60 protein-coding genes (2 of these 60 running past the window's edge) are annotated in these 56,242 nt (G+C 50.9%); 20 read left to right on the plus strand and 40 right to left on the minus strand.

The window, feature by feature from the left end; genetic code table 11:
• Positions 1 to 420 carry the 3' portion of a hemolysin family protein gene (locus tag BGE37_RS14235; protein WP_000934983.1) on the plus strand. 924 nt of this gene lie to the left of the window's left edge, so the window shows 420 of its 1,344 coding nt (coding positions 925–1,344); its start codon lies off the left edge, out of view; the stop codon is at positions 418 to 420.
• 62 nt (positions 421 to 482) lie between these two features.
• Here the strand turns inward: BGE37_RS14235 and BGE37_RS14240 are convergent, their stop codons facing one another.
• On the minus strand, positions 483 to 689 hold the full coding sequence (locus BGE37_RS14240) for a DUF1107 domain-containing protein (protein WP_000689228.1): 207 nt from the start codon (positions 687 to 689) through the stop codon (positions 483 to 485).
• Between the two features lie 325 nt (positions 690 to 1,014).
• Between BGE37_RS14240 and BGE37_RS14245 the strand changes: the two genes are divergently transcribed.
• Positions 1,015 to 1,569 (plus strand): YtfJ family protein, encoded by a 555-nt coding sequence (locus tag BGE37_RS14245; protein ID WP_032185766.1) that lies wholly within the window; start codon positions 1,015 to 1,017, stop codon positions 1,567 to 1,569.
• A 99-nt stretch (positions 1,570 to 1,668) separates the two neighbouring features.
• Here BGE37_RS14245 and BGE37_RS14255 read toward each other — a convergent pair whose 3' ends face one another.
• The gene (locus tag BGE37_RS14255; protein ID WP_032185764.1) at positions 1,669 to 2,592 is read right to left on the minus strand and encodes a hypothetical protein; all 924 of its coding nucleotides are present in this window, start codon (positions 2,590 to 2,592) and stop codon (positions 1,669 to 1,671) included.
• A gap of 212 nt (positions 2,593 to 2,804) precedes the next feature.
• The gene (gene cysQ / locus BGE37_RS14260) at positions 2,805 to 3,545 is read right to left on the minus strand and encodes a 3'(2'),5'-bisphosphate nucleotidase CysQ (RefSeq protein WP_000886904.1); all 741 of its coding nucleotides are present in this window, start codon (positions 3,543 to 3,545) and stop codon (positions 2,805 to 2,807) included.
• Positions 3,546 to 3,734: 189 nt separating this feature from the next.
• Between cysQ and cpdB the strand changes: the two genes are divergently transcribed.
• Complete coding sequence (cpdB, locus tag BGE37_RS14265; protein ID WP_105288134.1) at positions 3,735 to 5,678, plus strand: 2',3'-cyclic-nucleotide 2'-phosphodiesterase; 1,944 nt, start codon at positions 3,735 to 3,737, stop codon at positions 5,676 to 5,678.
• A 124-nt stretch (positions 5,679 to 5,802) separates the two neighbouring features.
• Here the strand turns inward: cpdB and BGE37_RS14270 are convergent, their stop codons facing one another.
• Positions 5,803 to 6,183, minus strand: a complete 381-nt coding sequence (locus tag BGE37_RS14270) for a winged helix-turn-helix transcriptional regulator (RefSeq protein WP_000075980.1) — start codon at positions 6,181 to 6,183, stop codon at positions 5,803 to 5,805.
• A gap of 87 nt (positions 6,184 to 6,270) precedes the next feature.
• Here BGE37_RS14270 and qorB point away from each other — a divergent pair, with 87 nt between their 5' ends.
• From qorB to ytfE, 3 genes are all read left to right on the plus strand, one after another.
• Entirely contained in the window at positions 6,271 to 7,131 is an 861-nt protein-coding gene (gene qorB, locus BGE37_RS14275) for an NAD(P)H:quinone oxidoreductase (protein WP_088541514.1), read from the plus strand.
• Between the two features lie 108 nt (positions 7,132 to 7,239).
• On the plus strand, positions 7,240 to 8,205 hold the full coding sequence (locus tag BGE37_RS14280; protein WP_105288135.1) for a DMT family transporter: 966 nt from the start codon (positions 7,240 to 7,242) through the stop codon (positions 8,203 to 8,205).
• Between the two features lie 107 nt (positions 8,206 to 8,312).
• Positions 8,313 to 8,975 (plus strand): iron-sulfur cluster repair protein YtfE, encoded by a 663-nt coding sequence (gene ytfE / locus BGE37_RS14285; RefSeq protein WP_059258812.1) that lies wholly within the window; start codon positions 8,313 to 8,315, stop codon positions 8,973 to 8,975.
• A gap of 44 nt (positions 8,976 to 9,019) precedes the next feature.
• On the opposite strand, the gene cycA is transcribed toward ytfE, so the two are convergent.
• Together cycA and fklB are read right to left on the minus strand one after the other, a co-directional pair.
• The gene (cycA, locus tag BGE37_RS14290; protein ID WP_000228347.1) at positions 9,020 to 10,432 is read right to left on the minus strand and encodes a D-serine/D-alanine/glycine transporter; all 1,413 of its coding nucleotides are present in this window, start codon (positions 10,430 to 10,432) and stop codon (positions 9,020 to 9,022) included.
• A gap of 308 nt (positions 10,433 to 10,740) precedes the next feature.
• Entirely contained in the window at positions 10,741 to 11,361 is a 621-nt protein-coding gene (fklB, locus tag BGE37_RS14295) for an FKBP-type peptidyl-prolyl cis-trans isomerase (protein ID WP_000211225.1), read from the minus strand.
• A gap of 217 nt (positions 11,362 to 11,578) precedes the next feature.
• On the opposite strand from fklB, the gene ytfB reads away from it, so the two are divergent.
• Positions 11,579 to 12,217, plus strand: coding sequence for a cell division protein YtfB (gene ytfB, locus BGE37_RS14300; protein WP_105288136.1), 639 nt, complete (start codon positions 11,579 to 11,581; stop codon positions 12,215 to 12,217).
• Here ytfB and BGE37_RS14305 read toward each other — a convergent pair.
• Positions 12,201 to 12,848: a TetR/AcrR family transcriptional regulator gene (locus BGE37_RS14305; RefSeq protein WP_001355101.1), complete on the minus strand. Its 648-nt coding sequence runs from the start codon at positions 12,846 to 12,848 to the stop codon at positions 12,201 to 12,203. The two genes, ytfB and BGE37_RS14305, sit on opposite strands and share 17 nt — an antisense overlap.
• 211 nt (positions 12,849 to 13,059) lie before the next feature.
• Here BGE37_RS14305 and BGE37_RS14310 point away from each other — a divergent pair, with 211 nt between their 5' ends.
• From BGE37_RS14310 to BGE37_RS14345, 7 genes are all read left to right on the plus strand, one after another.
• On the plus strand, positions 13,060 to 13,851 hold the full coding sequence (locus tag BGE37_RS14310) for a 3-ketoacyl-ACP reductase (RefSeq protein WP_000843394.1): 792 nt from the start codon (positions 13,060 to 13,062) through the stop codon (positions 13,849 to 13,851).
• 9 nt (positions 13,852 to 13,860) lie between these two features.
• On the plus strand, positions 13,861 to 14,703 hold the full coding sequence (locus BGE37_RS14315) for a sugar phosphate isomerase/epimerase family protein (RefSeq protein ID WP_105288137.1): 843 nt from the start codon (positions 13,861 to 13,863) through the stop codon (positions 14,701 to 14,703).
• Between the two features lie 9 nt (positions 14,704 to 14,712).
• Positions 14,713 to 15,489 carry an enoyl-CoA hydratase/isomerase family protein gene (locus BGE37_RS14320; RefSeq protein ID WP_105288138.1) on the plus strand — a complete coding sequence of 259 codons (777 nt, stop codon included), beginning with the start codon at positions 14,713 to 14,715 and terminating at the stop codon, positions 15,487 to 15,489.
• A gap of 9 nt (positions 15,490 to 15,498) precedes the next feature.
• Complete coding sequence (locus BGE37_RS14325) at positions 15,499 to 17,040, plus strand: acyl CoA:acetate/3-ketoacid CoA transferase (RefSeq protein WP_105288139.1); 1,542 nt, start codon at positions 15,499 to 15,501, stop codon at positions 17,038 to 17,040.
• Positions 17,037 to 19,109: an FAD-dependent oxidoreductase gene (locus BGE37_RS14330; RefSeq protein WP_088541519.1), complete on the plus strand. Its 2,073-nt coding sequence runs from the start codon at positions 17,037 to 17,039 to the stop codon at positions 19,107 to 19,109. The genes BGE37_RS14325 and BGE37_RS14330 overlap by 4 nt, the downstream gene beginning before the upstream one ends.
• A gap of 92 nt (positions 19,110 to 19,201) precedes the next feature.
• On the plus strand, positions 19,202 to 20,479 hold the full coding sequence (locus tag BGE37_RS14335; RefSeq protein ID WP_001033614.1) for an MFS transporter: 1,278 nt from the start codon (positions 19,202 to 19,204) through the stop codon (positions 20,477 to 20,479).
• Positions 20,480 to 20,748: 269 nt separating this feature from the next.
• Positions 20,749 to 21,543 carry a DUF2686 family protein gene (locus BGE37_RS14345; RefSeq protein ID WP_088541520.1) on the plus strand — a complete coding sequence of 265 codons (795 nt, stop codon included), beginning with the start codon at positions 20,749 to 20,751 and terminating at the stop codon, positions 21,541 to 21,543.
• Positions 21,544 to 21,613: 70 nt separating this feature from the next.
• On the opposite strand, the gene rplI is transcribed toward BGE37_RS14345, so the two are convergent.
• From rplI to rpsF, 4 genes are read right to left on the minus strand one after another with little or no spacing between them, the layout of a single operon-like run.
• On the minus strand, positions 21,614 to 22,063 hold the full coding sequence (gene rplI / locus BGE37_RS14350) for a 50S ribosomal protein L9 (RefSeq protein ID WP_001196062.1): 450 nt from the start codon (positions 22,061 to 22,063) through the stop codon (positions 21,614 to 21,616).
• Positions 22,064 to 22,104: 41 nt separating this feature from the next.
• Entirely contained in the window at positions 22,105 to 22,332 is a 228-nt protein-coding gene (gene rpsR, locus BGE37_RS14355) for a 30S ribosomal protein S18 (protein WP_000135199.1), read from the minus strand.
• Between the two features lie 4 nt (positions 22,333 to 22,336).
• Positions 22,337 to 22,651, minus strand: a complete 315-nt coding sequence (gene priB, locus BGE37_RS14360; protein ID WP_001296681.1) for a primosomal replication protein N — start codon at positions 22,649 to 22,651, stop codon at positions 22,337 to 22,339.
• Between the two features lie 6 nt (positions 22,652 to 22,657).
• Positions 22,658 to 23,053 carry a 30S ribosomal protein S6 gene (rpsF, locus tag BGE37_RS14365; RefSeq protein ID WP_001216676.1) on the minus strand — a complete coding sequence of 132 codons (396 nt, stop codon included), beginning with the start codon at positions 23,051 to 23,053 and terminating at the stop codon, positions 22,658 to 22,660.
• A 327-nt stretch (positions 23,054 to 23,380) separates the two neighbouring features.
• On the opposite strand from rpsF, the gene yjfY reads away from it, so the two are divergent.
• Positions 23,381 to 23,656 (plus strand): DUF1471 family protein YjfY, encoded by a 276-nt coding sequence (gene yjfY / locus BGE37_RS14370; RefSeq protein ID WP_000492914.1) that lies wholly within the window; start codon positions 23,381 to 23,383, stop codon positions 23,654 to 23,656.
• Between the two features lie 128 nt (positions 23,657 to 23,784).
• Here the strand turns inward: yjfY and ulaF are convergent, their stop codons facing one another.
• The 6 genes from ulaF to ulaA are packed head-to-tail and all read right to left on the minus strand — an operon-like array spanning position 23,785 to position 28,191.
• A complete protein-coding gene (ulaF, locus tag BGE37_RS14375) occupies positions 23,785 to 24,471 on the minus strand; it encodes an L-ribulose-5-phosphate 4-epimerase UlaF (RefSeq protein WP_001170804.1) in 687 nt (228 codons plus the stop codon).
• Entirely contained in the window at positions 24,471 to 25,325 is an 855-nt protein-coding gene (ulaE, locus tag BGE37_RS14380) for an L-ribulose-5-phosphate 3-epimerase UlaE (RefSeq protein WP_105288140.1), read from the minus strand. Before ulaE ends, ulaF begins: the two co-directional genes overlap by 1 nt.
• Before the next feature lie 9 nt (positions 25,326 to 25,334).
• Entirely contained in the window at positions 25,335 to 25,985 is a 651-nt protein-coding gene (ulaD, locus tag BGE37_RS14385; RefSeq protein ID WP_000056740.1) for a 3-keto-L-gulonate-6-phosphate decarboxylase UlaD, read from the minus strand.
• 13 nt (positions 25,986 to 25,998) lie between these two features.
• Positions 25,999 to 26,463: a PTS ascorbate transporter subunit IIA gene (ulaC, locus tag BGE37_RS14390; protein WP_000776505.1), complete on the minus strand. Its 465-nt coding sequence runs from the start codon at positions 26,461 to 26,463 to the stop codon at positions 25,999 to 26,001.
• Positions 26,464 to 26,472: 9 nt separating this feature from the next.
• On the minus strand, positions 26,473 to 26,778 hold the full coding sequence (gene ulaB, locus BGE37_RS14395) for a PTS ascorbate transporter subunit IIB (protein ID WP_000218362.1): 306 nt from the start codon (positions 26,776 to 26,778) through the stop codon (positions 26,473 to 26,475).
• A gap of 15 nt (positions 26,779 to 26,793) precedes the next feature.
• A complete protein-coding gene (gene ulaA, locus BGE37_RS14400) occupies positions 26,794 to 28,191 on the minus strand; it encodes a PTS ascorbate transporter subunit IIC (protein ID WP_105288141.1) in 1,398 nt (465 codons plus the stop codon).
• A 354-nt stretch (positions 28,192 to 28,545) separates the two neighbouring features.
• Between ulaA and ulaG the strand changes: the two genes are divergently transcribed.
• Entirely contained in the window at positions 28,546 to 29,610 is a 1,065-nt protein-coding gene (ulaG, locus tag BGE37_RS14405; RefSeq protein WP_001353507.1) for an L-ascorbate 6-phosphate lactonase, read from the plus strand.
• Between the two features lie 107 nt (positions 29,611 to 29,717).
• Positions 29,718 to 30,473, plus strand: coding sequence for an HTH-type transcriptional regulator UlaR (ulaR, locus tag BGE37_RS14410; protein ID WP_000133631.1), 756 nt, complete (start codon positions 29,718 to 29,720; stop codon positions 30,471 to 30,473).
• Here ulaR and yjfP read toward each other — a convergent pair.
• The gene (gene yjfP / locus BGE37_RS14415; protein WP_105288142.1) at positions 30,470 to 31,219 is read right to left on the minus strand and encodes an esterase; all 750 of its coding nucleotides are present in this window, start codon (positions 31,217 to 31,219) and stop codon (positions 30,470 to 30,472) included. The two genes, ulaR and yjfP, sit on opposite strands and share 4 nt — an antisense overlap.
• A gap of 181 nt (positions 31,220 to 31,400) precedes the next feature.
• Between yjfP and bsmA the strand changes: the two genes are divergently transcribed.
• Positions 31,401 to 31,730 carry a biofilm peroxide resistance protein BsmA gene (gene bsmA / locus BGE37_RS14420; protein ID WP_000254636.1) on the plus strand — a complete coding sequence of 110 codons (330 nt, stop codon included), beginning with the start codon at positions 31,401 to 31,403 and terminating at the stop codon, positions 31,728 to 31,730.
• Positions 31,731 to 31,878: 148 nt separating this feature from the next.
• Positions 31,879 to 32,154, plus strand: coding sequence for a DUF1471 family protease activator YjfN (yjfN, locus tag BGE37_RS14425; protein ID WP_024166233.1), 276 nt, complete (start codon positions 31,879 to 31,881; stop codon positions 32,152 to 32,154).
• 149 nt (positions 32,155 to 32,303) lie between these two features.
• Here the strand turns inward: yjfN and BGE37_RS14430 are convergent, their stop codons facing one another.
• From BGE37_RS14430 to nnr, 22 genes are all read right to left on the minus strand, one after another.
• Positions 32,304 to 33,929 (minus strand): isovaleryl-CoA dehydrogenase, encoded by a 1,626-nt coding sequence (locus BGE37_RS14430; RefSeq protein WP_032304364.1) that lies wholly within the window; start codon positions 33,927 to 33,929, stop codon positions 32,304 to 32,306.
• Positions 33,930 to 34,012: 83 nt separating this feature from the next.
• Complete coding sequence (locus tag BGE37_RS14435; RefSeq protein ID WP_032185750.1) at positions 34,013 to 35,176, minus strand: glutathionylspermidine synthase family protein; 1,164 nt, start codon at positions 35,174 to 35,176, stop codon at positions 34,013 to 34,015.
• A 2-nt stretch (positions 35,177 to 35,178) separates the two neighbouring features.
• Complete coding sequence (locus BGE37_RS14440) at positions 35,179 to 35,817, minus strand: DUF1190 domain-containing protein (RefSeq protein WP_000101673.1); 639 nt, start codon at positions 35,815 to 35,817, stop codon at positions 35,179 to 35,181.
• 9 nt (positions 35,818 to 35,826) lie between these two features.
• Positions 35,827 to 36,225 carry a DUF350 domain-containing protein gene (locus tag BGE37_RS14445; protein ID WP_000547753.1) on the minus strand — a complete coding sequence of 133 codons (399 nt, stop codon included), beginning with the start codon at positions 36,223 to 36,225 and terminating at the stop codon, positions 35,827 to 35,829.
• 17 nt (positions 36,226 to 36,242) lie between these two features.
• Complete coding sequence (locus tag BGE37_RS14450; RefSeq protein ID WP_032185748.1) at positions 36,243 to 36,902, minus strand: YjfK family protein; 660 nt, start codon at positions 36,900 to 36,902, stop codon at positions 36,243 to 36,245.
• Complete coding sequence (locus BGE37_RS14455; protein WP_000466338.1) at positions 36,899 to 37,969, minus strand: potassium channel family protein; 1,071 nt, start codon at positions 37,967 to 37,969, stop codon at positions 36,899 to 36,901. Before BGE37_RS14455 ends, BGE37_RS14450 begins: the two co-directional genes overlap by 4 nt.
• Positions 37,969 to 38,667 (minus strand): PspA/IM30 family protein, encoded by a 699-nt coding sequence (locus BGE37_RS14460; protein WP_105288143.1) that lies wholly within the window; start codon positions 38,665 to 38,667, stop codon positions 37,969 to 37,971. Before BGE37_RS14460 ends, BGE37_RS14455 begins: the two co-directional genes overlap by 1 nt.
• A gap of 18 nt (positions 38,668 to 38,685) precedes the next feature.
• The gene (locus tag BGE37_RS14465) at positions 38,686 to 39,087 is read right to left on the minus strand and encodes a YjfI family protein (protein WP_105288144.1); all 402 of its coding nucleotides are present in this window, start codon (positions 39,085 to 39,087) and stop codon (positions 38,686 to 38,688) included.
• A 126-nt stretch (positions 39,088 to 39,213) separates the two neighbouring features.
• Complete coding sequence (rlmB, locus tag BGE37_RS14475) at positions 39,214 to 39,945, minus strand: 23S rRNA (guanosine(2251)-2'-O)-methyltransferase RlmB (protein ID WP_001293285.1); 732 nt, start codon at positions 39,943 to 39,945, stop codon at positions 39,214 to 39,216.
• Between the two features lie 180 nt (positions 39,946 to 40,125).
• On the minus strand, positions 40,126 to 42,567 hold the full coding sequence (rnr, locus tag BGE37_RS14485) for a ribonuclease R (protein WP_105288145.1): 2,442 nt from the start codon (positions 42,565 to 42,567) through the stop codon (positions 40,126 to 40,128).
• Positions 42,568 to 42,605: 38 nt separating this feature from the next.
• On the minus strand, positions 42,606 to 43,031 hold the full coding sequence (gene nsrR / locus BGE37_RS14490) for a nitric oxide-sensing transcriptional repressor NsrR (RefSeq protein ID WP_001177637.1): 426 nt from the start codon (positions 43,029 to 43,031) through the stop codon (positions 42,606 to 42,608).
• A gap of 204 nt (positions 43,032 to 43,235) precedes the next feature.
• Positions 43,236 to 44,534, minus strand: coding sequence for an adenylosuccinate synthase (gene purA, locus BGE37_RS14495; protein ID WP_000527955.1), 1,299 nt, complete (start codon positions 44,532 to 44,534; stop codon positions 43,236 to 43,238).
• 103 nt (positions 44,535 to 44,637) lie between these two features.
• Positions 44,638 to 44,835 carry a DUF2065 domain-containing protein gene (locus tag BGE37_RS14500; protein WP_001089292.1) on the minus strand — a complete coding sequence of 66 codons (198 nt, stop codon included), beginning with the start codon at positions 44,833 to 44,835 and terminating at the stop codon, positions 44,638 to 44,640.
• An 81-nt stretch (positions 44,836 to 44,916) separates the two neighbouring features.
• Positions 44,917 to 45,921, minus strand: coding sequence for a protease modulator HflC (gene hflC, locus BGE37_RS14505; RefSeq protein ID WP_001232412.1), 1,005 nt, complete (start codon positions 45,919 to 45,921; stop codon positions 44,917 to 44,919).
• A gap of 2 nt (positions 45,922 to 45,923) precedes the next feature.
• Positions 45,924 to 47,183: an FtsH protease activity modulator HflK gene (hflK, locus tag BGE37_RS14510; protein WP_000312477.1), complete on the minus strand. Its 1,260-nt coding sequence runs from the start codon at positions 47,181 to 47,183 to the stop codon at positions 45,924 to 45,926.
• A gap of 85 nt (positions 47,184 to 47,268) precedes the next feature.
• Positions 47,269 to 48,549 (minus strand): ribosome rescue GTPase HflX, encoded by a 1,281-nt coding sequence (hflX, locus tag BGE37_RS14515; protein WP_000460360.1) that lies wholly within the window; start codon positions 48,547 to 48,549, stop codon positions 47,269 to 47,271.
• Positions 48,550 to 48,625: 76 nt separating this feature from the next.
• On the minus strand, positions 48,626 to 48,934 hold the full coding sequence (gene hfq / locus BGE37_RS14520; RefSeq protein WP_001051883.1) for an RNA chaperone Hfq: 309 nt from the start codon (positions 48,932 to 48,934) through the stop codon (positions 48,626 to 48,628).
• An 85-nt stretch (positions 48,935 to 49,019) separates the two neighbouring features.
• A complete protein-coding gene (gene miaA / locus BGE37_RS14525; RefSeq protein ID WP_001280339.1) occupies positions 49,020 to 49,970 on the minus strand; it encodes a tRNA (adenosine(37)-N6)-dimethylallyltransferase MiaA in 951 nt (316 codons plus the stop codon).
• On the minus strand, positions 49,963 to 51,810 hold the full coding sequence (mutL, locus tag BGE37_RS14530) for a DNA mismatch repair endonuclease MutL (RefSeq protein WP_015953939.1): 1,848 nt from the start codon (positions 51,808 to 51,810) through the stop codon (positions 49,963 to 49,965). The genes miaA and mutL overlap by 8 nt, the downstream gene beginning before the upstream one ends.
• 9 nt (positions 51,811 to 51,819) lie before the next feature.
• On the minus strand, positions 51,820 to 53,166 hold the full coding sequence (gene amiB / locus BGE37_RS14535; protein ID WP_105288146.1) for an N-acetylmuramoyl-L-alanine amidase AmiB: 1,347 nt from the start codon (positions 53,164 to 53,166) through the stop codon (positions 51,820 to 51,822).
• 18 nt (positions 53,167 to 53,184) lie between these two features.
• A complete protein-coding gene (tsaE, locus tag BGE37_RS14540; RefSeq protein ID WP_000981977.1) occupies positions 53,185 to 53,646 on the minus strand; it encodes a tRNA (adenosine(37)-N6)-threonylcarbamoyltransferase complex ATPase subunit type 1 TsaE in 462 nt (153 codons plus the stop codon).
• The gene (gene nnr / locus BGE37_RS14545; protein WP_105288147.1) at positions 53,618 to 55,165 is read right to left on the minus strand and encodes a bifunctional ADP-dependent NAD(P)H-hydrate dehydratase/NAD(P)H-hydrate epimerase; all 1,548 of its coding nucleotides are present in this window, start codon (positions 55,163 to 55,165) and stop codon (positions 53,618 to 53,620) included. Before nnr ends, tsaE begins: the two co-directional genes overlap by 29 nt.
• Between nnr and queG the strand changes: the two genes are divergently transcribed.
• Positions 55,164 to 56,242 carry the 5' portion of a tRNA epoxyqueuosine(34) reductase QueG gene (gene queG, locus BGE37_RS14550; RefSeq protein WP_001294196.1) on the plus strand. Its footprint extends 61 nt past the window's final position, so 1,079 of the gene's 1,140 nt are visible here — the first part of the coding sequence; the start codon lies at positions 55,164 to 55,166; the stop codon falls past the right edge of the window. The genes nnr and queG overlap by 2 nt on opposite strands.

The raw sequence follows: 56,242 nt of genomic DNA on the forward strand, positions 1-56,242 counted from the left end.
TTCGCGGTGATCATGAACGAGTACGCGCTGGTCGTGGGGATCATCACCCTCAACGACGTAATGACCACACTAATGGGCGATCTGGTCGGTCAGGGACTGGAAGAGCAGATTGTCGCCCGTGATGAGAACTCATGGTTGATTGATGGCGGCACCCCGATTGACGACGTAATGCGTGTGCTGGATATTGATGAGTTCCCGCAGTCAGGCAACTACGAAACCATCGGCGGCTTTATGATGTTTATGCTGCGTAAAATCCCGAAACGCACCGACTCGGTGAAATTCGCCGGCTACAAATTTGAAGTGGTGGATATCGATAACTACCGCATCGACCAGTTGCTGGTAACGCGGATCGACAGCAAGGCCACCGCCCTTTCGCCCAAACTGCCTGACGTTAAAGATAAAGAAGAAAACGTCGCGTAACCCCAAGAAACATCAACGGCTCCTGAATCAGGAGCCGTCTTATTTACTGCATAGCACTTTGGTTAAGCCATCTCTGTTTGCAGACGCATAACCTGACGGTTAACTTCGGACATCACTGACAAATGCAGCTTATCCTTCACTTTTGGGATAAGAATCTTACCCTTATCAAATTCAAAAGCGCCAACGTCCTTGATGTATAACCGTCCACGGAACAGGATCTTTACGTACTTCGCCACCTGCAGTGGGTTGTACCGTTGGAAAATTTTCATTGTTATCTCCTGCTGAGTATTACGCCTTTGCGGTGCCACAATCGGCCCAACTATTATGAGGCGCAAATTTTAATGCTTAGTGACTATAGACTATCCGGGTAATGTTTCCACCGCGTATAACTTTTTTTACCTAAAGGTTACAATTATTCAGAATTATCTTTTTACCGAAGCGCGGTCTTCAGTATAAGCATTCATTTTTCATATGATTTGTGCGCTTGACCGCAAACTGGCATCACACTTGCGGGAAATTCGATAAATAGCACATATGATTAAAAGTCAGACCCCAAGTGGTCGGATCACCTGCATATCATAAGAAGGATACACCATGACCCTACGTAAGATTCTGGCACTCACCTGCCTGCTGTTGCCGATGATGGCTTCCGCACATCAGTTTGAAACCGGTCAACGAGTGCCACCGATAGGCATTACCGATCGGGGCGAGTTGGTGCTTGATAAAGATCAGTTTAGCTACAAAACCTGGAACAGCGCGCAGTTAGTGGGAAAAGTGCGAGTACTGCAACATATTGCTGGTCGCACCTCTGCAAAAGAGAAAAACGCGACGCTGATTGAAGCGATTAAATCAGCAAAGTTACCGCACGATCGTTACCAGACCACCACCATTGTGAACACCGACGACGCGATTCCGGGTTCTGGCATGTTTGTGCGCAGCAGTCTGGAGAGTAATAAAAAGCTTTATCCCTGGTCGCAGTTTATTGTCGATAGCAATGGCATCGCGCGCGGTGCCTGGCAGCTAGATGAAGAAAGTTCCGCTGTAGCGGTGCTGGATAAAGACGGTCGAGTGCAATGGGCCAAAGACGGTGCGCTCACTCAGGAAGAGGTGCAGCAAGTGATGGACCTGCTGCAAAAGTTGCTCAAATAATGTTAATAACATAAATTCTGGAAAATAAATTTCCCCTATCGATATATATGGGATAGGGGAATTAAGTCTCTGAGTTTTTACGCCGAACTCATACTAGTATCAATAACCCTTATTCTCGTTTAACGGTTTTACCTCTTTTTTAAACGCTTCAATGGTAGATTTATATTTCTTGTGAATCTTTTCTGCGGTATAATTACCGTTTGCGGCCAGATTTGCACTTACAATCGCTTCCACTTGCTCGGTTATTTCCACTTGTTGGTAACCTGCATTAACCAGAAAATTGTAAATAAGAGAGTAATCTTCACCCTGCAAAAAAATATAAGAGCCAGTTCGAAGTTCCTCATCCCCTCCATAGATTTTAAGAGCAAAGCCCAAAGATTCTATGACCATGGCATAATTTCTATTATTTATTTCCTCGCAAAAATACCATCCTTCACATTCTTTAATGCTACCTTCTGGCCCTTCAAGTTCAAATTTACCCCGTTTTAATTTGCTTACTACATTCTCCAAATAAGCAGAATTGTAAGATAAGTTACCCGCCGCCTTCCGAAAATAACCGTTAATCCTTTCAGGTATGTCAGACTGTTTTTTCTGCAAAATATCATAGGTATACAATCTTCTATTTTGTGCTAGTGGAAATTCACGGTTTTTAAAGTCTATAAATGAGTTATACTCATTTATTGTTATAGGGATTTCTTCGTATTCAAATCCAGTGCCTCGCAATGTCATTGTATATTCGGCACCGTTATCTTTAAGGCGGAAGCTGATAAGAAAATTATCCATGGAGTGAACGGTTTCATCTTTTAATGAAAGCACCTGATAACTATTTTTATCGATCTGTGTTGCTCTAAGAAAGAACTCCCTTAAAATTAACAGACTATCATAATTCGAAATCCAATCCCTTTTCTTAAATGCATGCTGAATATTATTAAAGAAATTATTTGAATGTATTTTTGTATGCGATGACTTTACAAATAACTCCACTGCACCAAAAAAATTATTGTGTCTGATCTTGGGTAACATATGACAACCTTATTATATTTGGTTATTCTATGTCGCCATTAAACATCTTGTTAAAGAAATAAACTATCAAAAAACGCTCATTATTAAAACATAACTTATTAGCGTTAGAATATTTACACTTTAAATATAATCCCTTTATATCTATAATTTTTTAGGTTGGGAGCAAATCAGGATGGCAGAATCAGGAAATACACTGTTTCTGCCATCTGTATTTAATAAATAGACACTCTGAACCCAGGATTCAGGAACGATTCGCGCGGGGTGTAATCCAGCGGTTTACCCTGCCAGTCGTGAACATGTGCTCCGGCAGCGGCAGCCACGGCATGACCGGCGGCGGTGTCCCAAATATTGGTTGGCCCGAAACGCGGGTAAAGCTGCGCCTGCCCTTCCGCCACCAGGCAGAATTTCAGCGAAGAGCCGATAGACGTGGTTTGATGTTCGCCAAGCTGTTGCAGATACTCTTTCAGCTCCGCATCCGCATGAGAACGGCTGATCACCACCAGCGGCGGGCGCGCATCGCGGACCTGAATTTGCTTGCGTACACCGCACTCTTCTTTCCAGGCTTTGCCGTCTGCCGCGCTGTACATTACGTTCATTACCGGCGCATACACCACACCTAAAATCGGTTTGCCGTGGTCGATGAGCGCAATATTAACGGTGAATTCACCATTACGTTTAATAAACTCTTTAGTACCATCCAGCGGGTCTACCAGCCAGTAACGCTGCCAGTGTTGACGGACTTCCCAACCGGGAGGATCTTCTTCAGAAAGGACCGGAATATCCGGTGTCAGCGTACGTAAACCGTCCATGATAACGGTGTGTGCGGCAATATCCGCTGCCGTTACCGGAGAATTGTCCGCTTTGCTGACGACGTCCATCGGTTTCGTCCCGTCGTAGACCTGCATAATGGCATCGCCTGCATTCCGTGCAAGCTGGCATACTTGATCTAACATTTCTCCACCTCGTCTCTGTGAGCGGTGTTAACTTGTTGTTTTACTTATACCCTATCGTTAAAGAATGCGCCAACTGTGATAGTGTCATCATTTTCAAAGCGTTAAATTGTGGCATTCTTCACTGTTCTAAAAGTAAGAGGTTTATTCTCCCTTTTCTTTCGAATTCCCGATGATAAAAGGATGTCCCTGATGATTAAGTTTAGCGCAACGCTCCTGGCCACGCTGATTGCCGCCAGTGTGAATGCAGCGACGGTCGATCTGCGTATCATGGAAACCACTGATTTGCATAGCAACATGATGGATTTCGATTATTACAAAGACACTGCCACGGAAAAATTCGGACTGGTACGTACGGCAAGCCTGATTAACGATGCCCGCAATGAAGTGAAAAACAGCGTACTGGTCGATAATGGCGATTTGATTCAGGGGAGTCCGCTGGCCGATTACATGTCGGCGAAAGGATTAAAAGCCGGAGATATTCACCCTGTCTATAAGGCATTGAATACGCTGGACTATACCGTCGGCACACTCGGTAACCACGAGTTTAACTACGGTCTGGATTACCTGAAAAATGCACTGGCAGGAGCGAAATTCCCTTATGTAAACGCCAACGTCATTGACGCTAAAACCAAACAGCCCATGTTTACACCGTATTTGATTAAAGACACCGAAGTGATCGATAAAGACGGAAAAAAACAGACGCTGAAGATTGGCTATATTGGCGTCGTACCGCCGCAGATTATGGGATGGGATAAAGCTAATTTATCTGGCAAAGTCACCGTTAACGATATAACGGAAACTGTGCGCAAGTACGTACCTGAAATGCGCGAGAAAGGTGCCGATCTCGTTGTCGTTTTGGCGCATTCTGGTCTCTCTGCCGATCCGTATAAAGTGATGGCAGAAAACTCAGTTTATTATCTCAGTGAAATTCCGGGCGTTGACGCCATTATGTTTGGCCATGCTCACGCCGTCTTCCCGAGTAAAGATTTTGCGAATATCAAAGGGGCTGATATCGCCAAAGGCACGCTGAACGGCGTTCCGGCGGTAATGCCGGGCATGTGGGGCGATCATCTCGGCGTGGTCGATCTGCAACTCAATAATGACAGCGGAAAATGGCAGGTGACGCAGGCGAAAGCGGAAGCACGGCCAATTTACGATATCGCCAATAAAAAATCCCTCGCGGCGGAAGACAGCAAGCTGGTAGAAACACTTAAAGCCGATCACAACGCCACACGCCAGTTTGTCAGCAAACCAATCGGTAAATCTGCCGACAATATGTATAGCTATTTGGCGCTGGTGCAGGACGATCCGACCGTGCAGGTGGTGAATAATGCACAAAAAGCGTATGTCGAACATTACATTCAGGGCGATCCGGATCTGGCAAAACTGCCGGTGCTTTCAGCTGCCGCACCGTTTAAAGTCGGTGGTCGCAAAAATGATCCGGCAAGCTATGTGGAGGTGGAAAAAGGTCAGCTGACTTTCCGTAATGCTGCCGATCTTTATCTCTATCCCAATACGCTGATTGTGGTGAAAGCCAGCGGTAAAGAGGTGAAAGAGTGGCTGGAGTGCTCCGCCGGACAGTTTAACCAGATTGATCCTAACAGCACGAAACCGCAGTCACTCATCAACTGGGATAGTTTCCGCACCTATAACTTTGACGTCATTGATGGTGTGAATTATCAGATTGATGTTACTCAGCCCGCCCGCTATGACGGCGAGTGCCAGGTGGTTAATGCCAATGCGGAAAGAATTAAGAACCTGACCTTTAACGGCAAGCCGATTGATCCGAACGCGATGTTCCTCGTTGCCACCAATAACTATCGCGCTTACGGCGGCAAATTTGCAGGTACGGGCGATAGCCATATCGCTTTTGCTTCACCGGATGAGAACCGCTCGGTGCTGGCAGCGTGGATTGCAGATGAGTCGAAGCGTGCGGGAGAAATTCACCCGGCGGCAGATAACAACTGGCGTTTAGCACCGATTCCCGGCGATAAGAAACTGGATATCCGTTTCGAAACCTCTCCGTCAGATAAAGCCGCAGAGTTTATTAAAGAGAAAGGGCAGTATCCGATGAATAAAGTCGCGACCGATGATATCGGCTTTGCGATTTATCAGGTGGATTTGAGTAAGTAAAACACTTTTCCCGTCTATAAATATGAACCGCATCCGGCATTTATTGGCGGATGCGGTGCTGCTGCATCTTATCCGCCCTACAGGTCATGAACCGTAGGCCGAATAAGCGCAGCGCATCCGGCTGTTATGCCGCACGTTCATCCCGCACTGCCAACACCTCGGGCAAATTCAACTCAATCCAGTCCGCCAGTGCAGCAACCTTTTCGCTCACCTGCTCGCCCAGCGGCGTGAGGCTGTATTCCACATGCGGCGGCACCACCGGATAAGAGATACGGTTAAGAAACCCATCCTGCTCTAACGCCTGTAACGACTGCGCAAGCATCTTTTCACTCACCCCACCCATCTTGCGGCGCAGGTCGCTAAAACGGTGCGTACCTTCGCGAAGCGCGACCAGAATCAATACCCCCCAACGGCTGGTGACGTGTTTCAACACCTCGCGCGACGGGCACTGTTCGGCGAAGAGGTTACCCTCTTTCAGTTGTTGCGACAGGCTAGCCTGGCTCATTCATACTTACCTTTTTGTACGTACTTACTAAAAGTAAGTTTAGGTGGTAGCGTATTTAAACACAAGACAAACCGATGGAGGCTTCCCATGATCGCAATTACCGGCGCAACCGGCCAACTTGGTCACCATGTTATTAACTCCTTACTGAAAACCGTTCCTGCCAGCCAAATAGTGGCTATCGCACGTAACCCGGCAAAAGCGCAGGCATTGAGCGCGCAAGGCATTACTGTACGTCAGGCTGACTACGGCGATGAAGCCGCACTGACATCTGCGCTTCAGGGAGTGGAAAAACTGCTGCTGATCTCTTCCAGCGAAGTGGGGCAACGTGCCCCGCAGCATCGAAATGTTATTAATGCCGCTAAGGCGGCGGGCGTGAAATTTATCGCTTATACCAGCCTGCTACATGCTGATACCTCCCCGCTCGGCCTCGCCGATGAGCACATCGAGACGGAGAAAATGCTGGCTGTTTCTGGCATCGCTTACACCTTGCTGCGCAACGGCTGGTACACCGAAAACTATCTCGCCAGCGCCCCGGCAGCACTGGAGCACGGCGTATTTATCGGTGCCGCGGGCGATGGCAAAATTGCCTCAGCTACGCGAGCTGATTATGCGGTAGCTGCGGCGCGCGTAATTAGCGAAGCAGGTCACGAAGGCAAGGTTTATGAACTGGCAGGTGATAGCGCCTGGACACTGACACAATTAGCGGCGGAGCTCACCAAACAGAGCGGCAAACAGGTTACCTATCAAAACCTAAGCGAAGCTGATTTCGCCGCGGCGCTGAAAAGCGTCGGTCTGCCTGACGGGCTGGCGGATATGCTGGCAGATTCTGACGTTGGCGCATCGAAAGGCGGCCTGTTTGATGACAGCAAAACGCTTAGCAAATTGATTGGCCGCCCAACGACAACATTAGCCGAGAGCGTAAGCCATCTTTTTAATGTTAATAACTAGTTAATTAAAGTGGCATCCTCCCGTATCCTCTCTGATAATGACGGGATGCGGGGAACGACTACGGTTGTTCCCTGAATATTTCTTCTGACAGATCAATGGATGCCAGTAATGATTAGCGGCGTGCTGTACGCCCTGTTAGCAGGGTTGATGTGGGGGCTTATATTTGTCGGGCCGTTGATCGTGCCGGAATACCCGGCGATGTTGCAGTCGATGGGGCGTTATCTGGCGTTAGGGTTAATTGCGCTGCCCATTGCCTGGCTGGGACGCGTGCGTCTGCGTCAGTTGGCGCGTCGCGACTGGCTTACCGCCTTGATGCTCACCATGATGGGCAACCTCATCTATTACTTCTGCCTTGCCAGTGCCATTCAACGTACTGGCGCGCCTGTCTCCACGATGATTATCGGCACCCTGCCGGTGGTGATTCCTGTCTTCGCCAATCTGCTTTATAGCCAGCGTGACGGTAAACTCGCGTGGGGGAAACTCGCCCCGGCGCTGGTTTGTATTGGCATCGGCCTGGCATGTGTAAATATTGCTGAGTTAGACCACGGACTCCCCGATTTTGACTGGGCACGTTATACCTCTGGCATCGTGTTGGCGTTAGTTTCCGTGGTCTGCTGGGCGTGGTATGCCTTGCGCAACGCCCGTTGGCTGCGGGAAAACCCAGACAAACATCCGATGATGTGGGCAACGGCGCAGGCGCTGGTCACGCTGCCGGTTTCGCTCATCGGTTATCTTGTCGCCTGTTACTGGCTGAATACGCAAACGCCGGACTTCTCCCTACCTTTTGGCCCCCGTCCGCTGGTGTTTATTAGTCTGATGATTGCGATAGCCGTGCTTTGCTCATGGGTTGGCGCACTCTGCTGGAACGTCGCCAGCCAGCGATTACCGACGGTTATCCTCGGACCGTTGATTGTTTTCGAAACGCTGGCAGGTTTGCTGTACACCTTTTTACTCCGCCAGCAAATGCCGCCGCTAATGACGCTGAGCGGTATCGCGCTGTTAGTGATTGGCGTGGTCATTGCGGTCAGAGCCAAACCGGAAAAACCCTTAACTGAATCTGTCTCAGAAAGTTGACACGATGGCAGTGAGTTAAATAAGCCTCTGCTACGTAAGGGTTATAGCATTTGTCTTAAAGATGCATTTAAAATACATCTTATATTATTAAGAATGAGGTATCAGCTATGGCTTATCGCGACCAACCTTTAGGTGAACTGGCGCTCTCTATTCCTCGCGCTTCGGCTCTGTTTCGTAAATATGATATGGATTACTGCTGCGGCGGTAAGCAAACGCTGGCGCGTGCGGCGGCACGTAAAGAACTGGATGTTGACGTCATTGAAGCCGAACTGGCAAAGCTTGCTGAACAACCGATTGAGAAAGACTGGCGTAGCGTCCCACTGGCGGAAATCATCGACCATATCATCGTGCGTTACCACGATCGTCACCGCGAGCAGTTGCCGGAGCTGATCCTGCAAGCTACCAAAGTCGAGCGCGTTCACGCCGACAAACCGAGCGTGCCAAAAGGGCTGACAAAATACCTGACTATGCTGCATGAAGAGCTTTCCAGCCACATGATGAAAGAAGAGCAGATCCTCTTCCCGATGATCAAACAAGGCATGGGTAGCCAGGCGATGGGGCCAATTAGCGTAATGGAAAGCGAGCACGATGAAGCGGGTGAACTGCTGGAAGTAATCAAACACACTACCAATAACGTCACACCGCCGCCGGAAGCCTGCACCACCTGGAAAGCGATGTATAACGGTATTAATGAACTGATTGATGACCTGATGGAGCACATCAGTCTGGAAAACAATGTACTGTTCCCACGCGCGCTGGCGGGTGAGTGATCTAAAAGCTGGATGGCATTGCGCCATCCAGCATGATAAAGCCGTTACTTCCGCAGTTCAGCAGTCCGCTTCTTACCAATAAACAACCAGCCCAACCCCAGCGCGATAAACCACAGCGGGGTAACCAGCAGCGCCTGGCGAGTGTCATCTTCCAGTGTCAGCAACACGACCACGAACACAAAGAACGCCATACATACCCAGCACATCAGCTTGCCGAGCGGCATCTTGTAGATAGACTTCTCATGCAGGTGCGGACGCTGTTTGCGATACACCAGGTATGAGCAAAGGATAATCGTCCAGACGAACATAAACAGAATCGCGGAAACAGTCGTGATCATCGTGAACGCGCCAATTACACTTGGATTCACATACAACATCACCACGCCGCCGAGCAGACAGATACAAGAGAAGGTCAGCCCTTTCGCGGGCACGGCGCGCTTAGAAAGTTTAGCGAACGCTTTCGGTGCCACACCTTCCTGGGCCAGACCAAACAGCATACGGCTGGTAGAGAAGACGCCGCTGTTAGCGGAAGACGCCGCAGAGGTCAGCACCACAAAGTTGATTACGCTGGCAGCCGCAGGCAAACCCACCAATACAAAAAGTTCAACGAACGGGCTTTTCTCCGGGACTACTGAACTCCACGGCGTCACGGACATAATCACAATCAGCGCGAAGACGTAGAACATAATGATACGGATCGGAATGGAGTTAATCGCACGTGGCAGTGATTTCTCCGGATCTTTCGTTTCCGCAGCGGTTGTACCGACCAGCTCAATCCCCACGAAAGCGAAAACCGCTATCTGGAATCCGGCAAAGAAGCCACTTAAACCTTTCGGGAACCAGCCGCCGTCATTCCACAAATGCGCGAATGACGCTTCCACACCGGTCGGTGACTGAAAGTGCATCGCCACCATGACCAGGCCGACGACAATCAGTGACACGATGGCGACAATTTTGATCATCGCAAACCAGAACTCCATCTCACCGAACATTTTCACGGTGGCGAGGTTAAGCGTCAGCAGCAGCACTATCACCGCCAGCGAGGCGACCCAGTCGGAGAGATCGGGGAACCAGAACTGAGCATAGGCAGTGATGGCCACCACGTCCGCCATACCGGTAACCACCCAGCAGAACCAGTAGGTCCAGCCAGTGAAATATCCCGCCCATGGCCCCAGTAAATCGGAAGCGAAGTCACTAAAAGATTTGTATTCCAGATTCGAAAGCAGCAATTCCCCCATTGCCCGCATCACGAAAAAGAGCATAAAACCGATGATCATATAAACGAAGATGATCGACGGTCCGGCAAGGCTGATTGTTTTACCGGACCCCATAAACAACCCCGTACCAATGGCCCCACCAATGGCAATAAGCTGAATATGTCGGTTTGTGAGATTGCGCCGTAGCGACTGTTCAGCCGGAGCCTGATCATCGGCAACGACTTTTACCTGATCTACCATGTTTTTTTCTTCCTGTACCTGTCTGTGTTGTTCAGGCTCTGCGGCCTTTAGTCAGTCTATGATACGACGAATCTGTATCGGGACTCATCGATATTAGGTAACAATACGCGGGATGAATACTAAGATTTAGATCTAATGTTAATTTTATGTTTAAAGTGAGTGTCATATCACGGTGATAACGCGAAACAGCTCACAAAAATACACGCTTACGTGGTCTTTGCAACACAAAATAGCGCCATTTGGCAAACTGAAGGGTTTATTGCTGAATGCCTGCTCCCCTCTGGCTCGAGGGGAACAGAATGCGCTGCTTAGAGGATTTCCAGCAGTTCGACTTCAAACACCAGGGTGCTGAACGGAGGGATGGACGCGCCTGCGCCACGCTCGCCATAGGCCAGTTCCTGCGGGATAGTCAGTTCCCATTTAGAACCTACCGGCATCAGAGTCAGTGCTTCAATCCAGCCAGGGATCACGCCGTTAACCGGGAATTCAGCTGGCTCGCCACGGGCAACAGAGCTGTCAAACACAGTGCCGTCGATCAGTTTACCGGTGTAATGAACACGAACGCGGTCAGTGCGTGCCGGAATTGCGCCTTCCCCCTGATTGATCACGCGGAATTGCAGGCCAGATTCGGTGCTATTCACACCTTCTTTTTTGGCGTTTTCTTCCAGGTATTTCACACCTTCAGCAGCCATCGCCTGGAAACGCTGACGACGAACGGCATCGGCGCGTTCGTGGATTTCACGCAGCGCGCGGTGCACCACATCAACCGGAACAGCCGGATGTTTGCCTTCCAGCGCATCGGCAATGCCTGCAACCAGGGCTTCTGGCAGCAGCCCTTCCAGGCCTGATTCACTCAGTTGTTGCCCTACCTGCAAACCAATGCCGTAGCTTGCTTGCGCTTCGATGGTGTCAAAAGTTGGGGTGGTCATCGTATTTCCTTTCTTAGGGTATAAAGTAGCGGGCAGCATATCAGCCACACTTCTTTGGGTAAAACTTTGTCGCGGGAATGATGACAAATCCCGGGGAAAAAGAAACAATAGCAATATCCCGTATGAATATAATAAAGGCGGGTTTACCACGGACATCATAGCGTTAGCTTATTCATAGGCTATGATTGAGGAACAAGACGCGGAGCAGGAGGAAACCATGCCCGGGCGCTTTGAACTAAAACCAACCCTGGAGAAAGTCTGGCACGCGCCGGACAATTTTCGCTTCATGGACCCGCTACCGCCGATGCATCGTCGGGGGATCATTATTGCCGCTATTGTATTGGTGGTCGGATTTCTACTCCCGTCGGATGATACGCCAAACGCGCCGGTGGTGACGCGTGAAGCACAGTTAGATATTCAGTCGCAATCACAACCGCCGACAGAAGAACAGCTGCGGGCGCAATTAGTCACACCACAAAATGATCCTGATCAGGTGGCTCCGGTCGCTCCAGAACCGATACAGGAAGGCCAACCGGAAGAGCAGCCGCAAACCTCGCAAGTGCAACCTTTCCAGCCAGATAGCGGAATTGACAATCAATGGAGCTCTTATCGTGTCGAACCCGGTAAAACAATGGCGCAGCTGTTCCGCGACCACGGACTGCCCGCTACCGATGTCTATGCAATGGCGCAGGTAGAAGGCGCGGATAAGCCACTGAGTAATTTGCAAAATGGGCAGATGGTGAAAATCCGCCAGAACGCCAGCGGCGTGGTGACGGGCTTAACCATTGATACGGGAAATAATCAACAGGTCCTGTTTACCCGCCAGCCGGATGGCAGTTTTATTCGCGCGCGGTAGATGAAGGGTCAACCAGAAGCCAGCTAAGGATCGTCTCTTTGATGACCTTACGCCTGGCTTCCAGTGCCTGCGGTGAAACCATACTGATGTGATAAACCAGGCCAAGCGTATGTTGGTTGATCAAATAATATCCTCCAAGAGCAGCAATATTAATATTCACCTGCAACGGGTCGATATCTGGCTTAAAAATATTGCGCCGTTTGCCTTCAGCTAATAATGACTCCATTAACTGTAAGTGTGCGTGGTTAATTTCTAAAAGGCGCTGTGATTTTGCATAATGCACCCCTTTACTCTGGTTTTCACTATGCACAATTTTTAAAAACCAGGGGTTAGCAATGTAATAATCCCAGGTGAAATCGATAATTTTCTCAATGGCTTTTTGTGGCGGAAGACCTGAGAAATCAAGGGATTTTTCTTTTTGCCGAATATCATTCCAGGTGTATTCCAGCACTTCGATAAATAAATTTTCTTTATTACCAAAGTGATGATAAACCGTCTGTTTACTACACTCCGCGGCCTTGACGATATTATCGACTCTGGCCCCTTCGTAACCATATTCGGCAAATTCATTAACCGCACATAACAACAGCTTTTCCTTCAGGCTTTGTACGTTGCTGGTATCAAGATACATTCCGCTTCCCCACGTCTTCTTCGTGATGACTATCTTAACCCGATTTGTTAGAAGCTCCACTAAAATGGCTAAAAACTCGCAATTTCATCGGGTTATCAAATGCTCTGTGATCATTATCGCATATCAACCAACTAGATGGTTGATCTTTCTTGCCACACATTGCAAGCTAATCGTCACTTAAGGAAATAATATTCAAAAAGAGGGTTATCGTATGAAGTCAACACGTCCTGTTGCTGTCATCACTGGAGCCGCACGTGGTATTGGAAAGGGCTGTGCACTGGAACTTGCGCGTGGCGGATTTAATCTGCTGATTAATGATCGTCCGGATGCCGACAGCGTAGAAAAATTACATGCCACACAACAAGAATGTCTGGCGGAAGGCGTGGAAGTGATTTGCTTCCCTGCTGATGTTGGCGATCTCTCCCTTCATGAAGAGATGCTCGACGCGGCGCAAAACCAGTGGGGACGTCTGGACTGTCTACTCAACAACGCAGGCATTTCAGTGAAAAAACGCGGTGACCTCCTCGACCTCGAACCAGACAGCTTCGACCAAAACATTGCCATTAACACCCGTGCGCCGTTCTTCCTTGCTCAGGCATTCAGTAAGCGATTACTGGCACAGCCGAAACCGGAAGCAGAACTGCCGCACCGCTCGATTATTTTTGTCAGTTCCATAAACGCCATCATGCTGGCGATGAATCGCGGCGAATATACCATTGCCAAAACTGCCGTCTCCGCCGCAGCTCGCCTGTTTGCCGCTCGCCTTTGCAATGAACAAATTGGCGTTTATGAAGTGCGCCCTGGTCTCATCAAAACCGATATGACCATTCCGGCAACGGCTTATTACGACGAACTGATTGCTAAGGGGTTAGTGCCGTGGGGACGTTGGGGTTATCCGGCTGATATTGCTTCCACTGTCCGCGCGATGGCGGAAGGCAAACTGATTTACACCTGCGGTCAGGCGGTCGCCATCGACGGCGGCTTAAGTATGCCGCGCTTCTGAGGCTGAATCATGAGAGATCTGTTACAACGCCCGGATTTATTCAGTATCAATACTGCGACACTGGGCTATAAAACACCGCTACCTGCCATTATTGATGCCTGCGCCGCACGCGGTATTGGCGCGATTGCCCCCTGGCGCAGGGAGTTACAGGGTGAAGATCTCCAACAAATCGCCCGCCAGCTTGCTGCCAGTAACATGAGCGTTTCCGGTTTGTGCCGTAGCACCTATTACACCGCGCCGACGCTGACGGAACGCAAACTGGCGATTGATGATAACCGCCGGGCGCTGGACGACGCCGCTGTACTGAACGCCGCCTGTTATATGCAGGTGGTTGGCGGTCTGCCAATGGGAACAAAAGATCTGTACGAAGCGCGGGAACAAGTGAAACAAGGGATTCGCCAGTTGCTGCCACATTCGAAAGATGTCGGCGTACCAATTGCGCTGGAGCCGCTGCACCCGATGACCGCCGCCGATCGCTCTTGCCTGTGCACGTTACGTCAGGCGCTGGACTGGTGTGATGAACTCGATCCCGATGGTGAATTTGGCCTCGGCGTGGCGGTAGATGTCTACCACGTTTGGTGGGACCCGGATCTCGCCAGTCAGATCCTGCGTGCCGGAAAGCGCATCCTCGCGTTTCATGTTTCCGACTGGCTGGTGCCAACCACCGATTTAGTCAATGACCGGGGAATGCCGGGAGATGGCGTAATCAATATTCCGTCTATTCGTCGCCAGGTAGAAAATGCCGGATTTAACGGTGCTGTGGAACTGGAAATATTCTCGCCGTACTGGTGGCAAAAAGATATTAACAGCACGCTGGATATTAGCGTCGATCGCATCGCGCATTATTGCTAAGGAATGATCATGAGTGACCAACCCGTTCTGTTCAGCAGAGCGGCGGCTTCCTGCCGCCTGACATTGAACCGTGAAGATAAATGTCATGCTATTAATGAAGAAATGATCGAATCTCTCGACCATTATTTAAATGAAATTGAAAACGACACCACATTACGATTAGTCGAATTAACGGCAACCGGCGATAAATTCTTTTGTGCAGGCGGCGATATTAAATCGTGGTCAGCCTATTCGCCATTAGATATGGGCAGAAAATGGATTAAACGCGGCAATGACGTTTTTAATCGCCTGCGCAATTTACCTCAATTAACGGTTGCGAATCTCAACGGTCATACCATCGGCGGTGGTATTGAACTTGCCTTGTGCTGCGATATTCGTATTGCTCGCCCCAGCGCGAAATTCTCTAATCCGGAAGTAATGCTCGGCATGGTGCCTGGCTGGATGGGCATTGAACGCGTGCTTAATCAGGTCGGTCCGGTGGTCGGTCGCCAGATGCTGATGCTGGGTAAACGCCTGACGGCGCAGGAAGCTCAGGCGGCGAATTTAATTGATGAAGTGGTAGAAAAAGAACAGGTGGAAAGCTGGATGGCGAATCAGTTAGCGCAGCTGAAAAAATGCGGTCCGGTGGCGCTCGCACATATCAAGCAACTGATTCTGGCTCTAGAAAATAAACATGCTGATTACCCGCACCAGTTACTGGCTGGATTAATGTCCGCCACTCAGGATTGCCAGCAGGCGACGCGCGCATTTGCCGAAAAAGCCAGCGTGAGCTTCCAAAATCAATAAGGAAATTGTATGCGTAAGATAACAACCGCCGAGACACTGGCGGCGCAAATTCAGGACGGCGCAACCATTGCCATTAGCGGTAATGGCGGCGGCATGGTGGAAGCGGACCATATTCTGGCTGCTATTGAAGCGCGTTTCCTGCAAACCGGACACCCGCGCGATCTGACATTAATCCACTCGCTGGGCATTGGCGATCGCGACTGCAAAGGCACTAACCGCTTTGCTCATGCAGAGATGCTCAAACGCATTATTGCCGGACATTTTACCTGGTCGCCCAAGATGCAGGATCTGGTAAAAAACAATGCTATTGAAGCCTACTGCTTCCCTGGTGGCGTAATTCAGGCACTGCTGCGGGAGATCGGTGCCGGACGTCCAGGGCTTTTTACCCACGTTGGACTGGGATCGTTTGTTGATCCGCGCAACGGCGGCGGTAAGTCGAACGCTAGCAGCACTGAGGATCTGGTAGAACTGATTGAAATCGACGGTGAAACCAAACTTCGTTATCGCCCCTTCAAAGTGGACTACGCGATTTTGCGTGGCACTTATGCCGATCCGCGTGGCAACGTCAGCCTCGAAGAAGAGGCGATTGATATGGATAGCTATTCCATGGCGCTGGCAGCACACAACAGCGGCGGCAAAGTGTTCGTACAGGTGCGCGATGTGCTGGAAGCTGGTGCCATTGAACCACGCCGGGTCAAATTACCGGGCATTCTGGTTGATGGCATCGTTGAACACCGCGAACAACCGCAAACCTATCTTGGCGGTTACGACCTGACCATCAGCGGTCAGCATCGCCGTTTGAGTTCTAACGACGCTATTGAACTGGTTAGTCATCCGGTGCGCCGCCTGATTGCCCGTCGGGCAGCACGCGAACTGGTGGCTGGCGCTTCAACCAACTTTGGCTTTGGCATTCCCGGCGGCATTCCTGGGGTTGCACTGCGCGAAGGCGTGCCTTATCAAAGTTTATGGATGAGCGTCGAGCAAGGCGTACATAACGGCATGATGCTGGATGATGCTCTATTCGGCTGCGCCCGTAACGCCGATGCCATTATTCCGTCACTCGATCAGTTCGAGTTCTACAGCGGCGGCGGCATCGACATTACTTTCCTCGGTATGGGTGAGATGGATGAGTACGGTAACGTCAACGTCTCCCATCTCAATGGCAATCTCATTGGCCCCGGCGGATTTCTCGAAATTGCGCAAAACGCCCGTAAAGTGGTGTTCTGTGGCACGTTCGACGCCAAAGGTAGCACGATTGATGTAACACCAGATGGCTTGCATATCGCCCAGTCAGGTCAAATCCCTAAACTGGTTACCCAGGTGGAAAAAATCACTTTTAGCGCCGCCTACGCACAGCAAAGCGGTCAGGAAGTGTTGTATATCACTGAACGTGCAGTATTCCAGTTAACAGCAGAAGGCGTTGAATTAATTGAAATCGCACCAGGTGTGGAGATTGAGCGCGACATTCTGCCATATATGGCTTTCCGTCCAATTATCAATCAGCCACGCCTGATGGAAAGTAGCCTGTTTACGCCGATGGAGGATGCATGAGTCAGCTTGATGACACCCTCCTTGATGCGCTGACGCACGTCACTTTCCCGAAGGGTTTTGTGTCAGCAGAGCCAGCGTCAATTGTCACGGTTGAAGATGTCGATTACCCGATCTGGCAAGTTGATGCGCTAGTCGTTGGTAGCGGCGCGGCAGGGCTGCGCGCAGCGGTTGAACTTAAGCGCCGCCAGCAAAATGTGCTGATCGCCACCGCCGGGTTATATATGGGGACATCGGCATGTTCTGGTTCCGATAAACAGACGCTGTTTACCGCCGCTACCGCGGGCAACGGCGATAACTTCGCCAAACTGGCGGAAGCACTGGCGAGCGGTGGGGCGATGGATCACGACACCGCTTATGTCGAAGCGGTAGGTTCTCTGCACACTCTTGGCGGGTTGCAATATCTTGGTCTGGAATTACCGGAAGATCGCTATGGCGCAATTCTTCGTTATCAAACCGACCATGACGAATCCGGGCGAGCAACCTCGTGTGGGCCGCGTACCTCAAGGTTAATGGTGAAAGTGCTGCTGGAAGAAGTACAGCGCCTCGCCATTCCAGTGTTGACCAGTGCAACAGTGATTAAACTGCTGCATCAGCGTGGCGAAAACGGCGAAGACCGCGTGGCGGGAGCAATCCTCGCGACCGGTCATCGCGCCCATAACCCTTGGGGGCTGGCAATTGTGACGGCGCCCAATGTGGTACTGGCAACGGGCGGACCGGGCGAGCTTTATCGCGACAGTGTTTATCCACATAAATGCTTCGGCTCGCTGGGACTGGCACTGGAAGAAGGTTTGACGCTAACCAATCTGACCGAAAGCCAGTTTGGTATAGGCACGCCGCGCAGCACCTTTCCGTGGAATTTGTCCGGCACCTATGTACAGGTGATCCCATATATCTATTCCGTAGATGCCGGGGGCAACGAGTATAACTTCCTCGCGGATTACTATCGAACGACCCAGGAACTGGCTTCAAACATCTTCCGTAAAGGCTATCAGTGGCCATTCCACGCCACGCGGGTAATGGATTTTGGCTCCAGTTTGTTAGATATGGCGGTGGCGCAAGAGCAGCAATCAGGGCGTCAGGTATTTATGGATTTCAATCGCAATCCTGAATCTGTGCCGGGTGACCTGCCGTTCTCATTAGATCGACTGGACGACGACGTTCGCGCGTATCTGGAAAATAACGACGCTCTGGCACCATCGCCCATCGAACGACTGCAACGAATGAATCCGCTGTCTATCTCGCTGTATAAGATGCACGGTTACGATCTCACCACGCAGCCATTGCAGTTTGCCATGAATAATCAGCATATGAATGGCGGCATTGAAGTGGATATCTGGGGGCAAACCTCCCTGCCCGGCTGTTTCGCCGTGGGGGAAGTTGCTGGCACACACGGCGTCACTCGCCCTGGTGGTGCGGCATTGAATGCCGGGCAGGTTTTTGCTGTTCGTCTGGCACGTTTTATTGGTTGCACGCAAAAACGTAATATTGATGGAGATATAGCACAGCTGGTAGCTCCGGCACTGGCTTCTATAAGAGAGATCATTACTCAGGCGCACGATAACGGGACCGGGATGCCGTTGTCGATTGTGAGAGAAAAAATTCAGGCACGAATGTCTGACTATGCGGGATTTATTTGCCATGCCGATAAAGTTCGACGTGCCACTCGTGATGCCCTGCTATTGAGTGAATTTGTCCAACAGCATGGATTGGCAATCAAACATGTGGGCGAAGTTGCCGAGCTGTTTATGTGGCGGCATATGGCACTGACGTCTACCGCCGTATTAACGCAATTGACGCATTATATTGATGCTGGTGGTGGTAGCCGTGGGGCGCGTATGGTTATTGATCCACAAGGCAAATGCCTACCACAAACTCGTCGCGGCGCAAAAGAAGAATGGCGTTTTCGCTCTGAACTCGCTGAAGACAAAAATCACAAATTAACAATTCAATATTCGCAAGGTTCTTTTATTACCGAAGTAAAGTCTTTACGTATGCAACCGTGTATTAACGGTATTTACTTTGAAAAAAACTGGCCAGACTTTTTAAAGGGAGACATTTACACACAGTAATTTTCAATATTTACTCTGTACCTGATTTTTATTGCCTATTACATGGAAATACCAACAACCAGGGTTTATTAATATAATTAAAAGGTTTAAAAATGAATAAAATAAAGAATTATCGATGGCATATGATTGCCCTCGTATGCTTTATCACTGTAATCAATTATCTGGACAGAACGGCGTTAGGTATTGCGGCTCCAACGATTATGGAGACAACCGGAATAACCAAAGAACAATATTCATGGATTGTCAGTGCATTCCAGTTGGCCTATACATTGGGGCAACCGGTAATGGGCTTCTTTATTGATACCGTGGGTCTGAAGTTAAGTTTTGCGATATGTGCCGCAATCTGGGGCCTGGCGACAATGGGGCATGCCTTGACAGGAACATGGTCAGGTCTGGCATTTATGCGCGCCCTGATGGGTTTCAGCGAAGCATCGGCAATTCCTGCGGGTGTAAAAACCGCATCAACATGGTTCCCGGCAAAAGAGCGTGGCGTGGCGACAGGTGTTTTCAATATGGGCACCTCACTCGGCGCGATGCTTGCTCCACCGTTGATTGCCTGGTGCATTATGTTTCATAGCTGGCAATTTGCGTTTATTGTCTCAGGTAGCCTTGCTTTACTCGCGGCTTTATTTTGGTTCTTTTGTTATAAAGATCCAAAAGATGCTAAACGCCTTTCTGATGAAGAGCGCCACTATATTGAGTCTGGGCAAGAACAGCATCTTAAAACAGATAAGAAAGAAAAAACGTCAATCAAGCATATCCTCAGCCAACGTAATTTCTGGGGGATTGGCATCGCGCGTTTTCTCGCTGACCCGGCATGGGGAACCATTAACTTCTGGGTACCGATTTTCTTCGTCGAAACGCTGCATTTTAGCCTGAAAGAAATTGCCATGTTCGTCTGGCTGCCTTTCCTGCTGGGCGATCTCGGCTGTTTAGCCAGTGGTTTTGTCGCGAAGTTCTTCCACGATCGCGGCGTGAGTTTAATTAACTCACGAAGAATTACCTTCACTATTGCAGCCGTCATTATGATGACGATTGGCCTGGTGAGTATTGTCGAAAATCCCTACATCGCCGTATTACTGATTAGCATTGGCGCATTCTCGCATCAATGTCTTTCTACTGTTGCAGCAACTCTGGGCGGTGACCTATTCAAAAAAGACGAAGTAGCTACCGCAGTGGGTATGGCAGGAGCCTGTGCGTGGAGCGGTCAGTTGATTTTCAACCTGTTCATCGGGGCATTCGTTCACATTATCGGCTTCGCGCCGTTCTTTATTGCCCTGGCTTTCTTTGACATTATTGGTGCTATTGCGTTGTGGACGCTTATCAAAGTTAAAGATGAAGAACCACAAGTACAGTTAGCTACCCACTAATTATTTTAAATAAAAACGCTATAATTGAGGTTATGGCGTTTTTAAAGAAGCTTGAGTTATCGAACCTCGCTTACCAACGCGTTGTCAGTCATCTCCCCCCTCCCTGGTGCATCGTTATATCCGTGATGAGCGATTTTTGATATTAATATCTTTCACCATCCGCTATTTTCTCCACTTCAGAAAACAAACTTATTTTTATTAATATCAATTCTTTTTCTTTGAACATTCAACTGCGATATTTGTAAAAATATTAAACAGGCAACAATAAAATGACATTACCAACAACTATTTATTCATTCCCCGCATATTTACCTCGTTTTTCGTCCACCGACAAACCAGCAAAACTAAAATTTCATCAATACGCACGCGCTACATTACTGTCAAATCGTGGAAGAGATCATAATTGCGATGGCAGACGTACTGTTGAGATCCACAAACTAGATCTCTCAGACTGGCAAGCATTCAATAAGCTAGCGACGAGGTGTAATACTTACGATGGAATAACAATGAATGGTGATAATTCTTTTGGATGGAACCATGAAGCTACATTAGATAATATTCACGCCCAGAAATACAATAAAGCTTACGCGGGTGCGCGGTTAACCGCAGAACTGAAATATTTATTGCAAGATGTCGAATCCTTCGAACCCAACAGTAAATACACAATACACGAAGTGGTTTTGGGACCTGGTTATGGTACTCCAGACTATACCGGCCAAACGATAGGATACGTTGTAACCCTTCCTGCCCAAATGCCTAATTGCTGGTCATCTGAACTACCAACAATCGATCTTTATATCGACCAACTTCGCACTGTTACAGGCGTTTCTAATGCCCTCGGATTCATCATTGCTGCATTGCTAAACGCGTATTCTGATTTACCCCATGATTTGAAAATTGGTCTACGTTCCTTATCAAATTCAGCCGCAATCTACTCGGGTTTAGGTTTCGAGCGAGTGCCGCAGGACCGAGACATAAGGAGTGATCGTATGCATCTAACGCCAGCAAACCATCCTGACTTATGGACACAAGAGAATGGTGAATGGATCTACTTGCGAAATTAAGGCCTGACGAAAAATAGAAAGCAAAACGCCGACCAATGGTCGGCGTTTTTACGTCTCGTTGAATAACGAATTATTCAGCTACTACGTTTACGATCACTTTCGCGAATACTTCGCTGTGAACCTGGAAGCTCACTTCGTGTTCGCCAGTGGTACGCAGAACGCCGTTCGGCAGACGAACTTCGCTCTTAGCCACTTCAACGCCAGCTGCAGTTACAGCGTCAGCGATGTCGCGAGTACCGATGGAACCGAACAGTTTACCTTCGTCGCCTGCTTTAGACGCGATGGTAACAGTTTCCAGTGCATTGATTTTCTCAGCGCGAGCATTAGCAGCTGCCAGAACTTCAGCCAGTTTAGCTTCCAGTTCAGCGCGACGTGCTTCGAAGAATTCAATGTTTTTCTTGGTAGCTGGAACAGCTTTACCCTGCGGTACCAGGAAGTTACGAGCATAGCCCGCTTTAACGTTTACCTGATCACCTAGGCTACCCAGGTTTGCTACTTTATCAAGCAGAATAACTTGCATTACCTTATCCTCTCAAAGTCGTATTAATGGACCGTGACCGATTACTGATGACGATCAGTGTACGGCAGCAGGGACAGGTAGCGAGCGCGTTTGATAGCGCGAGCCAGCTGACGCTGGTATTTTGCACGGGTACCGGTGATACGGCTTGGGACAATCTTACCGCTTTCGGTGATGTAGTTTTTCAGCGTAGCGATATCTTTATAGTCGATCTCTTGAACGCCTTCCGCGGTGAAACGGCAGAACTTGCGACGACGGAAATAACGTGCCATATGGCTAGTCTCCAGAATCTATCAATTCAATCTGCTCGGCATGCAAAACCATTTTGCTCAGACCGTTCTTTGCCTTGTGGCATGAAATGAACCCCTGAACGGTTATGCGACTGCCGACCGTTATACTGTGAGTAATGGCCTGGTTTTCGTGTCCGCTAACAATAACGGGCATTTGACACCACGCCTGCCGGTGAAAGCCGGCTTCCTCCTGCACAGAACGATGCTCAAGCACGAACTGGCAGTGAGGAATTCCTGATGGACTGACCTTTCGAAGGGGAGTCCTGCACACGGTGCCGGACAACACCAGACGGTTGGTCATCAGAAATTACTCTTCAGAATCCCCAGCTTCAGCATCATCAGCGGTTTCGTTTGCGAAATCATCGCGACGCTCACGGCGCTCGTCTTTCGCTTTAACCATCGGAGATGCTTCGGTAACAGCGTGCTTGGTACGCATAACCATGCTGCGGATAACGGCATCGTTGAAGCGGAAGGTAGTTTCCAGCTCATCGATCACTTCCTGCGGAGCTTCAACGTTCATCAGAACGTAGTGTGCTTTGTGCAGTTTGTTGATCGGGTAAGCCAGCTGACGGCGGCCCCAGTCTTCCAGACGGTGGATCTTGCCTTCTGCACCAGTGATGGCAGCAGTGTAGCGCTCGATCATGCCCGGAACCTGTTCGCTCTGGTCAGGATGGACCATAAAAACGATTTCGTAATGACGCATCGAATTGCTCCTTACGGATTATTCAGCCTCCTGTCTGGGTCAGCCGAATCCCGGGGAGGCAAGGAACGTGTTAAAGGTCGGCTGAAAAATGACGCGTTATAGTACTGACATACCCCGCTAAACTCAAGGCCAGCCGACAAATAAATCTCATCTTTCACCAAATCGTACTAACACGCTGATTTGAAGTTCATCACACTTCATCATGGTGTTTTTTTGAACAACTGCATCAGAAATGGTCACCATCAACTTCTTTATCATTGATTAAAATTAAATCAGAAGATCACCACAAGAGGAGAGCACACAAAGTCAGCCGTCGAGGAGGTATCTATGTTCAGCCGTGTTTTAGCCCTTCTGGCTGTGCTTTTGCTAAGTGCAAATACATGGGCAGCCATTGAAATTAATAACCACCAGGCCAGAAATATGGACGATGTGCAAAGCTTAGGCGTGATTTATATCAATCATAATTTCGCCACTGAAAGCGAAGCGCGTCAGGCATTAAATGAAGAGACAGATGCGCAGGGCGCAACGTACTACCACGTGATTCTGATGCGGGAACCGGGGAGTAACGGCAACATGCACGCCAGCGCGGATATTTATCGCTAGCACCAGGTATAACCAACGAAACATTGCCATAGTTTGCTTTGCCCCCTTCTCAGGGGGCTTTTTTTGAAAAACGGCTGCGGACTTAGACCAGTTATCTCCCGAAGAAGGAAATTTCCGCAGCGCGTGTTTTACTTCTGCCCGTAATAGGCGTTAGGACCGTGCTTACGCATGAAGTGTTTATTCATGAGATAGCTGTCGATGTGATTCAGTTGTGGGTTAATGCCGCGGGCAATCCACGCCATTTTCGCCACTTCTTCCATCACCACCGCGTTATGCACCGCATCGTGAGCATCTTTCCCCCAGGCGAATGGCCCGTGCTGATACACCACAATTCCCGGCGTATGCAGCGGCTCGGCGTCACCCAGCGTTTCGATAATCACTTTGCCAGTGTTTAGCTCGTATTCCCCCTGCACTTCTTCTTCGCTTAACCCGCGCGTACACGGGATATCGCCAAAGAAGTAGTCAGCGTGCGTGGTGCCTAATGCCGGGATCGCCAGCCCCGCCTGCGCCCATGCGGTGGCATGCGTGGAATGGGTATGGACAATGCCGCCAAGCGACGGATAACGACGGTAGAGTTCAAGATGCGTCGCAGTGTCGGAAGACGGACGATACTCCCCTTCCACCACCTTGCCGCTCATATCAACCACCACCATATCGTCTGCTTTCATGGTTTCGTAGGCGACACCGCTGGGCTTGATCACCACCAGCCCGCGTTCGCGGTCAATGGCGCTGACGTTACCCCAGGTAAAGGTCACCAGCCCGTAACGCGGCAGATCCATGTTGGCTTCAAATACCTGCTGTTTCAGCTTTTGCATTATGCCGCCTCCACCATGCCTGCTTTAGCCATGCGCGCTTTCACCCAATCACGCGCTTTCGCCACTTCTGCCGCCGGGTCTTCCGCCGTTTCGCTCCACATCTCAATCAGGTACGGCCCGCAATAACCACTCTGTTTGAGCGTTTCAAAGCAACGTTCGAAATCCACTACGCCTTCGCCAAACGGGACGTTTTTGAAGATGCCTGGTTTGGTGTCTTTCACATGCACCGCGACGATATGCCCGATTCCGGCCTGCAACTCCATCTGCACGTCGTTGTCCCACGCCGACAAGTTGCCGATATCCGGGTAGAGCTGGAACCACGGGTTGTTAAGATAGTGCGCGTAACCCAGCGCCTTGCTGATGGAGTTCATCAACGGGTAATCCATGATCTCCATTGCCAGCGTCACCTGCGCGCGGCTCGCCATCTCAACGCTCTCTTTCAGGCCGTCACGGAAACGACGACGCGTTTCGTTATTGGCTTCCTGATAGTAAACGTCGTAGCCCGCCAGTTGGATCACGCGAATACCGACATCCTGGGCAAACTGGATAGCTTTGCGCATAATCTCCAGCCCCTGCGCCCGCACTGCGTCATCTTCGCTGCCCAGCGGGAAACGACGATGAGCAGAAAGGCACATGGATGGTACGCGCACGCCGATTTCAACAATCGCGTTCACCAGCGCCAGACGCTGCTCGCGGCTCCAGTCAAGGCGCGAGAGGCGATCGTCCGTTTCATCTACCGACATCTCGACAAAATCGAAGCCTAACGTTTTTGCCAGTTGCAGCCGTTCCAGCCAGCACTCCCCGGCGGGGAGCGCTTTTTCGTAGATGCCAAGCGGGATTTGTTTGGACAACATATCCGCTCCTTAGCCCCACAGTTCGGCGATGGAACGTTTGAACTGACGCGCGGCTTCAACCGGAGAGGCGGCATCACGGATACTACGCCCAGCGATAAACACATGAATCGGAATGCCTTTGAACAGCGGCAGGTCTTCCAGCGCCAGGCCACCGGTGACGGTGACTTTGAAGCCCATATCGGAAAGACGTTTGATCGCGGTGATATCCGCTTCGCCCCACGCCACGCCTGCGGCCTGCGCGTCACGGCTGCGGTGATAAACCACCTGCTGGATACCTGCGTCGCGCCACTGCTGCGCCTGTTCCCAGGTCCAGTAACCGGTCAGTTCGATCTGCACGTCGCCATTAAACTCTTTTGCCACGTCCAGCGCGCCTTTGGCGGTGTTGATATCTGCACAACAAATCACGGTCACCCAGTCAGCGTTGGCTTCGAAGCACATACGAGAAAGGATTTTGCCCGCATCGGCGATTTTGGCGTCTGCCAGCACGATTTTGTGCGGATAAAGCGCTTTCAGATCGCGAACCGCACGCACACCTTCGCCCACGCACAGAATGGTGCCCACTTCGATAATGTCGACTTCTTCGGCAATCAGGCGAGTGGTTTCGTAGGCGCTAGCCATAGTCTGGTTGTCCAGCGCGACTTGCAACATCGGTAATGACATTTTCAATTCCTTCTTAAGCAGCCGCGTTGGTGCGGTCAATGAGATCCAGGACTTCCTGCTCGGTACGGCAGGCGCGTAAACGGTCGAAATTCTCTTCATCTTCAAACAGGTTGACGATCTGCATGATGCCCACTTCCTGATGCGTGTTGGCATCGACCGCCGCCATCGTGATGAGGATATCCACCGGGTCGTTATCTTCGTGGTTGAACTCCAGCGGCTTTTTCAGCGTCACCAGTGCAAAACCGGTTTTCTTAACGCCCTCTTCCGGGCGACCATGCGGCATTGCCAGGCCCGGTGCGAGCACAAAGTACGGGCCGTGTTGTTCAACCGCATCCAGAATCGCCTGGTAGTAACGCGGCTCTACCACATCTGCCGCCACCAGCAGGTCAACGCCGATTTTCACTGCGTCCTGCCATGTCTCAGCTTCAGCCTGCAGACGGATAGATTTATTCTCCGCCAGCGAATCACGTAATTTCATAGCGCGCCCTTACTTCACGTCCTGCGGGAAATGTTCTTTGATCACTTCCAGCAGTTTCGGGCCAAAGTCAGCAGGAGAGAGCATGTTGCGCACGCCAACGACATATTTGTTGCCGGTCACGGTGATTTCGCCCGCGATGTGCGTAGAAGCGATGATGATATCCGCGCCGCTCAACTCGCTTTTGTATTCACCAACCGCGCAGCTGTTTACCGTGTGGTCGATGTTCGACTGGGTTAAAAACTGGTCCACTTTCATTTTCATGATCATGGAACTGCCTTGTCCGTTACCACACACAGCCAGAATACGTACGGTCATAATCAAAACTCCTTATTAAGCAGACTGTTCTGCCAGTTGTTTTTCTGCATCTTCTTCTGCGCGCAGCGCGCGGCCAGCGAAGAACATATAAGCCAGTGCAATGACAATGATGACGACCATAAAGGCGATGCCGATGGAGAAGAAGCCCTGCATCATCGGCGGTGCCAGAATCGACCAGTCCGCCATGCCCATCCAGGCGCTCATACCGGTGAGTTTCACCGCCCAGACGCAACCAAAGATTTCAATCATCCCCATCACCAGACAAATCTTCAGCGCCGCGCGCCAGCCACCGAAGTGGTTAGCAAACACGCCGATGGTGGCATTAGAGAAGAACATCGGGATAAAGCCAGGGATAATCAGAATGGAAGAGCCGCTGGCGACCAGGATGCCAACTGCAATCAGTTGACCGATGGTGCCCCACATAAAGCCCCAGACCACAGCGTTCGGCGCGAAGCTATAGATGGCCGCACAGTCAATCGCCAGAACCGCACCGGGGATCAGGCGCTGGGAGATACCGTTAAACGCTTCAGAGAGTTCCGCCACAAACATGCGCACGCCCTGAGTGATGATGAAGATCGCCACCGCAAAGGAGAAACCGGTTTGCAGGATGTACACCGTCCAGTTCACTTTACCTGCCATCGCCTGCACGGTGTCGATACCGAAGGAGAGCAGAATGGCACCAAAGAAGATGGTCATGACAATCGCCGTGGAGACGATGTTGTCGTGGAAAATGTTCAGCCAGCCTGGCAGTTTGAGGTCTTCAACGCTTTCCTCTTTTTTGCCGAGGAACGGCGCAACTTTATAAGCAATCCATGATGCAAACTGCTGCTGGTGACCGATGGAGAAACCACAGCCGTCCGTCACTTCCTGAGTCGGCTTATACATCATGTTGGAGGTAATACCCCAGTAGAGCGAAACCAGAATCGCGGTGCAGATAATGGTCGTCCACATGGAGTAACCGAAGATAAACAGCGTAACGGCAATCAACCCGGCCTGCTGAAACATGATGTGACCCGTCAGCATGATGGTGCGAATACCGGTAATGCGACGTAGCAGCACGTAACAGATGTTCAGCGCCAGTGCCAGCAACACCGCGTAGCCCACCCAGCTATAGGCATCGCCCATACGTTCGATGGTAGCCATCATGGAAGCGTAAGTATCGGAAATCGCACCATTGATGCCATAAACCTCCGACATTTTCGCCACCACCGGTTTGAAGGTGCTGGTCAGGATGCCGGACCCGGCCTGCAACAACATGAAACCAATAATGGTTTTAATCGTACCTTTGATAATCACGCTGACACTTTTGCGCAGCAGGATGTAGCCCAGACAGGTCACAATACCCAGCAGTAACGGGGCATTAGTCATGACCTGGTTAAAAAACACGGTAAAGATGTTGTAGAGGATCTCCATAACGATCTCCTGAAGAAGAGGTAACCGGGTATTCCGCACACCCGGAATGTTGTGCACTCACTCTAATTTTCAAAAGTAATCACAACAAGATTATTTATGATTAAATGTGACGCGACACGCAAATAATTCCACATAGAAAGCGTGGAATTCACACAATGCAAAACTTATTAATTAAAATTCATGTAGTTAATTAAATATCACAATCCTTTTCATCTTTAATGCCTTAAAATCAACAACTACTCATCAGGCAAAAAGTCAAAAAATGGTCATTGCCTTCCTGAAAAAATAGTGTCAGGATTAATCAAAACCAATCAAATATTGATTCAAATTGAACTATCATGAAGGTAAATGGCGATGAGTAAAGTGAAAAGTATCACCCGTGAATCCTGGATCCTGAGCACTTTCCCGGAGTGGGGTAGCTGGTTGAATGAAGAAATTGAACAAGAACAGGTAGCTCCTGGCACATTCGCGATGTGGTGGCTAGGCTGCACCGGGATCTGGCTGAAATCTGAAGGAGGCACCAACGTTTGCGTCGATTTCTGGTGTGGTACTGGCAAACAAAGTCACGGTAACCCACTAATGAAACAGGGTCACCAGATGCAGCGCATGGCTGGCGTGAAAAAACTGCAACCGAACCTGCGTACCACCCCATTTGTTCTTGATCCGTTTGCGATTCGCCAGATCGACGCGGTACTGGCAACTCACGATCACAACGATCATATCGACGTCAACGTCGCTGCTGCCGTGATGCAGAACTGCGCTGATGACGTGCCATTTATCGGGCCGAAAACCTGCGTGGATTTGTGGATTGGCTGGGGTGTGCCGAAAGAACGTTGCATCGTGGTCAAACCGGGCGATGTCGTTAAAGTGAAAGACATTGAAATTCATGCCCTTGACGCGTTTGACCGTACTGCACTGATCACTTTGCCTGCCGATCAAAAAGCGGCTGGCGTACTGCCAGACGGCATGGACGATCGCGCGGTAAACTACCTGTTCAAAACGCCGGGCGGTACCCTGTATCACAGTGGCGATTCCCACTACTCTAACTACTATGCGAAGCACGGTAACGAGCATCAGATCGACGTGGCATTAGGTTCATACGGTGAAAACCCTCGTGGTATCACCGACAAAATGACCAGTGCTGATATCTTGCGTATGGCAGAAGCGCTGAATACAAAAGTGGTTATCCCGTTCCACCATGATATCTGGTCAAACTTCCAGGCCGATCCGCAAGAGATCCGCGTACTGTGGGAGATGAAAAAAGATCGCCTGAAGTATGGCTTCAAGCCGTTTATCTGGCAGGTCGGTGGCAAATTTACCTGGCCGCTGGATAAAGACAACTTCGAGTACCACTATCCACGTGGTTTTGACGATTGCTTCACCATTGAACCGGATCTGCCGTTCAAGTCGTTCCTGTAATCTGTCGTTTATACCGGATGGCGTGGAGAAGTTCGCGCTATCCGGCGTAGTATTTCCTGGCTATTTCAAATATCATCTAAAAAAATCAAATTTTATCGGAATAGCTCATGACTGAAGCACAAAGACATCAAATTCTCCTGGAAATGCTCGCACAATTGGGCTTTGTGACCGTTGAGAAAGTCGTTGAGCGTCTGGGAATTTCGCCTGCTACCGCTCGACGCGATATCAATAAACTTGACGAAAGCGGCAAACTGAAAAAAGTGCGCAATGGCGCAGAAGCCATCACCCAGCAGCGCCCACGCTGGACGCCGATGAATCTGCATCAGGCGCAGAACCATGATGAAAAAGTACGTATCGCTAAAGCAGCCTCGCAGCTGGTGAATCCCGGCGAAAGCGTCGTCATCAACTGCGGTTCCACCGCGTTTCTGCTTGGGCGGGAAATGTGTGGCAAGCCAGTGCAAATCATTACTAATTATCTACCGCTGGCGAATTACCTGATCGATCAGGAGCATGACAGCGTGATTATCATGGGCGGCCAATACAACAAAAGCCAGTCCATCACCTTAAGTCCACAGGGCAGCGAAAACAGTCTCTATGCCGGGCACTGGATGTTTACCAGTGGCAAAGGACTGACCGCAGAAGGGTTGTATAAAACCGATATGCTGACGGCAATGGCAGAGCAGAAGATGTTGAGCGTGGTAGGGAAACTGGTGGTACTGGTTGATAGCAGTAAGATCGGCGAACGTGCGGGGATGCTCTTTAGTCGTGCAGATCAAATCGATATGCTGATCACCGGCAAAAATGCTAACCCGGAAATCCTGCAACAACTGGAAGCGCAAGGGGTCAGCATTCTGCGTGTTTAAAGATGCTGCTGGAAAAATGTCACGGCAGCATCTAATGCCTCAGGCGTAATGCGGTGACGCACGCCTGGCTGCCATGAACAGGTTAGCAGTTTATCCCGTCCCGTCTCGCTTAAGGCCTGCTGCAAACGTAGTGATTCGTCGGCAGGCACGACGTCATCGTCAAGGCCATGCCACAGCAGTAGAGGTCTGTCACCAAGTTGTTCCAGGTGGTTTGTCGCTTCCCACTCTGCCAGCGGCGCGACAATGTTATTGAATTCATTCTGCTGTGCTGCCGTTTCAGGTATCAGCGGTGGAAACAGTGAACGGGCGAGCGATGTAAAATAGCCCGATCCCATCATGCTGGCGGTACATTTCACCGTGGGGTGGCGAGCGGTAATTCCCAGTGCCGTCATCGCGCCCATCGACGCGCCACCGACTGCCAGACGGTCAGCAAGCAGCCAGTTTTCTTCGGCTATTGCCGCACGTAAGGTAGTGAATTCCTGCATACTTTGTAGCAAAATTTGCCAAAATTGATATAACCGCCGCGCTGCGTCGCCCCTAAAACGGCTACCGTGATCGGGCGCATCCGGCATGATCACCCGCAAACCAGCCTGCGCCAGCGCAACGGCAAAATAGCTATACACCAGACTGGACGAAGTAAAGCCGTGATAAAAAATCACGCACGGTAACGGGGTATCTTTTTGCCCGACAGGATAAGCATGAAGAACGGGAATATCTGCCAGCACGCGCGAGTCTATTTCAATCATCTGTCTCTCCTTTTTGTCTGGTATGACATGAAGAAATCCTTAGCACAAGTTTCTGCTGGCGGTATTAGTTCATAATGTTGAGATGTGGGTTACGCTTTCATCACGTTTTCATTCGAAAATCGCGTACCAGGTAACAATTCGGGAACATTCCCCCAAAGTTAAATTAATAAGGCACTACACTATGGTTAGCAGGAAACGTAATAGCGTTATTTACCGGTTTGCCAGTTTATTATTGGTGTTGATGTTAAGTGCCTGTAGCGCACTGCAAGGTACGCCACAGCCAGCACCGCCAGTAACGGACCATCCGCAAGAGATTCGCCGCGACCAGACGCAAGGGTTACAGCGAATAGGTAGCGTAAGCACGATGGTTCGGGGTTCTCCGGATGACGCATTAGCAGAAATCAGAGCGAAAGCTGTCGCTGCAAAAGCTGATTATTACGTTGTCGTCATGGTGGACGAAACCATCGTGACAGGACAGTGGTATTCACAAGCCATTTTGTACCGTAAATAAATCAGACAACTTATACAGCCAGCTTTACATTGCTTTGCGTCCCTATGCGTTTACCTGTGCACAATAAATTACCAGCTGGAAGCTCGGGCGTTTATTACCGCGATGGAATGCCCTGCAACATGTGGGGAAACGAAAAATGGAGCTGACGATGAAACAATTACTTGCCTCACCCTCGCTGCAATTAGTGACTTATCCTGCGAGCACCACGGCACAGTCTGCAGAATTCGCCAGTGCTGACTGCGTGACGGGCCTGAATGAAATAGGTCAGATCTCGGTTAGCAATATTTCAGGGGATCCGCAGGACGTGGAACGTATCGTGGCGTTAAAGGCCGATGAACAAGGTGCATCATGGTACCGCATTATTACCATGTACGAAGACCAGCAGCCTGATAACTGGCGCGTACAGGCGATCCTGTATGCGTGAGTGTCATCTACAGCAAATGAACAATGCCGGATGCGGCACCTGTGCCTTATCCGGCCAACAGTTCCTGAAATTTCATTGTGTTAGTTGATAACACGTAATGCTGCTGTTGCCATTATAAGACGCGCTAGCATCACATCTGGCTGACTCGTTTATAAACATACTCCCCCCGTCGCCCGCAGCAATAAATCATTCTGGATCTGCTCTGACAACCGCACGCCGCCGCGCGTATCAAACATCATCTGACACCACGCCTGCGCCATTGGCGGAGAGGCATATTTCAACATTTGCGCGCCGCAACCCAGCAGGAATAGCTGACGAGTAATCTCTCGCCCCATTTCTTCAGCTGGCTTACGCAGTTGCTGCTGCAAACGACGAACCGCGCGATCAAAATAGCGATCCTGCCCTTTCACTTCCATAAACGCTTCCGACAGTAAGTCGTATACACCCGCCTGCTTATTAAGAACGCGCAATACATCCAGGCACATAATATTGCCAGAACCTTCCCAGATGCTGTTCACCGGCATTTCCCTGTAAAGCCGCGGCAGCTCGCTCTCCTCGCAATAACCAATACCGCCCAGCACCTCCATCGCTTCGGCCACAAACGGCATACCACGTTTGCAGATAACAAATTTCGCCGCAGGCGTAAATAAACGCGCCCACAAGGCTTCTTTGGCATCGGCACGCCGATCCCACGCTCGCGCAAGACGAAACAGCAACGCCGTTTGCCCTTCAAGCTGGAGAGCCATGCGGCTTAAGACATGACGCATCAGAGGCTGTTGGATCAATGGATTACCAAAAACATGGCGTTGATGTGCATGATAAATCGCCAGTGAGAATGCACGGCGCATCATGGCATGGCTGCCCAGAGCACAATCAAAACGTGTCATCCCACCCATTTTCAGGATCAGGTGAATTCCTTCTCCTTCCTGCCCCAATAACCAGCCTATGGCATCCTGAAACTCCACCTCGCCGCTGGCGTTAGAGCGATTGCCCAGCTTATCTTTCAGCCGCTCCAAGCGAATCGCGTTGCGTTGCCCGTCAGGCAAAAAGCGCGGCACAAAAAAGCAGGACAAACCGCCAGTGGTCTGCGCCAGTACCAGATGCGCATCGCTTTGCGGCACCGAGAAAAACCATTTATGCCCCACCAGCCGATAAGAGCCATCGTCCAGACGCTCTGCGCGGGTAGTGTTGCTCATCACATCGGAACCGCCCTGCTTTTCCGTCATGCCCATGCCAATCAACAAACCACGTTTTTGCCCACCTGGCAATAAGTGGGAATCGTAGCGATCGCTCAACAGCGGCGTGGTCCAGTCCTGAAACGGTGCGGGTAACATCTGTAATAACAATGGCGTGGCGGCAAAGGTCATCGTTATCGGGCATAACGACCCAGCCTCAACCTGTGCGTGCAACATAAACCGCGCCGCCCGCGCCACAAATGCGCCAGAACGCGCATCTTCTTCCCAGGCCAGATTATGTACCCGATTGGTACATAACGCCTGCATCAGCAGGTGCCATGCAGGATGGAAACGGACATCGTCCAGACGCCGCCCCTGGGCATCGTAGCGCAATAGTTCAGGTGGGTTTACATTTGCCAGTCGCCCCAGTTCAAGGGATTCAGCCGTTCCGAGTTGCTGACCAATACTGGCGAGAAAATCGCTATCCCAGCCAGCGCCTTCGCGCGTTACCGCTTCGCAGAGCGCGCCATCAGACAAGTATAAATTGCTGTTATTTAAGGGTATAGGTTGATTAAAAACAGTGTGAGTTTGCCAGTGCACTGTGTCTCCCTCCATCAATGGCAGTTACCATTAGTATGGTCACTGCCACGGATTCCTGACAGAAAGAGATTGCTAAAACATTCTTAGCCAGCAATATAATGCGGAACGAAACGTGAGGTGTCTTTGGTGATCAGCGTGTTATCTTCACGGATCCCCATTCCGCACGCTTCATCATCAACAATCCAGCTACCAATGAGTGTGTAGCTATCGCCAAATCGTGGCAGAGGTTGAAATGCCTGGTAGATCATCGGTTCATCGGCATAATCACCCTCAGCGTGGTCAACGACGTTATTCTGACCATCGAAAATGGTGACGTTACCGCCCTCGCGTGAGTAGATCGGTTTACGCACATAGCTTTCGCCAGCGGCAATCTGCGGTTTTTCGCCATCAAACCAGGATGCAAGTAGGTTAGGATGACCAGGAAAGAAGCGCCAAAGCAGCGGCATTAACCCTTTGTTGCTCAAGATACTTTTCCATAACGGCTCCACCCATTGCTCGCGGCGCTTGCGCAGCAGCGGACCGTTATCGTCACGCATCATCCATTCCAGCGGATACAGCTTAAATGCACGCTGGATGACATTATCATCAAGATCGGTCAGTACACCGCCGACGCCTAAACCGAGATCTTCAATGTAGATAAACCGTGACTCCTGCCCAGCCTGCTGAGCGCAGTCCTGCAAGTACAGCACAGTACTCCTGTCTTCGTCGGTATCCTGACAACAGCAGAAATAAAACGGTTCCCGACTGTAAAGCTCGCTAAAACGCGAAATCAGGCGTTCCTGAATGGCATTGTACTGATCGGCATCACGCGGAATACTGCCGCTACGCCGCGCATCTTCCAGCCACAGCCACTGGAAATAAGCCGACTCATACAATGAGGTCGGCGTATCGGCGTTGTACTCCAGCAGCTTCACCGGCGCATTACCACACCAGGCAAAATCCATCCGACCATACAGCGAAGGATCGCGTGCGCGCCAGCTTTCAGCGATCACATCCCAGTACAGCGGGGGGATCGCCAGTTGCGTCAGGATCTCTTCGTCTTGAACCGCACGATCCACCACCTCAAGGCACATCTGATGCAGTTCCGCAGTTGGTTTTTCGATCTGCTCTTCTATCTGCCGCAGAGTAAAGCGGTAAGCCCGACTCTCATCCCAATAAATTTCATTATCGATGATATGAAAGTCGAAACCGTTGTCGGCGGCGATCTGGTCCAGATCCCGTCGTACAGGAACGTTGTGTCTCAGCATGATTAGCCTCCCCAATGCCCACGGGCGCTGGAAGAACGACCATAGCCGCCGCGAGAAACAGTTGACGCTTTTCTGGTGGTAAAGCCGCCCGAGGAGTAAGACTCTTTTTTGCCAGAACCGGAGCGCCAGGAGTAATCACCGGAAGTATTGCGCCAGACGGGGCGGGAAGCAAATGAGGATCCACCGCTGTTATAAACGAACGGCTCATCGCGATCTTTACGAATAACCCGGCTTAATAAAAATCCAGAAATGACCGGGATCCAACTCTGTTCAACATTGTCGTAGTAGCAATTTTCGTACTTAGACTGACAATTCTGCTGAGTCATATTCTTCGGAACATCGGCATAAAATGCCGCTTTGGCATTGTTCCAGCCATGAGCACAGATATCTGAATTATTACCGTCATCAATACAATCCTGCACTGTCGAGTAAAACGTTCCGTCACCGTCGTTATCGACATCACCACTATCGCCACAACCTTTCAATACAAAAAAAGCTGCACCGCCCATTAGCGCCAACGTTAAGTATTTTTGTGCGTAGCGATTGCGTCGCGGCTCAAAAGGATTATTAGGTCTTCCAATGCGACTGATCGCTCCGTGACCAATTTTACTGTTATTTCTTGATTTGCGTTTTCTGGCCATGATCGTCCATTACCATGTCATACAAGCTGCGTTAAAAATACCGCCAGCCAGCGCGGCGGTTCCCATAAACATTCCTGCTGCGGTATTGTGATTAATAATTTTTTCGCTTAATGCTGGCATATAAAGTCTGACGCCAGCAAAAACGAGTAACTGAATCACCAGTGCGATCCCACCCCAGGCAAAATAATCCGGAATACTCACCGCATTGATTGCAGCACTAGATAATGGGATCACGTAACCCAACAATGTACCACTGAACGCTAGTGCCGCCGCGGTATTATTGTTTTTAATTAACTGCCATTCGTTGTGTGGTGTAATTTTGGAGTAGATAAACAGAAAAATAATCACCATAGCCACGCCAATAAAAAAATAGGCGCTAAAGGCAAGAAGTGAATCCAGTATATGCATCGTAAACGTCCTTGTAATTAACCAATAATATGAAGTGATGTCAGTGGGATATCAACACCCAGTGCGCGCGAAAATAACCACTCCGGCTCGCCGAGATCGTTAAAAGATTCCTCACCATTTAACAGCAAATATTCACAGGTATCTTCGGTCACCTGCCGTTCATAGCCCATGGTAAAATTATGCACTTCCCATTTGGCGTGGTTTTGATTTTCAACTTTTTCCAGCATATAGACGGGTTCGATATTCCCCGGTTCTTCGCTGTTAAAAAATCGCTGCCAGCGTTTTTCCTGCCAGTTTAAAGTCATTGCCCCCATCGCTTTGGCGTTGATCGCTTCGCGCCAGTGGCTCTCTTTGCTGATACCGTAGCTCTCTTCATAGACAAAGAGCTTGATATCATCAATGTCATCAATATCTTCGCCGCTGGTGGTATTGATTTGCAGAAATTCATCGCCCGAAGTGTAGTAGCGGAAAATCTGACTACCGCCGCCCAGATCGATGTGGCTGACAGCGGCTACCGTAAATTCTTCACCAGGCAGCGCAATCAGCAATTCATCTTCCAGCAAACGAAACGCTAACGTGTCGAGCGTAAAGCCGCTATTGAGATGAAGTCCCAGTGGGCCACGTGCGATTGCAGGTTTATCATCCTTACCAAACAGACGCTTGAAAAAACTTGTCATATGCTTCCCTCAATGTCCTGCCATGCCACTTCTTCAGCCAAAATACGGTTATTGCCAATAAGATGCAGCCACATACCGCCTTTAACTTCCGTTGCAATGACTGGATTCAGTTCCATTCCCCTACCATTTTTACAACTGCTTATTCCCAGGACGGTGGCATCATGATGAAGTTTCATATAATGCATCAATGCGCCATAACGCATTGAGGTAACCCGTTCAGGAATCGGTAAAACAAACCCCGTATCCCCCAGCATTGGATTCATAATCGATGCCACTGATTGAGATGAACCGGGATCTTGTATTGAACGGGAAAGTTGTTCTGCTGAAATATTTCGCACTATTTCAATACGTTGACAATGAACCTCTAATAAACGAGCGTAGCGTTCATCTTCCAGATAAGCGACGATATGGCATCTTTCAGGAATAAAATCCGCCAGGGATAGTGCGGTCGTGAACGTCTGCTCATCTGTTTGCGAAAAGATGATGACACTTTGGCAATTTGCCAGTCCCATGCGGGTATGTTCATGCGGATCATTAAAATTACTAATACGAATGAAATCGACCCAATTATTTCCAGGCATCGGATGTTGAATATCATCCCGCTCACACAAAAGTACCCGGCCAAATGCTCTTCGGGAATCAAACAACAATAATGAAATCATCTTTTCAGTCTGATGCCCGCGCCATCCAATGACCAGCATATGGTTGCGCAAATTGCTGTAGTCGCCCATTCCCGTCATTCCTTTCGCCAATATGTCTTGCACTAATGCAATGACTTTTCCCATTAAAGCGCCAAATAAACCAACACTCACAGGAATCTGCCAGAGCGCTGTGAACAGACGTCCCCCCACCGTTTGGGGTGTGATATCACCAAACCCCAGCGTTGATCCCACAACCGAGCAGTAATAAATAAAATTACTCAGTTGACCTACCAACGCCTCTTCATGCAACGCAGTTAACACCAGATAACAAAACAGATACTGTCCTGTAAATAATCCAGTCAATGCCGGCCAGGTAAGCCTGGAAAGGTGACGTCGGCAGGTTTTAATGATCCAGGAGAAGAACATTACTCGCCCTGTTGGCGTTGCAGTCTTGCTAATACATCCTGGGCGCTACTTTTGTTGCTACCGCCAATTCCGGCTTCCGCCAGTTTTTCATCAAGATCGCGACCATCTGCCACTTTTTCCAGCTGTGCGGCAGCATCCAGGCGAGCTTGACGTTCGGCCTGACGCGTTTGCAGACGCTTTAAGGATTCTGCCGCTGTCGAAACGCTGGAAGATGCGCCAACAGTAGAGATCGTTACGGCCTGTTGTGCACGCTGCATGGCTTCAGTAGCTTTAACGACTTCCATTTGTTGCTCAAATTGAGCGATACGCTGTGCTGTCGCTGTAACCGCTTTTTCCACACCATCGCGAGAGACTTCCAGATTCGACAACACTTGCTCTTCAGCGGAAATGAGATTCTCAAGACGGGCGATTTCTTCAGCAACTTCGTTAATCAACGACGGATTAACATTCTTGCTTAACGCTTCCAGCGCGCGAGCTTCCAGACTGGCTTTACGCTCACGTAAATCTTTCAGTTTATCGTTGCTCAATTTCACTCTTGCCAGTAGATCGACACGTGATTTACCGGCCTTATCCAGTTCTGCTTTGGCATCGCGTATATGCTGTTCAAGCATTCTAACGCCCTGTGCTTCTTCAATGGATTCTTCCGCTTGCGAGATCACCGATTTACCCAGCGTAAATAAAGTTTTTAAAATTCCCATAAATACCTGTCCTTGTAATTAGTGTGAATATTCTTCTGTAATTTCAGCAAGATCCAAAGCGTTATCTACCAGCGTGGTTATTTCCAGCAGGATATCTTCAAGAGAAGATTTAAGCGATAACGCCCCGAAAACAATGTAATACTCTTCCTGTTGCACGCTGGAGATCCCTACCGATGACAACGGCATCATCTTCTGATTTCTTAATAAGAAGGTATTAAATTCATCTGGATTGCTGATACTACTTACCGGACAAATAAAGGTTTCGATAATCATTTGGCGGGAAGTAAATAGAATATTGATTTGCAAATCGCCATAATCATTCATTTTAATAATTAATGCGTTCTCGCCATTTGTTACATCAATATTTTGTTCAGATACAGTTTGCAGCGCCGTCGCCAGCGCCAACGGATTCCATGTCATATATTATTCCATATAAATTAAGTTTAAATATTAATAAAATGAATATTTGTAGCACGTAATTATCTTACCAGCTCCAGACAAAAAAAAACCATCCAAATCTGGATGGCTTTTCATAATTCCGAGAAATTAGCTGCGCTGACGCACCGCTTCAAATAAGCAAATGCCGGTCGCTACCGAAACGTTCAGGGAAGAAACGCTTCCTGCCATGGGGATGCTGATCAACTCATCGCAATGTTCACGAGTCAGGCGACGCATGCCTTCACCTTCTGCGCCCATAACCAGTGCCAGCCGTCCGGTCATTTTGCTCTGATAGAGCGTATGATCCGCCTCTCCTGCCGTACCGACGATCCAAATATTCTCTTCCTGCAACATACGCATGGTGCGCGCAAGGTTAGTCACCCGAATCAGCGGAACGCTTTCTGCCGCGCCGCAGGCTACTTTTTTCGCCGTGGCGTTGAGCTGTGCGGAGCGATCTTTCGGCACAATCACCGCATGAACGCCAGCGGCGTCCGCGCTGCGCAGGCACGCGCCGAGGTTGTGCGGATCGGTCACACCGTCGAGGATCAGCAGGAACGGTTGATCGAGCGAAGCGAGCAGATCCGGCAGATCGTTTTCCTGATACTGACGTCCTGGCTTCACACGGGCGATAATGCCCTGATGCACGGCACCGTCGCTTTTCTCGTCGAGATATTGGCGGTTTGCCAGCTGGATAACCACGCCCTGGGACTCAAGGGCGTGAATCAGCGGCAACAGACGTTTATCTTCACGGCCTTTTAAAATAAAGACTTCCTGAAAACGTTCAGGGGCGCGCTCCAGCAGGGCCTGCACTGCGTGGATGCCGTAAATCATTTCGCTCATTAATGTACTCGTTGTTTACGTTTTGCCTGATGCGCTACGCTTATCAGGCCTACATGATCCCTGCAATGTATTGAATTTGCGTGATTATGTAGGCCGGATAAGGCGTTCACGCCGCATCCGGCATGAACAAAGCGCATTTTGTCAGCAATCTGACCCTCTTCTGTTTGAAGAGGGTAATGATCACTCTGCCACTTTTTTCTTCGCCGCACGCTTCGCTTTGGTCGCTGCGGCTATTTTCTGCGTTTTCGCCGATGGCTTTTTCGATTTTCTCGCGTCTTTCTTCGCCGCTTTCGGCTTCGTTTTTTTCTCGCCGCGGAAGGCGCTGTCTGGCTCAAAGTTTACCTTTTTACCGACCTGGCGACGCTTGCCGCCTTTTTTGCCTGCATCGCCTTTTTTCGCTTTCTCGCGCGCGGTTTTACCGACGTTGCGCGGTGCGCGTTCGCTGGAGATCAGGCTAAAGTCGATTTTGCGCTCGTCCATATTAACCGCTTCGACGCGAACTTCCACGCGATCGCCCAAGCGATAAGTCTGGCCGCTGGATTCACCCATCAGGCGTTGTCCCACCTGGTCAAAGCGATAGTAGTCATTGTCCAGCGAAGAGACGTGGACCAGACCATCGATGAACAAGTCATCCAGGCGAACAAAGAAGCCAAAGCCAGTGACACTGGAAATCACGCCTTTAAAGACGTTACCTACCTGGTCGAGCATGAAGTCACACTTCAGCCAGTCAGCCACATCGCGCGTTGCTTCGTCGGCACGACGTTCCGCCATCGAACAGTGCTGACCCAGTTGCAGCATCTCTTCCATCGAATAATGGTAGCCGCCGGTTTCAGTGGTATTCCCCTGATGCCCCTGCTCTTTCGCCAGCAGATACTTAATGGCGCGGTGGAGCGTCAGGTCAGGATAACGACGAATCGGCGAAGTAAAGTGCGCATAGGACTGCAATGCCAGACCGAAGTGACCACGGTTTTCCGGATCGTAAATCGCTTGTTTCATCGAGCGCAACAGCATGGTTTGCAGCATTTCTGCGTCAGGACGGTCAGCAACCGATTCCAGCAGCTCCGCGTAGTCACGCGGTTCCGGCTTGTTACCACCCGGCAATTCCAGCCCCAGCTCCGCCAGCACTGAACGGAAAGAGGTTATTGCTTCAGTGCTCGGCTTGTCGTGAATACGGAACAGTGCCGGTTCTTTGGCCTTCTCAACGAAACGCGCCGCCGAGATATTCGCCAGAATCATGCACTCTTCAATTAACTTGTGTGCGTCGTTACGCTGGGTCTGTTCGATACGCTCAATACGGCGTTCAGCGTTGAAAATGAACTTCGCTTCTTCGCTCTCAAACGAGATCCCGCCGCGTTCTTCACGGGCTTTATCCAGCACTTTATAGAGGTTATGCAGCTCTTCGAGATGCTTAACCAGCGGGGAGTACTGCTCGCGCAGATCCTGATCGCCCTGCAGAATATGCCAGACTTTGGTGTAGGTCAGACGCGCGTGAGAGCTCATCACCGCTTCGTAGAATTTGTAGCCCGTCAGGCGGCCTTTCGACGAAATGGTCATCTCGCAAACCATACACAAGCGGTCTACCTGCGGGTTGAGCGAGCACAGGCCGTTAGAGAGCACTTCCGGCAGCATCGGGATAACCTGCGAAGGGAAGTACACCGACGTACCACGGTTACGCGCTTCTCTGTCCAGCGGTGTTGGCGGACGCACATAGTAGCTGACATCGGCAATTGCGACCCACAAACGCCAGCCGCCGCCGCGTTTTTTCTCGCAGTAAACTGCATCGTCAAAGTCACGGGCGTCTTCGCCATCAATGGTGACCAGCGGTAAATCGCGCAGATCGACACGGCCAGCTTTCGCCTCTTCCGGTACTTCTTCTTTCAGCCCGGCAACCTGTTGCTCAACAGCCTGCGGCCAGATGTACGGAATTTCATGGGTACGCAGGGCGATATCAACCGCCATGCCGGTGCCCATATTATCGCCCAGCACTTCGACGATTTTACCCACCGCTTTGGTACGGCGAGTCGGGCGTTGGGTCAGTTCAACCACCACCACAAAGCCCATCCGCGCGCCCATGATCTGATCGGGCGGGATTAAGATATCGAAGCTCAAACGACTATCGTCAGGAACCACAAAGCCAACACCCGCTTCGGTAAAGTAGCGACCAACAATCTGGCTGGTTTTTGGTACCAGTACGCGGACAATACGCGCTTCACGGCGGCCTTTACGGTCAGCGCCCAGCGGCTGTGCCAGCACCTGATCGCCATGAATGCATGTTTTCATCTGCTCGCTGGAGAGATACAAATCATCTTTACGTCCTTCAACCCGCAGAAAGCCGTAGCCATCACGATGGCCAATAACGGTACCTTTCACCAGGTCGAGGCGTTCCGGCAGCGCATAGCACTGACGGCGAGTGAAGACCAGTTGACCATCGCGCTCCATCGCGCGCAGGCGGCGACGCAGGCCTTCAAGCTGCTCTTCGCCTTCAATGTGCAGTTCTACCGCCAACTCATCACGGCTGGCCGGTTTTTCACGTTTGGTTAAATGTTCGAGGATAAATTCCCGACTAGGGATGGGATTCGCGTATTTTTCAGCTTCGCGTTCCTGGAAAGGATCTTGTGACATCTCGGTTCCTCCGTTGTCATCTCTGATGAAGATTTTCGTCACTCCACCAGCAATAATTTATAAAGCGGTTGATTCTCTTCAACCAAATCGGCAAGCGTGTAGTTATCCAGTTCCATAAGAAAACTTTGCACGGCCTTAGAAAGTGCCTGTTTCAACCGACAGGCAGGTGTAATGTGGCAAAACTCACTGCTGCAATTCACCAGCGATAAGGGCTCCAGCTCGCGCACCACATCACCAATACGTATCGCACTCGCCGGTTTCCCCAGGCGAATGCCGCCATTTTTTCCACGAACAGCAGTCACGTAGCCGGCACGACTAAGTTGATTGATTATTTTGACCATATGATTACGGGAGACGCCGTAGACGTCAGTCACTTCAGAAATACTGGTCATCCGCCCTTCTGGCAATGACGCCATGTAGATCAGCGCACGTAATCCGTAATCAGTGAAACTCGTTAACTGCACATCAACCTCAAAAGGGAAAGCGGGAAAAAATACATTTATATTGATGATAAACCAGCCACAAGCTGTGTCGCTAATTTATTTCAGTTCGGGGAAGGAAAAAAGCGAGGATTTAACACTGTGTCGGATAGCGTAATGGCTTACCCGACACAGCAATGTATCACACTGTTAGCCCGGCAGGCAAAATATCTGCCAGGCGTACCAGAATTACGCGTCGAACGGGTCGCGCAGAATCATGGTTTCAGTACGATCCGGGCCGGTAGAGATGATATCGATCGGCACACCGGTCAGTTCTTCAATACGCTTGATGTAGTTCAGTGCCGCCTGCGGCAGACCGCTACGATCTTTCACGCCGAAGGTGGATTCAGACCAGCCCGGCATGGTTTCGTAAATCGGCTCTACACCTTTCCAATCGTCTGCTGCCAGCGGTGTGGTAGTCACTTCGCGACCATCCGGCATACGGTAAGCCACGCAGAGTTTCACCTCTTTCAGGCCATCCAGAACGTCCAGTTTGGTCAGGCAGAAGCCAGACAGGGAGTTCAGCTGTACCGCACGACGAACGGCAACGGTGTCCAGCCAGCCGGTACGACGACGACGACCCGTAGTTGCGCCGAATTCGTTACCCTGCTTGCAGAGGAACTCACCAGTTTCATCAAACAGTTCGGTCGGGAACGGACCTGCACCTACACGAGTGGAGTAAGCTTTGAGGATACCCAGAACGTAATCAACATAACGCGGGCCCAGGCCGGAACCGGTCGCCACGCCACCTGCAGTGGTGTTGGAAGAAGTTACGTACGGATAAGTACCGTGGTCGATATCCAGCAGCGTACCCTGCGCACCTTCGAACATGACGAAATCGCCACGCTGACGCGCCTGGTCGAGCAGGTCAGAAACGTCAACCACCATAGAAGTCAGGATGTCGGCAACAGCCATCGTATCATCCAGAACTTTCTGGTAATCAACCGCTTCAGCTTTGTAGTAGTTAACCAACTGGAAGTTGTGATATTCCATCACTTCTTTCAGTTTTTCAGCGAAGGTTTCTTTGTCGAAAAGGTCTCCAACACGCAGACCACGACGTGCCACTTTATCTTCATAAGCAGGCCCGATACCACGACCCGTGGTGCCGATCGCTTTCGCGCCGCGCGCTTTCTCACGTGCGTTATCCAGCGCAACGTGATAATCAAGGATCAGCGGACATGCTTCAGACAGCAGCAGACGCTCACGAACGGGGATGCCACGGTCTTCCAGTTCTTTCATCTCTTTCATCAGCGCGGCCGGAGACAGCACAACACCGTTACCGATGATGCTGGTTACATTCTCGCGGAGAATACCTGATGGAATAAGATGGAGAACGGTTTTTTCACCGTTGATTACGAGAGTATGGCCTGCGTTGTGACCGCCCTGGTAGCGTACAACATATTTAGCCCGTTCAGTCAGAAGATCGACGATCTTACCTTTACCTTCGTCACCCCATTGGGTGCCCAGTACGACGACGTTGTTACCCATTTTTCAAAATCACCGTTTGCTTAAAAATGGATTCTACCATCGCTTTTTCAGAGTTACAGCACTTTTTGCACTCAAAAATGACCTCGATCAGTCTGTTTTTTGTTCAGCCAATCGTTTTCCTCAACATGTAGTAGACCACAACGCCCGCAACCACAAGTCCACCGCCAAAACGACGTAAAATATTATCGGGCAAATTGGTCATCGCAGCGATCATCTTCTTCCATGCCTTCGGGTAAAGCATCGGCCCTAAACCTTCCAGCACCAAAACCAGGGCAAGCGCCAGCCAGATTGTCGAATTCATTCATTATCCTTATAGAAAAAGAAAACCACCGACATCCCTGAGGATGCGGTGGCTTTATTGACCTGTACCGCAGTCGTTATATTAACGCGTTGCGGAAGTCGGCGTCTTCATGTAGCGGAAGAAATCGCTGTCCGGGCTCATGACCATCACGTCCTGATTGCCAGAGAAGCTGTTCTCATAAGCACGCAGGCTACGGATGAATGCGTAGAAGTCCGGATCTTTACTGAATGCATCAGCAAACAGTTTGGCTGCTTCTGCATCGCCTTCACCACGCATGATGCGGCCCTGACGCTCAGCTTCTGCCAGCGTTCTGGTCACTTCATAGTCGGCAGTCGCGCGCAGTTTTTCCGCTTCTTCCTGACCTTGTGAACGGTGACGACGTGCTACCGCTTCACGCTCGGCGCGCATACGGTTGTAGATCGCTTCAGACACTTCGGTCGGCAGGTTGATCTGCTTGATACGCACATCGACAACTTCAATACCCAGCGCCGCCATACTGTTCGGGTTGATGACCGGTACTTTACCCTTCGTCTCAGCCGTTACGCGCTCTGCCGCTTCGGCAATGGCGTTATCTGCCGCCGGGGTAGTAACTTCATCTTCTGTACCCGCAGAACCGGAGTTCAGCGCGTCACGTACTTCGAGGGTCAGACGACCACGGGAATCGGTGACGATGTCTTTCACGTCCAGGCGACCAATTTCAGAACGCAGACGGTCAGAGAACTTACGTTTCAACAGCACTTCCGCTTGCGAAATGTCGCCACCGCCCGTTGCCAGGTAGTAACGGCTGAAATCACTGATGCGCCATTTGATGTAAGAGTCGACGATCAGGTCTTTCTTCTCTTTAGTCACAAAGCGGTCGGCCTGGTTGTCCATGGTCTGAATACGTGCATCAAGCATTTTCACCGTTTCAATGAACGGTATCTTGAAATGCAGACCCGGCTCATAAACCAGAGGTTTGTTGTCATCGTCACGCAGTACCTTACCAAAACGCAGCGTAATACCGCGCTCACCTTCTTTGACGACAAAGACAGACATGTAAAGCACTACCAGCACGATGATGATAATCGCGATAACTGACTTACGCATCGTTATTCCCCCTGACGCTGGTAGTCGTTACGCTGCGCGTTAGCGCGGCGTTGGTCCATAATATCGCCCTGACTGGTGGACGACGTGTTGCTTGCTCCACTGGTTGTGGAGGAAGAGGCTGGCGGCAGACGCAGCAGATTGCTGGCACCGTTATCGCTCTTCGCCGCAGGGGCGTTACCACCTTTCAGCATCTGGTCTAACGGCAGAACCATCAGGTTGCCACCTTTATCGTTAACCAGCACTTTGCGGGTGTTGCCCAACACTTTTTCCATCGTCTCGATATACAGACGCTCGCGGGTAATTTCCGGCGCAGCTTTATATTCCGGCAGAAGTTTAGCAAAGCGTGCCACTTCACCCTGGGCTTCCAGGATAGTCTGAGCCTTGTACGCACGCGCCTCTTCGAGGATACGTTGCGCCTGACCGTTCGCACGCGGCTGAACTTCGTTGGTATACGCTTCTGCTTCACGAATGTATTGCTGTTCGTTTTCACGCGCGGCAATCGCATCGTCAAACGCCGCTTTTACTTCTTCCGGCGGACGAGCTGCCTGGAAGTTGACGTCCAGCAGAGTGATACCCATGTCATACGGACGAATCGTCTCTTCCAGTTCGCGCTGAGTATCGCTACGAATCACGGTACGACCTTCCGTCAGAATGCGGTCCATGGTGTATTTACCGATAACCCCACGCAGGGCGCTGTCGGTAGCCTGACGCAGGCTGTCATCCGGACTGGTCACGCTATACAGATATTTTTCCGGATTGGTGACGCGGTACTGTACGTTCATCTCAACGCGCACCACGTTTTCGTCCGACGTCAGCATCACACCGGAAGCAGCCAGTTCACGCACGGCTTCCACGTTCACCGGTTTGACTTCGTCGATAAACGTCGGTTTCCAGTTCAGACCCGGCTCAACCAGATGGCTGAATTTACCAAAGCGTGTTACCACGCCGCGTTCGGCTTCTTTAATGGTGTAGAAACCACTGGCCGCCCAAATAATGACAATCGCTGCCGCTGCGATGGTAACGACACGACCGCCAAGCTGCGGGCGCGGGCCTTGCGATGAATTACCACCGCCAGATCCGGTGCCTTTACCGCCGCCCAGACCACCGAGCTTTTTGCTCAGTTTGCGGAAGATATCATCTAAATCAGGTGGCCCTTGATCGCGACCGCCTTTGTTTCCATTTCCCTCAGAGTTGCCGCCAGGTTTGCTGCTTCCCCACGGGTCGCGGTCTTGTCCGTTATTACCGGGCTGATTCCACGCCATGTTTGTGCTCCATATTTGTTATGCGGTGATCCCTGTTGTCTTTCGACGCCAGAGGATATGACTCCACGCTTCAGACGCTACGCCGTTAGATCAAGTAATCGATCAACGCCGGTTCTTGTTTGCAGAGGCGACGCCAGTCAACGATCGGCATACGAACTTGCAGACTTACACTGCCGTCCTCCTCCATCCACTCTTTTTCTATTGCCTGAAGCTGATAAAAACGACTTCTCAGACGCCCTTCCTGCGGCGGCAGACGCAATGTATGCTGCGCCACCTCGCCGGAAAGACGCTCCGTCAAAGCCTGAAAAAGCTGTGGTATCCCCGCTCCGGTCTGCGCAGAAAGCCAGACACGGATCGGTTTGTTCTCTTCGTCCCGATCAATACGCGGTTCAAAATCTTCCAGCATATCGATCTTGTTCATCACCAGCAGGGTTGGGATCTCGTGAGCATCGATCTCTTCAAGAACCGTATTCACCGCTTCGATGTTTTCTTGTACTCGCACATCTGCCGCGTCAATGACGTGCAGCAGCAATGTGGCTTGCCGCGTCTCTTGTAACGTGGCTTTAAATGCCGCCACCAGATCGTGCGGCAGGTGGCGAATAAACCCTACGGTATCTGCCAGCACGGTTTCACCGACATCCGCGACGTCAATACGCCGCAACGTCGGGTCGAGGGTGGCAAACAACTGGTCTGCCGCATAGACCCGCGCTTCGGTGATGCGATTGAAAAGGGTAGATTTACCGGCGTTGGTATATCCCACCAGCGAAACAGTAGGAACGTCGGCTTTGATACGCGATTGCCGCCCCTGCTCACGCTGTTTTTCAACTCTTTCCAGGCGCGACTGTATCTGCACGATGCGATTACGCAACAAACGACGGTCGGTTTCGAGCTGGGTTTCACCCGGACCACGCAAACCGATCCCGCCTTTCTGTCTTTCAAGGTGGGTCCAGCCACGCACCAGGCGCGTAGCCAGATGGCGCAACTGCGCCAGCTCAACCTGCAACTTACCCTCATGGGTACGCGCACGCTGGGCGAAAATATCTAAAATAAGGCCGGTGCGGTCGATAACACGACACTCGCACAAACGCTCCAGGTTACGCTCTTGCGCCGGGCTCAGGGCATGGTCAAAAAGAACGACCGAAGCACCCGTCGCTTTGACAGCTTCCGCAATTTCAACTGCTTTACCTTCACCTACAAAATACTTTGGGTGCGGCGCTTTACGGCTACCGGTAATCACCTGCAATGCTTCGACACCGGCGGAAGAAACCAGAGATTCAAACTCCTGGAGGTCTTCCATATCTTTGTCTTGCGTAAAATAGATGTGTACCAGTACCGCCTGCTCACCAGCATCATAACGGTCAAACAAGCGTATAACCCTCTAAATAGATCAGCGGGGAACGCAGGATCGCTGGCTCCCCGTGTAAAAAAAACAGCATGAAACCTTATTCGGTTTCTTCGCTGTCCTGTTGCGCGGAAGTATTCTGCGCGCTGCTACCATGATGATAGTTACTGCTGGTACCGCCACCGGCGTTGTTACTGTGATGAGAAACCGGGCGAGACGGGACAACAGTAGAAATCGCGTGCTTGTAAACCATCTGGCTGACCGTGTTTTTCAACAGGATCACGAACTGATCAAAAGACTCGATTTGTCCTTGCAGCTTAATACCATTCACCAAATAAATAGAAACTGGAACACGTTCCCGACGCAGTGCGTTCAGGAACGGATCTTGTAAAGATTGCCCCTTAGCCATTCTCTCTTTTCCTTATATGCTTATTTGTACTTTGAACCTTTCGATTCTGAAAAAATTGCGCACGATACGTCTCAATTGTACACATTCAGCCTGCGATAGCACCAACAACCTGTAATACTTCGTCACGCGCCTGTTCTGGTTTTTCACTGTCAAGCCAGTGAACCCCTTCCCAACCACGCAGCCAGGTTATCTGCCGCTTCGCCAACTGTCTCGTGGCGCAAACACCTCGATAAACCATTTCATCGTATGAGATTTCGCCTTCAAGGTAAGACCACATCTGGCGATAACCCACGCAACGAATGGAAGGCAAGTCCGTATGCAAATCTCCTCGGGCAAAAAGCGCCCGGACTTCTGCTTCAAAACCTGAAGCCAACATCTGATGAAAACGCTGCTCAATTCGTTGATGGAGCAGTTCACGGCTCGCCGGGGCGATGGCGAACTGATGCACCTGATACGGTAGAGCGTCTCCTGACGTTTGCGTCAGTTCCGTTAAAGTTTTACCCGAAATGAAAAAAACTTCCAGTGCCCGGGAAAGCCTTTGTGGATCATTTGGATGAATCCTTGCTGCCGCAACCGGATCGATCTCCTGAAGTTGACGATGCAATGACTCCCAACCTTGCTCTGCCGCCTGTTGCTCAATTCTGGCCCGCACTTCGGGGTCTGCCGACGGTAGTGGCGACAACCCTTCCAGCAATGCCTTGAAATACAACATCGTACCGCCCACTAATAGTGGGATCCGCCCCGCCGCGGTGATATCGGCCATTTCCGCCAGCGCATCGCGGCGAAAATCAGCGGCCGAATAAGCCTGCGACGGATCGCGAATATCCAGCAATCGGTGCGGCGCGGCGAGTAACTCTTCAGCGTTTGGCTTCGCCGTCCCGATATCCATCCCTTTGTAAATAAGGGCAGAATCAACGCTTATCAACTCTACTGGTAAAATTTTACGCAGCTCAATGGCTAACGCCGTTTTACCGGAGGCCGTCGGCCCCATCAAAAAAATCGCCTTAGGCAGGCTCGCCTTACTGATATCACTCATCTTTCAGGGCTTTTATCGCCGGATGTAAATCAACAGATTGTAACAGACCACCCGGCGGCGTTTTCACAAGTTGCGGACATAACCGTTCCACGTCCGCCAGCAGGGTGATGGCCTGTGCCATTGACCACTGCGCATGTTCGCTCATCAGATTTCGTGCAATCCACTGCGCAATATTGCCAGGTTCGAATACGGACTGCTTCGCCAGGTAGCCTATCAGTTCAGGAATCAAGATTTGTAAATTTTGTTGGCGTAAGGGTAAAGGCACGGCCCTGATGGTCACATACTGTGCATCGGACTGGAAATCAATACCCAATTCCGCCAGGGCAGACTGCGCTTTTTCTAATGCCGATTTTTCTTCGCCAGAAACTTTTAGCCGCAACGGAATAAGCAACGGCTGAGCGCAAACTGGCGTTTCACCCGGCGTCAACTGCGCCTGACGCAGCCAACGTTCTGCCACTGGCAGGGCTAAAAGTGAAATGTTGCCGTCGCGCTCCAGCAACGCACAGTCGGAATGGACGATAGTCAGTACCCGACCAAAACTCTGACTGTTCGCCGCAAGCGCTGGCTCCTGCGGTTCAGGTGCTTTTGGTTTTTGCATCGGCGCAGGCGTTTGCAAAAGCTGGCGATACACTTCACCTTGCTGTTTCTGGTAGCCTGGCTGCGCATTCGGCCAGGAAGCTGCTGGACGACCACCAGAGGCGGGCGCAGGAGAGTAGCGGGGGGCTACCGGTTCGCGAACTGCCGGTTCAGCAAAATGATTACGCCCGGCGGCCACGCGGTTCTCCGGAATGGTTCGCGGTGCAGGTTGAGGTTCATCGTCCAGTGGCAGCGGCGTTTCCAGCTGTTGTTGTAGCACACTCAGCACGCCCTGATAGATAAAGTCGTGCACCAGACGCGACTGATGGAAACGCACTTCGTGTTTGGCGGGGTGCACGTTGACGTCCACTTGATGTGGGTCGATCTCCAGATACAACACAAATGCCGGTTGCTGATCGGCCCCCAGTTTGTTTTCGCAGGCCTGACGGATCGCATGATTGATCAGGCGATCGCGCATCATGCGACCATTCACGTAGCAATACTGAATTTCTGCCAGTGTGGGCGTGGTGTGGTTTGGATCTGCCACCCAACCGCGCAGCGTGAGATCGCCGTGCTGCCATTCAATCGCCAGCGCATGTTCGAGAAAAGCGGTGCCGCAAATCGCGCCTAAACGCCGTTCTTTTTGCCCGCCTTCCGGCACTGCGCGATACTGGCGAACTATTTTGCCGTTATGCGACAGATTGATAGTGACGTCGAAACGCGCCAGCGCAATGCGGCGGATGATTTCATCAATATGGTTAAATTCGGTTTTCTCGGTACGCAGGAATTTCCGCCGCGCCGGGGTGTTGTAGAACAGATCCAGCACTTCCAGCGTCGTTCCCACCGGATGCGCCGCAGGTTTAACAGTCACGTCCATATCGCGCCCTTCGGCATATGCCTGCCAGGCTTCCTGCTGATCTACGGTGCGCGAAGTGAGCGTCAGACGGGAAACTGAACTGATACTCGCCAGCGCCTCACCGCGGAACCCCAGGCTGATAATAGCTTCGAGATCGTCCAGAGAGGCGATTTTACTGGTAGCATGACGCGCCAGCGCCAGCGCCAGTTCATCTTTTTTGATACCGCAGCCGTTATCACGAATGCGGATAAGTTTCGCCCCACCGCGTTCGATATCAATATCGATACGCGTCGCACCTGCATCGAGGCTGTTTTCCACCAGTTCTTTGACTACCGACGCAGGTCGCTCGACCACCTCACCTGCGGCAATCTGGTTCGCCAGTTGTGGCGGTAAGACCTGAATTGGCATCAATCGTCCTTAGTTTGGCAGCGTGCGATCTGGCGTCGTCACCGTGCTGGCCGTTTGTGCCGTTGCCCCCTGCGGCGCAGATTGCATCGGGTGCGCAAGGAAATAATTGCGCAGGCCTTTGTAAATGGCTTCTGCCAGCTGTTGTTGGTAATCGTCGCTCGCCAGCAAACGTTCTTCGCTGTTGTTGCTGATAAAACCGGTTTCGACCAGTACTGATGGGATATCCGGCGAACGCAGAACGCCAAGGCTGGCGTGTTCTGGTCGACGTTTATGAATTTCGCCAATGCGTTGCAACTGGCTGATCATACTGGTCGCTACATCATACCCTACCCGCTGGGAATGACCGAACTGTAAATCCAGCACCGCCTGGCTTAAATACGGGTCAGACTGACTGTTCGCCAGCACATCGCCCGCTCCGCCCAGCAGCTCCGACTGTTTCTCGTGCTGCTCCAGCCAGCTGGCCATTTCGCTGTTGGCGCGACGGTTAGAGAGCACCCATACGGAAGCGCCAGTCGCACTGCGGTTCGGTGCGGCATCAGCGTGAATCGACACGAGGAAATTGGCGTTTTGCTTACGTGCCACATCGCTGCGCCCCATTACCGAGATAAAGTAATCCCCGTCACGGGTTAAAACGCCCTTAAACATCGGATCATCATTGAGTAAAGTACGCAATTTACGCGCGATGGCGATGGTGACATTTTTCTCCCGCGTACCACCAGGGCCGATAGCGCCAGGATCCTGACCGCCGTGTCCGGCATCAATAGCGATGATAATTTTATCGCCTGTGTTAGCCGTCGCGCGCACTGCCGGACGCGTTACCGTATTACTGCTGATAACACCCGTAGTGCGGTTACTTTCGGTTTTAAACGGATTACGCGCCGGTTCGCTGACGCGCGGTGCGACAACCGCAGGCGTTTCAACGCGCTTCGCAACCACTGGCGGCGGTGGAGGCGGTGGCGGCGGTGGCGGCGCATCAGCGTTAATCGTAAAGACGACAGTGTAATTGTTACCATTCTGCCGCTTCACCGCTTCGGTTTTACCGTTTTCGGTGAGATCGACCACCAGCCGTAGCGTTTGTGCATCTTTAGGCGTTCCAGAGCGAATCGCCTTCACCAGATTATTACCGCTGAACAACAACGGTAGCCCCTGAATCACACCCGTTTGTTTGATATCGAGCGCCACGGTGCGTTTGTTTTGATGGCTAAACGCGTAATCAGGATCGCCAGTAAAACTCAATGTTATTCGCGCCTGTTGATTACCGTTAGAAACCTGAATATCAGAGAGCGTAGCGGCGCCAGCCTGCGCGCACAGCAGCAGCAACGTCGCTACCAACCAATTTCTGATGCGATACATCATCCCGCCACCTTTCAAAGGTTAACCGGCTAAACGCGCCAGCAACAATTCACCCGCAGAGGAAACCGCACTCACGCGCGCCTCACGGCCTTGTGCCTGATAATCAATGTGTATTTCGACATCCGGGTCAGGAAGAACACCTGTACCTTGTTGTGGCCACTCCACCAGGCAGATGGCATCGTTGGCAAAATAATCGCGGATCCCCATAAACTCCAGCTCCTCGGGATCGGCAAGGCGGTATAAATCAAAGTGATACACCATTAAGTTGTCGAGCGTATAGGGTTCGACCAGCGTATAAGTGGGGCTTTTGACATTACCCTGATGACCCAGAGCCTGTAAAAAGCCCCGGCTAAAGGTGGTTTTACCTGCGCCTAAATCGCCATACAGATAGATTACGGTTGCACCATCGCAGGCTTTCGCTACCCGCTCGCCCAGGTCTAATGTTGCCTGCTCATCAGGGAGCGGAATTACTCGATTCATCATGGTTTTTATCAGTCACTTCCGGGTTAACAATACGCTGTAGCGTGGAAAAGAGATCGGTCGCCAGCATTCCGCGCGTTCCAAAACGCGCCGCCAGTACGTCAGCTGCCGTACCGTGGGCGACACAGCCCGCGCACGCTGCATCATACGGCGACAGTTTTTGCCCAAGCAATGCGCCAATAATACCAGAGAGCACATCGCCCATGCCGCCGCTCGCCATGCCTGCATTTCCGGCATCAATAATGCCTAAAGCGTCAGGATGCGCGGCAACTACGGTTCCGGCACCTTTCAGCACCGCTACGCCGCCATAACGTTGTACCAGACGTTGGGCGTAATGTAAGCGGTCACTTTCAATTTCAGCGACGGAACAGCCTAACAACCGTGCGGCCTCGCCAGGATGCGGCGTGATCACGCGATTGTGACGCTTATCAGGATTGATTGCCAGCAGGTTCAATGCATCGGCATCCCATAACATCGGTTTGCGAAAATTCTCAACTTTTTGTAGGGCTTTTTTCCCCCACTCTTGCTGGCCCAGACCGGGACCAATCACCACCACATCGGCCCATTCCAGGCTTTCGGTAAGAGAGTCCATAGTCAGTTCATGCACCATCAATTCTGGTCGTGCAGTCAGCAGCGGCGCAATGTTCTCACTGCGGGTCAGTACTCGGACTAAACCAGCACCAGCACGCAGTGCCGCTTCCCCCGTCATACGAATAGCCCCCGCCGTGCCGTGATCGCCACCAACAATCACCAGCCGCCCGTGATCGCCTTTATGCGAAGTCGGGCGACGCGGTTTCAGCCAGTGAGAAAGTTGTTCTGCCGAAAACCGCTGAATTTTCGTCTCCTGACCTGCCAACCAACTGTCCAGCCCCAGCGAGTCAAAATGCAGTTTTCCGGTAACATCCCGGGCTTTCCCGGTGAGCAAGCCAGGTTTCAGCGCAATAAAAGTGATGGTGTGATCGGCGTTGATTACCGCGCCTGGCGTAGCGCCAGTTTCAGCCAGCAGGCCGGAAGGGATATCAACCGCCACAATCGGCGCAGGGTGAGTATTAGCGTGGTCGATTAACTGGCTAATGGATACGCGGGGCGCGTGCTGCAATCCGGTACCGAGCAGCGCATCAACAATCAGATCTACCGACTCAGGCCAGACAATATTCGAAGCATGGATCTCGCCTCCCGCGTTTAACCATGCATCGCGTGCCTGCGCGGCCTCTTCCGGTAACGGTTTGTCACTTTCCTGGGCCAGCAGCGTGACCTCAATGCCGACCGCTTTTGCCAGCCGCGCAATCACATAACCATCGCCGCCGTTATTGCCATGACCGCACAGCACCAGCCAGTGGCAGGCATCAGGATAAGCCGAACGACACACCTGAAATACGGCTTCACCAGCGCGAAGCATCAGCTCATAGAGTGTGAGCCCCAACGAATCTGCCGCCTCGCGTTCGCCGCGGCGGATATCGTCGGCGTGCCAGACGGTGTGTGGTATACTTACGGGGTTTTTCTTCATTGTATGGTCCGTCATGTCAGAGCCCCTCGATCTCAATCAGTTAGCGCAAAAAATTAAACAGTGGGGGCTGGAACTGGGCTTTCAGCAGGTAGGTATTACCGATACCGATCTCAGCGCGTCCGAGCCCAAACTGCAAGCATGGCTGGACAAACAATACCACGGCGAAATGGACTGGATGGCGCGTCACGGTATGCTGCGCGCCCGCCCCCATGAGTTATTGCCCGGTACGCTGCGCGTCATCAGCGTGCGGATGAATTACCTTCCTGCTAACGCTGCATTTGCCAGCACGCTGAAAAACCCCAAACTCGGCTATGTAAGTCGTTATGCGTTGGGCCGTGACTATCACAAACTTCTGCGCAACCGACTCAAAAAGCTGGGCGAGATGATTCAGCAACATTGTGTTTCGCTGAATTTTAGACCGTTTGTCGATTCTGCGCCTATTCTCGAGCGCCCGTTAGCTGAAAAAGCAGGTCTTGGCTGGACAGGTAAGCACTCACTTATCCTCAATCGCGAGGCCGGTTCGTTCTTCTTTTTAGGTGAATTACTGGTCGATATTCCGCTGCCCGTGGATCAACCGGTCGAGGAAGGATGCGGTAAATGCGTGGCTTGTATGACGATTTGCCCGACCGGCGCCATCGTCGAGCCATATACCGTCGATGCTCGCCGCTGTATCTCTTATCTCACAATTGAACTGGAAGGGGCGATCCCGGAAGAGCTGCGTCCATTGATGGGAAACCGTATTTACGGTTGCGATGACTGCCAGCTTATCTGCCCGTGGAATCGCTATTCGCAACTCACTAAAGAAGACGATTTCAGCCCGCGCAAACCACTACACGCACCGGAACTCATTGAGTTATTCGCCTGGAGTGAAGAGAAGTTTTTAAAAGTCACGGAAGGTTCGGCGATTCGCCGTATAGGTCACCTGCGTTGGCTGCGTAATATCGCCGTGGCATTAGGCAATGCCCCCTGGGATAAAACGATTTTGACAGCGCTGGAAAGTCGTAAAGGTGAGCACCCACTTCTTGATGAGCACATAGCGTGGGCGATTGCGCAGCAAATCGAGAGGCGAAATGCGTGCGTCGTAGAGGTACA

Source organism: Escherichia sp. MOD1-EC6300, assembly GCF_002965045.1.
Classification (GTDB): Bacteria; Pseudomonadota; Gammaproteobacteria; order Enterobacterales; family Enterobacteriaceae; genus Escherichia; species Escherichia coli_F.

What these genes read in the sequence shown, in the direction of transcription:
- BGE37_RS14240 (WP_000689228.1), bottom strand. Translation starts at nt 689, where the DNA reads ATGAAAATTTTCCAACGGTACAACCCACTGCAGGTGGCGAAGTACGTA.
- BGE37_RS14245 (WP_032185766.1), top strand. Translation starts at nt 1,015, where the DNA reads ATGACCCTACGTAAGATTCTGGCACTCACCTGCCTGCTGTTGCCGATG.
- BGE37_RS14255 (WP_032185764.1), bottom strand. Translation starts at nt 2,592, where the DNA reads ATGTTACCCAAGATCAGACACAATAATTTTTTTGGTGCAGTGGAGTTA.
- cysQ (WP_000886904.1), bottom strand. Translation starts at nt 3,545, where the DNA reads ATGTTAGATCAAGTATGCCAGCTTGCACGGAATGCAGGCGATGCCATT.
- cpdB (WP_105288134.1), top strand. Translation starts at nt 3,735, where the DNA reads ATGATTAAGTTTAGCGCAACGCTCCTGGCCACGCTGATTGCCGCCAGT.
- BGE37_RS14270 (WP_000075980.1), bottom strand. Translation starts at nt 6,183, where the DNA reads ATGAGCCAGGCTAGCCTGTCGCAACAACTGAAAGAGGGTAACCTCTTC.
- qorB (WP_088541514.1), top strand. Translation starts at nt 6,271, where the DNA reads ATGATCGCAATTACCGGCGCAACCGGCCAACTTGGTCACCATGTTATT.
- BGE37_RS14280 (WP_105288135.1), top strand. Translation starts at nt 7,240, where the DNA reads ATGATTAGCGGCGTGCTGTACGCCCTGTTAGCAGGGTTGATGTGGGGG.
- ytfE (WP_059258812.1), top strand. Translation starts at nt 8,313, where the DNA reads ATGGCTTATCGCGACCAACCTTTAGGTGAACTGGCGCTCTCTATTCCT.
- cycA (WP_000228347.1), bottom strand. Translation starts at nt 10,432, where the DNA reads ATGGTAGATCAGGTAAAAGTCGTTGCCGATGATCAGGCTCCGGCTGAA.
- fklB (WP_000211225.1), bottom strand. Translation starts at nt 11,361, where the DNA reads ATGACCACCCCAACTTTTGACACCATCGAAGCGCAAGCAAGCTACGGC.
- ytfB (WP_105288136.1), top strand. Translation starts at nt 11,579, where the DNA reads ATGCCCGGGCGCTTTGAACTAAAACCAACCCTGGAGAAAGTCTGGCAC.
- BGE37_RS14305 (WP_001355101.1), bottom strand. Translation starts at nt 12,848, where the DNA reads ATGTATCTTGATACCAGCAACGTACAAAGCCTGAAGGAAAAGCTGTTG.
- BGE37_RS14310 (WP_000843394.1), top strand. Translation starts at nt 13,060, where the DNA reads ATGAAGTCAACACGTCCTGTTGCTGTCATCACTGGAGCCGCACGTGGT.
- BGE37_RS14315 (WP_105288137.1), top strand. Translation starts at nt 13,861, where the DNA reads ATGAGAGATCTGTTACAACGCCCGGATTTATTCAGTATCAATACTGCG.
- BGE37_RS14320 (WP_105288138.1), top strand. Translation starts at nt 14,713, where the DNA reads ATGAGTGACCAACCCGTTCTGTTCAGCAGAGCGGCGGCTTCCTGCCGC.
- BGE37_RS14325 (WP_105288139.1), top strand. Translation starts at nt 15,499, where the DNA reads ATGCGTAAGATAACAACCGCCGAGACACTGGCGGCGCAAATTCAGGAC.
- BGE37_RS14330 (WP_088541519.1), top strand. Translation starts at nt 17,037, where the DNA reads ATGAGTCAGCTTGATGACACCCTCCTTGATGCGCTGACGCACGTCACT.
- BGE37_RS14335 (WP_001033614.1), top strand. Translation starts at nt 19,202, where the DNA reads ATGAATAAAATAAAGAATTATCGATGGCATATGATTGCCCTCGTATGC.
- BGE37_RS14345 (WP_088541520.1), top strand. Translation starts at nt 20,749, where the DNA reads ATGACATTACCAACAACTATTTATTCATTCCCCGCATATTTACCTCGT.
- rplI (WP_001196062.1), bottom strand. Translation starts at nt 22,063, where the DNA reads ATGCAAGTTATTCTGCTTGATAAAGTAGCAAACCTGGGTAGCCTAGGT.
- rpsR (WP_000135199.1), bottom strand. Translation starts at nt 22,332, where the DNA reads ATGGCACGTTATTTCCGTCGTCGCAAGTTCTGCCGTTTCACCGCGGAA.
- priB (WP_001296681.1), bottom strand. Translation starts at nt 22,651, where the DNA reads ATGACCAACCGTCTGGTGTTGTCCGGCACCGTGTGCAGGACTCCCCTT.
- rpsF (WP_001216676.1), bottom strand. Translation starts at nt 23,053, where the DNA reads ATGCGTCATTACGAAATCGTTTTTATGGTCCATCCTGACCAGAGCGAA.
- yjfY (WP_000492914.1), top strand. Translation starts at nt 23,381, where the DNA reads ATGTTCAGCCGTGTTTTAGCCCTTCTGGCTGTGCTTTTGCTAAGTGCA.
- ulaF (WP_001170804.1), bottom strand. Translation starts at nt 24,471, where the DNA reads ATGCAAAAGCTGAAACAGCAGGTATTTGAAGCCAACATGGATCTGCCG.
- ulaE (WP_105288140.1), bottom strand. Translation starts at nt 25,325, where the DNA reads ATGTTGTCCAAACAAATCCCGCTTGGCATCTACGAAAAAGCGCTCCCC.
- ulaD (WP_000056740.1), bottom strand. Translation starts at nt 25,985, where the DNA reads ATGTCATTACCGATGTTGCAAGTCGCGCTGGACAACCAGACTATGGCT.
- ulaC (WP_000776505.1), bottom strand. Translation starts at nt 26,463, where the DNA reads ATGAAATTACGTGATTCGCTGGCGGAGAATAAATCTATCCGTCTGCAG.
- ulaB (WP_000218362.1), bottom strand. Translation starts at nt 26,778, where the DNA reads ATGACCGTACGTATTCTGGCTGTGTGTGGTAACGGACAAGGCAGTTCC.
- ulaA (WP_105288141.1), bottom strand. Translation starts at nt 28,191, where the DNA reads ATGGAGATCCTCTACAACATCTTTACCGTGTTTTTTAACCAGGTCATG.
- ulaG (WP_001353507.1), top strand. Translation starts at nt 28,546, where the DNA reads ATGAGTAAAGTGAAAAGTATCACCCGTGAATCCTGGATCCTGAGCACT.
- ulaR (WP_000133631.1), top strand. Translation starts at nt 29,718, where the DNA reads ATGACTGAAGCACAAAGACATCAAATTCTCCTGGAAATGCTCGCACAA.
- yjfP (WP_105288142.1), bottom strand. Translation starts at nt 31,219, where the DNA reads ATGATTGAAATAGACTCGCGCGTGCTGGCAGATATTCCCGTTCTTCAT.
- bsmA (WP_000254636.1), top strand. Translation starts at nt 31,401, where the DNA reads ATGGTTAGCAGGAAACGTAATAGCGTTATTTACCGGTTTGCCAGTTTA.
- yjfN (WP_024166233.1), top strand. Translation starts at nt 31,879, where the DNA reads ATGAAACAATTACTTGCCTCACCCTCGCTGCAATTAGTGACTTATCCT.
- BGE37_RS14435 (WP_032185750.1), bottom strand. Translation starts at nt 35,176, where the DNA reads ATGCTGAGACACAACGTTCCTGTACGACGGGATCTGGACCAGATCGCC.
- BGE37_RS14440 (WP_000101673.1), bottom strand. Translation starts at nt 35,817, where the DNA reads ATGGCCAGAAAACGCAAATCAAGAAATAACAGTAAAATTGGTCACGGA.
- BGE37_RS14445 (WP_000547753.1), bottom strand. Translation starts at nt 36,225, where the DNA reads ATGCATATACTGGATTCACTTCTTGCCTTTAGCGCCTATTTTTTTATT.
- BGE37_RS14450 (WP_032185748.1), bottom strand. Translation starts at nt 36,902, where the DNA reads ATGACAAGTTTTTTCAAGCGTCTGTTTGGTAAGGATGATAAACCTGCA.
- BGE37_RS14455 (WP_000466338.1), bottom strand. Translation starts at nt 37,969, where the DNA reads ATGTTCTTCTCCTGGATCATTAAAACCTGCCGACGTCACCTTTCCAGG.
- BGE37_RS14460 (WP_105288143.1), bottom strand. Translation starts at nt 38,667, where the DNA reads ATGGGAATTTTAAAAACTTTATTTACGCTGGGTAAATCGGTGATCTCG.
- BGE37_RS14465 (WP_105288144.1), bottom strand. Translation starts at nt 39,087, where the DNA reads ATGACATGGAATCCGTTGGCGCTGGCGACGGCGCTGCAAACTGTATCT.
- rlmB (WP_001293285.1), bottom strand. Translation starts at nt 39,945, where the DNA reads ATGAGCGAAATGATTTACGGCATCCACGCAGTGCAGGCCCTGCTGGAG.
- rnr (WP_105288145.1), bottom strand. Translation starts at nt 42,567, where the DNA reads ATGTCACAAGATCCTTTCCAGGAACGCGAAGCTGAAAAATACGCGAAT.
- purA (WP_000527955.1), bottom strand. Translation starts at nt 44,534, where the DNA reads ATGGGTAACAACGTCGTCGTACTGGGCACCCAATGGGGTGACGAAGGT.
- BGE37_RS14500 (WP_001089292.1), bottom strand. Translation starts at nt 44,835, where the DNA reads ATGAATTCGACAATCTGGCTGGCGCTTGCCCTGGTTTTGGTGCTGGAA.
- hflC (WP_001232412.1), bottom strand. Translation starts at nt 45,921, where the DNA reads ATGCGTAAGTCAGTTATCGCGATTATCATCATCGTGCTGGTAGTGCTT.
- hflK (WP_000312477.1), bottom strand. Translation starts at nt 47,183, where the DNA reads ATGGCGTGGAATCAGCCCGGTAATAACGGACAAGACCGCGACCCGTGG.
- hfq (WP_001051883.1), bottom strand. Translation starts at nt 48,934, where the DNA reads ATGGCTAAGGGGCAATCTTTACAAGATCCGTTCCTGAACGCACTGCGT.
- miaA (WP_001280339.1), bottom strand. Translation starts at nt 49,970, where the DNA reads ATGAGTGATATCAGTAAGGCGAGCCTGCCTAAGGCGATTTTTTTGATG.
- mutL (WP_015953939.1), bottom strand. Translation starts at nt 51,810, where the DNA reads ATGCCAATTCAGGTCTTACCGCCACAACTGGCGAACCAGATTGCCGCA.
- amiB (WP_105288146.1), bottom strand. Translation starts at nt 53,166, where the DNA reads ATGATGTATCGCATCAGAAATTGGTTGGTAGCGACGTTGCTGCTGCTG.
- tsaE (WP_000981977.1), bottom strand. Translation starts at nt 53,646, where the DNA reads ATGATGAATCGAGTAATTCCGCTCCCTGATGAGCAGGCAACATTAGAC.
- nnr (WP_105288147.1), bottom strand. Translation starts at nt 55,165, where the DNA reads ATGACGGACCATACAATGAAGAAAAACCCCGTAAGTATACCACACACC.